The sequence below is a fragment of the Nonomuraea sp. NPDC059007 genome (assembly GCF_042740555.1).
Classification (GTDB): Bacteria; Actinomycetota; Actinomycetes; order Streptosporangiales; family Streptosporangiaceae; genus Nonomuraea.
Genome location: NZ_JBHYJD010000013.1, coordinates 1 through 57254, shown reverse-complemented (window position 1 = coordinate 57254; position 57254 = coordinate 1). Strand labels below are relative to the sequence as shown.

Here is a 57254-nt window from a genome sequence, read left to right as displayed (position 1 = left end):
AAGATCGAGACGCCCAAGACCTGGGCCGACATCGTCGCGGCCGCCAAGACGATCCAGGAGAAGAAGGGCAAGGACGTCGACGGCTTCGCCTTCAACGGCGGCTCCGACGCCAACATGTCCCTCTCCCCGTTCGTGTGGTCGGCAGGTGGCGACTTCGCCGCCTCCGAGGGCGGCAAGTGGGTCGGCAAGCTGACCGAGCCCGGCTTCAAGGAAGGCTTCCAGTTCTACACGGACCTGGTCGCCAAGGAAGGCGTGTCCGGCAAGTCCCGGCTCAACCTGAACTCGATCGAGATCGGCCAGCGCTTCGCCGCCAACAAGGTCGGCATGTTCGTGACTGGCGGCTGGGACATCACGACCGTCAAGGAACAGAGCAAGGGCAAGATCGACGAGTCGAAGATGGCCTTCTTCTCGCTCCCCAACAAGGACGGCAGCGGACCGGCCCCCGCCTTCCAGGGCGGCAACGACATCGCCATCTGGAAGGACACCAAGAACCCCGAGCTCGCGGCCGAGTACATCAAGCTCGCCGCCGGCAAGGAGTTCGGCACCACCTACGCCACCTCCGAGGGCCTGCTCCCGCTCTACCCCGAGGCCCTGGCCAAGCTCGGCGAGGACCCGATGCAGAAGGCGTTCACCGACACCTTCGCGGTCGCCAAGGGCTTCCCGGCCAGCCCCAACTGGGCTGAGGCCAACGACACCAAGGCCGTGCTGCAGAACGCGGCGCGCAAGGTGATCAAGGGCGAGGCGACCGTCGACGAGGCTCTGGCCGCCGCCAACACCGAGCTCGAGTCCATCCTCAACCAGCAGTAACGATGAGTGATACGTCAACCATCGCCCGAGGCGGGGGCCACCGCGCCTCCGCCTCGGCGCGGCGGGCCAAGCCGCCGCGCCGGCCCAGCGGACTGCCTCCGCGGTTTGTCCCGTACGCCCTGCTCCTGCCCGGCCTATTGGTCATCGCGGTGCTGTTGCTCTATCCGCTGTACCAGATGGTCGACATGTCCTTCCACAAGGTCGGGCTGCGGCAGATCCGGCCGAGGAACCCGCTGCCCGCGGAGTTCGTCGGCGCCGACAACTACACCGCGGCGTTGCAGTCCGACCTTTTCGGCGTGTCCGTCCGCAACACAGTGATCTTCGCGGTCGTCACCGTGGCGCTGACGTTGGTCCTCGGCACCCTCGTCGGGCTGCTCCTGCACAAGCTCGGCCCGAAGATGTCGACCACCGTCATCGTCGGCACCATGGCCGCCTGGGCGGTTCCGCCGACCTCGGCCGCCGTGGTCTGGAAGTGGCTCTTCGACGCCGACGCGGGCGTGATCAACTGGTTCCTCAACCTGCTGCCCGACTGGTTCTCGCAACTGCTGTTCGGCCGCGCGGAGTGGGCGGGCGTGCCGTGGCTGAACGACCCGCTCGACATCTACTTCGTGCTGGTCGTCACCGTGGTGTGGGCGTCGTTCCCCTTCATCGGGGTCTCGATCCTGGCCGGTCTGAAGAGCATCCCGAGCGAGCTGTACGAGGCCGCCCGGGTGGACGGCTCCACCGCCTTCCAGACCTTCAGGAAGATCACCTTCCCGCTGCTGCGGCCGGTCTTCTCGGTCCTGGTCGTGCTCTCCATCATCTGGGACTTCAAGGTCTTCACCCAGTTGTTCATCCTGGCCGGCGGCACCAACATGCCCCGTGAGGCCTTCAACTTCTCGGTGTGGAGCTACATCGAGGCCTTCAGCCCGCCGCCCGACATGGGCCTGGGCTCGGCCATCGCCGTCGTGCTGACCGTGATCCTGCTGCTGATCACGTTCGTGTACGTACGGCAGATCGTGAAGACGGAGGACGTCCGATGAATCCCGTGACCCGCAAGAGGCTCGGCAAGATCGGCCTCAACACGGCCGGCATCACCGTCTTCCTCTTCGCGATCTTCCCGGTCTACTGGATGATCACGGCTGCCTTCAAGCCCAACGACCAGCTCAACAGCACGACGTTCATCCCGTTCCCGATGCCGCCGACGCTCGAGCACGTCGAGCGTGCCTTCACCAAGGGCATCAACGGCAACTCCATCTGGACCTACATGATGAACAGCGTGATCGTGTCGGTGAGCACGATCATCATCGGGGCCGTGTTCGCGCTGCTGGCCGCCACCGCGGTCGCGCGCTTCCGGTTCCGCTTCCGGACGAGCTTCCTCATCCTGCTGCTGATCGTGCAGATGGTGCCGTCCGAGGCGCTGCTCATCCCGCTGTTCCTGAACGTGCGCCAGATGGGCCTCTACAACGAGTTGCTCGGCCTGATCGTCATCAACGTCGGCCTGACACTGCCGTTCTCCGTGTGGATGCTGCGCACCTTCGTGGCCGCCGTCCCGAAGGAGCTGGAAGAGGCCTCCTGGATCGACGGCGCCAGCCGTTTCACCACCTTCTGGCGGGTCCTGTTCCCGCTGGTCGCACCGGGCCTGGTGGCCACGAGCATCTTCTCGTTCATCACGGCCTGGAACGAGTTCGTCTTCGCGCTCACGCTCATCGAGGACTCCAGCAAGTTCACGATGCCCAGGGCGCTGTCGTTCTTCGTCGGGCAGCGCTCGACGGACTGGGGCGGCATCATGGCCGCGTCGACACTGATGACGATCCCGGTCCTGATCTTCTTCCTGCTGGTGCAACGCCGTATGGTCTCCGGTCTGGTGGCCGGGGCCGTCAAGGGCTAGCACCCCGCAAGCGGCTCGCGCCGCCCGCCGTACAGGCCGCGGCGCGAGCTCACCAACCTCCGTGATGAGGAGATATGAGTCAGAGTGATCGGGGGCTGCGCCGCCTGGCGGCCGGCACACTGCTCGTCGCCTTCCAGGGCACCACTGCGCCCGACTGGGTGCTGAGGGAACTGGAGCAAGGCCTCGGCGGCGTCACGCTCTTCGGTTTCAACGTCGGCAACCCCGCCCAGGTGGCGGAGCTGACCGGCAGCCTGCGGGCGGCCGGGGAGCCCGTCATCTCGCTGGACGAGGAGGGCGGCGACGTCACCCGTCTCGCCTACCACGTCGGCAGCCCTTACCCGGGCAACGCCGCTCTGGGCGCGGTGGACGACGTCGAGCTGACGCACCGGGTCTACCGGGCGATCGGCTCGGAACTCGCCGCGTGCGGGATCAACCTGGACATGGCCCCCGACGCCGACGTCAACACCGCCGACGACAACCCCGTCATCGGCACCCGCTCGTTCGGCAGCGACACCGCGCTGGTGTCCCGCCACACCGTGGCCGCCGTACGCGGCCTGCAGTCGGTGAACGTGGCCGCCTGCGTCAAGCACTTCCCCGGCCACGGCGCGACCCGCATGGACTCGCACCTGGCCATCCCCATCGTGGACGTCACCATGGACGTCCTGTACGAACGCGAGCTCGCGCCCTTCCAGGCGGCCATCCAGGCGGGCGCCAAGTCCATCATGACCGCGCACGTCGCGGTGCCCGCCCTCACGGGCGACACCCCCGCCACCCTGTCCGCCGCCGCGCTGAGCGTGCTGCTCCGTCAGGAGCTCGGGTACGACGGCGTCGTCGTCTCCGACGCCCTCGACATGCACGCGATCACCAAGAGCGTGGGCCTGGCAGGGGGCGCGGCGCGCTCGCTGGCCGCCGGGGCGGACATGCTCTGCCTGGGCCCCATCCCCGGCTACGACGACGTCCAGCGCGTCATCGCCGAGATCGCCGCCACCGTGCCGGTCGAGCGGCTGGAGGAGGCGGCGGCCCGGGTGGCCGCGCTGCGCGAGTGGTTCGGCTCCGGCACCGCCCCCACAGCCGAGCTGAACGTGATCGGCCTGGCCGCCGCGCGCCGCGCGGTCCGCCTGACCGGCGCCACCAACCCGCTCACCAACCCCCTCGTGGTCGAACTCGACACGCCGCCCACGATCGCCGTCGGCGACGTGCCCTGGGGCCTGGAACTGCCCGAGGCGGAGACGGTCAGGCTGAAGCCCGACGACGCGGACCCACTGGGGATCTTGGAACGCGCCAGGGGCCGCTCGCTCATCGTCGTCGTCAAGGACGCTCACCGGCACACGGCCAGCCGGCGCCTGGTGACCATGCTCGTCACGGCCCGGCCCGACACCACGGTGATCGAGATGGGCCTGCCCGTGTGGCAACCCGACAGCGCGGCCTACATCGCCACTTACGGCGCGGCCAGGGCCAACGCGATGGCCGCCGTCGAACTCCTCACCGCCTGAAACCCAGACCCCGGCATGACAGCCCACGGTCTGACCGCCCCTGGGTTGACCGCGGGTGGGATGACAACCCATGGCATGACGGCCTGAGGGATGACGGCCTGAGGGATGACAACCCGTGGGATGGCGGTGCGCTGGCGGGACGACAACCCCCTGTGGTGACCCCGTGGCGTGGCGACCTGAGGGGTTGGCGGCCTGTGGCATGACAGCCCACGGGATGGCGGGGCGCCGACTGGCCGACAAACCCCCTGGAGTGACCTCCACGTGGGGTGGCGACATGAGGGGTTGGCGGCCTGCGGGGTTGGCGGCATGTGGCATGACAGCCAGCAGGCTGACGGCCTGCGGGGGGCTTCAGGGTGAGGGTTGGGGTTGTGCTGAGGGTCGGCGTTCAGGCGGCGGTTTCATACGCACCGCCTGAACGCCTGCCCTCCGGGCCCGAACCCCTGGGCCCGGGGATCTTGGCCCGCTAAGCGAGCGTCCCGCCCGTCCAGCCGGTCACGGCCGTCCGTAACGCGGCGAGGAACAACGAGGCGTCCCGGCCGTTGATCAGCCGGTGGTCGTAGGCCAGCCCGATCAGCGTCGGAGACCCGTCGGCCGGTGAGGTCACGGCCAGCGCGCCGGCCGTGCCGGGGAAGACGAACGGGATCGCCATCTCGACCTCCCCCTCGGTGTGCAGGGTCACGACGAAGTTGGCGCCGGTGAGGTCGGACTCCTTGAAGTCGCCGGTCGTGGCGGCCAGCCGGTGCTTCATGAGCGTGCCCGCGATGTCCTTGAGGGTACGGCCGGCCGCGTCGTGCACCACCGGGACGTACAGGCCCTCCCCCAGGTCCACCGTCACCCCGATGTCCGGCGTGGCGGACAGAACCGCATGGTGGCCATCAAGCCTGGCGAAGAACAGCGGGAACTCCCCGTGCAGCCCCGCGACCGCCTGGACGAAGACCTCGGCCACGCCGACGGGCCGCCGGACCTCCTTGGTCAGAGCGCGGGCTCGCTCCAGCGCGGGCGTCAGGTTCATGCGCACCGCGACGTAGGCGGCCGGGATGGTCTGGTGGGACAGCTCCACGGCCCTGGCGACGGCACGCTGCACGCGGGGCAGTTCGCGCCGGTCGGCCTGGGTCAGCAGGCGTTCCACGTCGGCCCGCCGTACCAGATGCACGCCCAGGCTCGCGACCTGCTCGGGCGTGATGCCGTGCTGGTCGATGAGGGCCTGGGCGGGCGCGGTCACCAACGGCCCAGCGCCCGCGGAAGGCGCAGCGCCCGCGGAAGGCACGGCGGACGGGGAAAGCCCGGCGGCGGACGCGGAGGACCCGACGCCCGACGCGGAAGGCCCGACGTGCGACGCGGAAGGCCCGACGGCGGACGCGGAGGGGCCGCCGTCCGACGCGGAAGGCCCGGCGGCCGACGCCGCAGACCCGGAAACCACCGCGGCCGCCTCTGAGACCGACGCCGAGGGCCCGACGCCCGACGCGGTGGGGCCGGCGTCCGACGCCGCAGGCCCGGAAACCCATGCGGCAGCCGCAGGGGGCGTGGGGTGCGGGGTGTCGGACGGGTCGGGGCCGATGGTGGCTATTACCTCGTCGGGGTGGCACCAGGCGCCGGCCTTCATCGCGTGGCGCAGGACGCCGGTGGTGTCGGCCGGTAGTTCCTCGGCCGCCTTGGAGGTCTCCACCAGCACGACCGCGTCGTCCTCGTGCACCTCGGCCCCGTCGGGAACCAGCCACTCGACGATCATGTACTCGGTGTCGTTGTTGTTCAGCTTGGGCACGCGTAGCTCAGCCACGGATGACCTCTCTGATGACGCGGTGGATCACGGTCTCGTCCACGACCACTTCGCGCTCCAGGTGGGCGGCGGTGGGGATGACGGAGTCCGCGGAGTGGACGAGCGTCACCGGGCCGGCCAGCCGGTCCCAGTGCCGCCGGTGGACGGCGTGGGCGACCTCGGCCCCCCAGGTGCCGCCCGCGGTGCTCTCCTCGACGACGAAGATGTGCGGCGCGGCGGGCACGTCGACGTCGAACGGGTAGAGGCGCGAGGGGACCAGCAGGGTGCAGGAGATCTCCTCTTCCATCAGCAGCGTGTACATGGCGGCCAGCACCCGGTGGGCCATTCCGCCGGGTGCGACGATCACGCAGTCGGGCCGGGTGTCGAGGGAGACGCGGGCGACGCCACCGGTGTTCTCGACGGTGAAGGGGGGCCGCACGGTGTGCATGGGGCGGGTGTAGAGGACCTTGTCCTCGAACAGGACGCACGGCTCCTCGCGGGCCAGCATCTCTTCGAAGACGGCGAGGTTGTCGTGCAGATGTGACATCTCGTACAGGGCGAGGCCGGGGATGCCGACGAAGTGCTTCTGCAGGCTCTGGCTGTGGGTGGGGCCGTAGCCTCTGCCGCCGCCGACGGGGCAGCGCACGATCATGCGCATGGGTACGCGGGAGCCGTACATGGAGACGGATTTCGAGGCGAAGTTGAGCAGCTGGTCGAAGGCGAGTGCGGCGAAGTCGCCGAACATGACCTCCACGATGGCGCTGTCGCCGCACAGGGCCAGGCCGGCGGCGACGCCGGTGATCGCGCTCTCGCTGATCGGGGTGGTCAGCACGCGGCCGGGGTGGCGGGTGGACAGGCCGCGGGTGACCTTGAAGGCGCCGCCGTAGGGGTCGAGGACGTCCTCGCCGAGCAGGTACAGGTCCTGGCGGGTGTCCATGAGGGTGTGGAGGGCGGTGTTGAGGTTCTCTGCGACTCTCATGGGCGCGCCCATCGGGACGGCGGGCGGGCGACGACGTCGGCGGCGACGGCCTCGACGCGGGCGCGGGCGGCCTGGCCGAGGCGTTCTGCCTGTTCGGGGTGGGCGGCGGCGTAGAGGTCGCGCCAGTCGCGCAGTTCGCTCATGACCTCGGGCGGGCGGGTGTCGTCGCCCTTGCTGTGCGGGCCGATCCGGTGGGTGGCGAACTCGGCGATCAGCGGGGTGCCCTGCCGTACCCGCGCGATCAGCGGTTCGAGCGCGGTGCGGATGGCCGGCAGGTCGAAGCCCTCCACCAGGTGGTGGCCGATGCCGAAGGCGGCGGCCCGGCCGGCGATCGTGCCGGCCAGGTGCGTGGCGATCGGGGTGGACTGGGCGATGCCGTTGTTCTCGACCACGACGAGGACGGGCAGCCGCCAGAGCGCGATGATGTTGAGCGCCTCGTAGACGGCGCCCTCGCCGAAGGTGCCGTCGCCGATGTAGACGAGCGCGAGCGCGCCGGAGCCCGCCCGCGCGAGGTGCAGGGCGACGCCGGCGGCGACGGGCAGGCTCTCGCCCTGCACGCCCGTGGACAGGTAGCCGTCGCGGCGGATGTGCTGGCTGCCGCCGACGCCCGCGCAGACCGCGCCCTCGCGGCCCATGATCTCGGCCAGCAGCCCTTCGAGGTCGCCGAAGCGGGCGAGGTAGTGGCCGTGGCCGCGGTGGTTGCTGAAGACGTGGTCGCCGGGGGTGAGCAGCGGGCGCAGGGCCACGGGCACGTACTCCTGGCCGAGGCAGGTGTGCGTGGTGCCGTTGAGCAGGCCCTGGGAGAACAGGTCGAGCAGCTTCAGCTCGAACGCCCTGATCTCCAGCATGAGCGAGAGGTCCGCGTCGTCGAGCTTCGGCACCAGCGCCCGGTCGAGCGTGGTGGTCATCGGCGCATCACCTCGACGAGCCCGGCGATGGTCGGGTTGTCGAAGAAGTCGTCCAGCTCGATCTCGACGCCGAGGCGCTTGCGGACGCGGGCGATGATCTGGGTGATGGTCAGCGAGTGCCCGCCGAGGTCGAAGATGTCGTCGTGCGGCTCCACCGGCGAGAACTTGAGCACCTCCTCCCAGATCGCGGTGATCTCCGCGAGCAGCGGGTCGCCGGGCGTGGCCTCGGCGGCGGTCTGCCTGGACTCCTCGGGCGCGGCGGCGGCCAGGTCGTGGAAGGGGGTCAGTTCCTTCAGGGGGCGGCCGGGCTCGACGCGGGCCAGGAGCGCCTGGAGGTCGGCGGCGACGCGGCCGGGGTCGGGCAGTTCCTGCGGGTCGTGGCGCAGGCTGGCGGTCAGGCCCCCGGGGCCGTCGAGGAGCTGGAGTTGCAGGGCGCCGCGTACGGCCTGGTTGAAGGCCAGCCACTCGACCTGCCAGCCGGGGATCTCGGGTCCGGCCCTGCGGTAGCTGACGCTGACGGGGGCCAGCGCCGCGTGTGGCCTGATTCCCGGTACGGCACGCGCCACGGGCACCTCGCGGAAGCCGTACACGAGACGCAGCTCGGCCCGCAGCCCGGCGGCGAACTCCCCGAACGACACGTCGGGAGACGGTTCGCCGAAGACCGGCACCTCGTTGACGAACGCCCCGATCCGTCCGGTCTCGGAAGGTGTGCGGGTGGACAGGTCGACCGCGGTCACGACGTGCTCGTTGCCATAGGAGCGCAGCAGCGTGTGCAGGGCGGCCAGGACGACCTCGAACCTGGTCAGGCCGGGCAGCTCGGGCGGTTCCAGCGTGAACTCCAGCACGCCGCCCTCGCTCGCGCGGCGCGAGCGCAGCCGGCCGCCGGGCACCGCCACGTCGCCCGGCTCGCGCCAGCGCGCCGACCAGAACGCCTTGGCGTCCTCCAGTTGGGCCGCCACGCGCTCGCGCTGGGCGCCGGCGACGTCGAGAGCCTGCAAGGGGCCGGGCTCGCGGCCCTCGTAGAACGCGGCGAGGTCGGCGACCAGCACGTCCTTGGACTGGCCGTCGAAGACCAGGTGGTGGGCGAGGACCAGGAGGCGGTCACCGGCCAGCGTGAAGCGGATCAGCGGCCCCTTCTCCAGGTCGAAGGGCCCGTCGGCGGGCTGCGCGTCGAGCGCGGGCCGCAGGGCCGCGGGGATCAGGTGGGGCACGCCGGAGCGCTCCTCGACGGCGCAGGCCAGCAGCGGGTGCCGTTCCACGAGCCTGGTCACGGCGGCGGCCAGGCGCTCGCGGTCGGGTGGTGTGGCGAAGCGGACGGTCAATGGCATGTGGTAAGCCGACCCGGCGCCCATGGTTTCCATGATCCACATGCCGTGCTGGGTGAAGGTCGCTTCGGTCATCTAACAACCTCTCGAAGTGCGTGTTTGTCCACTTTGCCGTTGTGGTTGCGCGGCAGAGCGTCGAGGGAGATGAGGCGGACGGGCAGTTCGTGGGGAGCCAGGCGCTCCTTGAGGAAGATCCGCAGCTCCTCGTGGGTGACCGGGCCGACGACGGCGACCGCGACGGCCTTGCCGAGCGTCGGGTGCGCCACGTCGAAGGCGGCGGCCTCGGTGACGTCGGGGTGCTGGTAGACGGCGTCCTCGACGTGGATGGTGGAGACCTTGTAGGCGCCGGACTTGATGACGTCGCTCTCGCGGTCGACCAGGTAGAGGTAGCCGTCGTCGTCGAGGTAGCCGAGGTCGCCCATGCGGACCCAGCCGGCGCGGAAGACCTCGCCGGTGGCCGCGGCGTCGCCGTAGTAGGCGCGGACCGCGGCGGGCGAGCGCATCCAGACCTCGCCCGTGGTGCCGGTCGTCAGGGGTTCGCCCTGCGCGGTGGCGATCTTCACGGAGCCGCCCGAGGCCGGTCGGCCCACGCTGGACGGCCGGTCGGGGTCGAAGATCATGACGGTCTGGGCGGGGGCGGCCTCGGTCGAGGTGTAGTAGTTGGTGATCGTGGCGTTGGGGAAGGCGTCGCCGAGCCCCACGGCGATCTTGGCGGGCAGCGGGGCGGCGGCCGAGCCGAGCAGCAGCACGCTCGACAGGTCGTGGCGCTCGTGCACGCGGGCGGCGAGCATCTCGATGGCCATGGCGGGGACCAGGAAGACCGTGCCGGCCTCGTAGTGCTGGATGAGCTGGGCGAAGCGGCCGGGTGTGAAGCGGGGCAGCGTCACCGTCTGGGGGTGCGCGTCCACCGCGTTGACCAGCATCCACTGACCGGCGTTGGTACCGATCGGGAAGGCGTGGGCCAGGTGCTTGCTGTGGGCGAAGGGGCGGCGCCGGCCGCCGCAGCCGTGGGCGAGGTTGGCGTGGGTGGCGGAGACGCCCTTGGGGCGTCCCGTGGTTCCGGAGGTGTAGAGGATCTGGGCGAGGGACCCGGGCGCGGGCAGCGCCGGCGCGGCCGCGGCGGCCAGGACGTGCGGGACCTCACCCGGGCGTAAGACCGCGCTCGCGCCGCAGTGGGCGAGCATCGCGTCGATGTCGGCCCGCGCGAGCCGGTCGGACAGCGGTACGGCCACGCCGCCCGCCTTCACCGCCCCGAAGAAGGCGACGGCATAGTCGAGCCAGTCGCCATTTCCATAGACCAGCCCCACCCGGTCACCCTCGCGGACTCCCCGTTCGACCAGCGCGGCGGCCAGGTCGGTCGACCTGGTCTCCCACTCACCGAAGGTCAGCGAGCCCGTGCCGTGGACGGTCATCGCCACGCGACCGGGGTCCGCGGCGGCTCGCGCGCGGAGAAGGGATGGAAGCGTCACGCTCACGATCGCCCCCAGGCTCGGACGTCTTTCTATTAGGAAACTTTCCTTTTATTTCAACGAGCGCAAGTCTCGCACGCTGCCGCGACGGAGACAAGCCCCGAACCCTTGCGCTGCTGGCCTTGCGGTCTTCGGAAGATCCATGGAACACTCAACAGTAAAGAATCTTTCCAGTAAGGTGCTCTCTCCATCCGGGAGGCCGGGCAAGTGATGATCAAGGAAAGGCTCGCCGAACTCGTCGCGGAGTCATCAGACGGCGAGATCAGCGCCCGGGAGGCGCTGACGGCGGGAGTACCGCTCAGCGCGCTCGGACTCACCTCCATCGCGCAGTTACGCCTGATCGACGCGATCGAGTCGGAGTTCGGCGTCGAGATTGACCTCACCGACGAGGGCGTCGCGTTACTCGACGACCTCGACGCGCTGGCCGGGCGGCTGGCCGCGCGATGAGCGCCGACTTCGCCGCGCGCGACTCGGGCACGGCGCCGCTGACCTGGGGGCAGCGTGCGATCTGGGAGGCGATCCAGCGCACCGCCCCCGACGACCACTACTTCAACTTCGGCCGGGTGCTCAAGGTGCCGGGCCGGCGCTCGGCCGCCGAGGTCACGCGCGCGCTGGGCGCTCTGGTGGAACGGCACGGCGCCCTGCGTACCCGCCTCGGCGACCGGGCCGAGCAACGGCTCTTCGCCAAGGGCGGCCTGCCCGTCGAGATCGCCGAGGGCGACCCCGGCAAAGTGCTGGACGAACTGGCCGCGACCCGGTTCGACTACTCCGCCGAGTGGCCGCTGCGCGTCGCGCTCGTGGCCGACGGCGACGCCGTCACCCACGCGGTGCTGGTCTTCTGTCACCTCGCCGCCGACGGGCTCGGCGCCGAGATCGCCGTGCGCGACCTGCGCGCGCTGATCCTGCGCGGCCGCGTGGCCGGTCCCCGCGCCCCGCAGCCGCTCGAACTGGCCCGCTGGCAGGGCGGCGCGGAGGGCCGCCGGGTCGCCGGGGCGGCCGCCGCGCACTGGGCGGAGGAACACCACCGCGCGCCCGCCACGATGTTCGCCGAACCGGGCGGCGGCGGGAGCACGCCGCCCATCTGGCGGGCGATGCTCCACTCCCCCGCGCTGGGCCTGGCCGTCCGCGCGATCGCGTACGCCCGGCACACCTCCACCTCGACCGTCCTGCTGGCCGCCACCGCCCAGCTCGCCGGCCGGCACTCCGGCCACGACACCTGCGCGATGCTGCCCATCGTGGCCAACCGCTTCCGCCGCGACAGCCTCGGCATCGTCAGCACGCTCTCCCAGGAGGGCCTGTTCACCCTGGACGTGAGCGGCGACTTCACCGACGTGCTGCGCGCCGCGGGACCCGCCGCGATGCGCGCCTACCGCTCCGCCTACCACGACCCAGCCGACCGGGCGCGCGTGGTCGCCACCGAGAGCGAGCGCAGGGGCGAGCCCGTCCACCCCAACTGCTGCTTCAACGACATGCGCCTGGCCGACCCGGGCCCCGCGCCCTGCTCGGCCGCCGAACTCGACAAGGCGCTGGAGCACAGCGCGCTGGAGTGGCCGATGAGCCAGGACATGCTCAACTGCAGGTTCTGCGTGCACGTGACCGGCGAGGGCGTCTCGCTAACCGCCGACACCCGCTACCTGCCGCGCCCCGCCATGGAGCGCTACCTGCTGGACCTGGAGTCTCTCCTCGTCGAGACGGCCCGCCGATGACCGTCAGCGCCTACGCCGCCGCCACCTCCTGCGAGCAGGGGTCCTCGCTGCGGTTCACACTCTCCGCGCCCGCCGCCGTCGAGGTCGCCGACGCCGCCGACGAGCGCGTCGTCTTCTCCGGTACGGCCACGCGCGACTGGAAGCTGGAGATCGGCGCGGACTGGCCCAGCTCCCTCTACCGGGCCCGGTTCGGCCCTGAGATCCCCTGGCCGCAGAGCCTGCCGGGCGGGCGTCCCTGCCCCGACAACGAGGTCTACTTCGTCGTACGGCAAGCGGTGCCCACCTCCCCGATCCTGGTCAGCCTGCCGTTCACCACCTGGCAGGCGTACAACAGGGCCGGCGTGCCCGGCGAGGGCGTCTACTGGACCGAGTCCCCGCAGCGGGCCGCCAGGGTCAGCTTCGACCGTCCCGGCGTCGGCCCCTCCCCCGAGCGCTGGGAGCACGGCATGCTGCGCTGGCTGCGCCCGGCCGGCTACGACGTGGCGTTCTGCTCCAACCTGGACCTGCACGACGGGCTCGACCTGCTGACCCGCCACCGCGTGCTCGTGGTGAACGGCCACGACGAGTACTGGAGCGCGGGCATGCGCGACGCCGTCGAGGAGTTCGTCCGCCTGGGCGGCAACGTCGCCTTCTTCGCCGGCAACACCGCGTGGTGGCAGATCCGGCTGGAGGACGGCGGGCGGACCATGGTCTGTCACCGCGACGCCATCGCCGACCCGGTCGCCGATCCGCGCCTGGCCACGGTGGAGTGGTCGGCCGCGGGCCGTCCGGAGAACTCCCTGACCGGCGTCAGCTTCCGCGCCGGGGCGGGGACGTGGGGACCGTACATGCCGCGCATGCTGGAGGAGTCCTACACGGCGCGCTTCGCCGCGCACTGGGTCTTCGAGGGGACCGGGCTGACCGACGGGGACGAGTTCGGGCAGGGCTGCCTGGGCTACGAGACCGACGCGGCCGAGTTCGAGGAGGTGGGCGGGGTGCCGCGGGCGACCTCCCGGGACGGCACGCCGGCCTCGTTCGTCGTGCTGGCCACCGCCGACCTGCGCCACTGGGCCTCCTACGGGCAGGGCGGCATGGCCACCATGGGCGTCTTCTCCAGCGGCCTCGGCCAGGTCTTCACCGCGGCCACCGTCAACTGGGGCAACACGCTGCACGACCCGGTCGTGGAGCGCATCACCAGAAACGTCATCGACCGCTTCTCCGCCGAGGAGAGCGAGCGGTGGGAGGTCATCGGCCCGAGCGCCGACCTGCGGGCGATGGCCGTGCTCGGCCGCACCCTGTACGCGGCGGGACCCGGCGGCACGCTCATGAGACGCGAGCTGTGCGGCCAGAACCTGCCCTGGGCCGGCACCGCGGCCACCGCCGACCTCCGCGGCCTGGCGGTGCCCAGGGAGGCCGCCGGCGGCCGCGGCGTCGCCCTCTACGGCGTCTCCGCCGAGGGCCGCCTCCTCCAGTTCGACGGCACCGGTACGGCCTGGCACGACCTGGCCCCGGCCCCGGAGAACCCCGTGGGCCTGGCCATAGCCGACTGCACCTTCTACGTGGCCACCGCCGCCGGCGAGCTGTGGCGCCAGCCGTTCGGATCCTCCGGATGGGAGCCGGCCGGGTCCTCGGGCGGCGCCGTCAGCCTCGGCGGGATGAACGGGCGCCTGTTCGCGGTGGACGAGCGCGGCCTGCTGCTGACCATGCTGCCCGGCGGCGCGTGGGAGGAGCACGGGCTGGAGGTTCCGGGCACCGTCCTGACGGCCCATGCGGGGCTGCTCGTCGCGGGCGGCCCCGGCCTGCCGCTGCGCTGGCGCCCCCTCAGAAGCATCGGGACACAGCGAGGCCCGGCGACGTGAACCGCCGGGCATAGCCGGGGGCCGGCGGTATGAACCGCCGGCTCCCGGGTTTTCAGGCGGGGTGTATTACCACCACCACCCTCCTCCCCACCAGCGCCTGCGGCAGCCGCAGCCGCCACCCCAGCGGCGCCATCTACGGTTACGCCTCCGCCTGTGGCGACGGCGGTGGCCATGGCCCCAGCCATCCCAGTCTGTCGAGAAGCCGACATTCGCCATGATTCCCCTCCTCATGAACAAGCTCCCTCTGACGGGAGCCCCTATATGCCGACAAATCGACGCTAACACCGCATAAGGCACATATAAGGAGATAAAGGGAGTGTTGGCGCGTTCTTGGCGTGCAGCCCCTCAAGCCCAAATCCGCATGGGAACGATCGGTGGAAAGTATCTTGTGGCCTTGGCATTACCGAGGTCAGAAGCGAGCCGCCCATACCAGTTCGTGCATGAGCGGCCCCGGCATCGCCAGCACCTCCCCGAAATCGGTGGCCAGCGGCGCCAGCTGCGAGGCATAGGCCAGAACCGCCCTGCGCTTGGCCACCCACGCCTCGCCCTTCAGCGACGGCGCGCGGCACGGCGCGATGGCGCAGGACAGCGCCCTGATCGGCGCGCCCGCCCGGGGATGTTCGGCCAGCGCGCCCGCCGCCGCCTCGGTGCCCCACTCGGGCACGACCGAGGCGTACGGCAGGTCGGCGTAGATCCACGGCGCGGGCAGCCCGGCCCCGGCCAGGGCGTCGAGCGCCTGGTCCCGCACCTGGGTGTGGTCGGCGTTGCCGATGCCCATCGGGACCAGGATCCGGGTGGCCGCGCCCGCGTGGGCGCGCAGAAACTCGGCCAGGCCGGCCAGCCGTACGCCGTTGGTCGGCAGATCGGGGTTGTCCAGGACGAGCTGCTCGACGCCGAGCAGGTCACACGCCCTGGCGTCCTCGGCCCGGCGCTCGCGGGCGGCCTCCGCGGCCGAGGTGAACCCGCACAACCGCTCCCACGCCGACGGCGCGCGGCCGGTCGGCGGCGCGCCGCCGAACACGGTCACGAACACCGCCGGGCGGGGCAGCGCGCTGAGCAGCCCCGACACCGACAGCGCGGCGTCGTCGAAGTGTGGCGAGAGCACAATCGTGCGAAAGCTCACTACCTGGCTCCGTTTCGGGTCAGTGCCAATCCCCGGCTGCCGCGTTTGCGGACGTAGGCCAGGCCGTCGCAGACCTGTTCGAGGGTTGGCGGGGCCAGTTCGCGGCGTTCGGCCACCCGCCAGACGTCCTGCTCACGCACCCATGGCCAGATCGTGTCGGCCATGCGCTCCTCGGCCAGGGAGATCAGCAGGACCTCCGCGGGCAGGTCGTGCAGCACGTCGAGGTCCTGCCCGTAGTACAGCATCTCGCCGAGCAGGTAGACCTTGGCCGGCCAGCGACGGTGCGCGGCCAGGTCCTCCAGGCTGTCGGGCAGCGCCGCCAGCCCGTGCTCGCGTTCCAGGCGGTCGCGGAAGAGCGGGTTGGGCTCGGCCGCGCGCACCGCGTACCCCTTGGCCAGCAGCCGCGCGGTCAGCGCCCCCTGGCAGGCGCCGACCTCGACCACCGGCCCGTCCTCCGGCACGCACCAGCGCGCCACCCACGCCGCCGTGGCGTCCAGACGGGCCATCTCGTACGGCGAGCCGCGAAACTCCCACGGGTCGTCGGCCAGCGCGGCGTCCTCCCCGAGGCTGGCCGTGAGCGCGTAGAGCCGGTCGGCCTGCCCGGCGTCCACCCGGAAGAACCGCTCCACCGAGGGCACCCGCTCGGTGGTGACCAGCCGCTCGGCCACACGGCTGGCCAGCAGCGCGGCACCGTGCCGTACCACGAACTCGATCTTCGCGGCCGCCTCGGCCGGGGTGAGCGCGGCGGCCTGGTCGGCGAGGATCTGCAGGTGCGCGCTGTCACCCGCCGAGCAGAGCGCCGCGCCCGCGCTCCGCGCCACGGTCCATCCGTGGCGGGCCCGCCGCATGCGGTGGTCGGCGGGCGAGTGGGTCCACACCACCGGGGCGCGCAGGGTGGCCAGGACGCCGGCCACCTGCTCGGGTGTGGGCGGGGCGGCGGTGTTGCGGCCGGGCTCGACGTACGGCACGAGCAGGGCGAGCCGCTCGCGCAAGGGCAGTCCGCCGGGCAGGACGAGCGCCGCGGAAGGCACCCCGACCAGCACGTGGACGTCGTCGTCCGGATGCCGGGTCAGGACGGAGACGAACTCCAGGGCGACGTCCTCGGCATGCAGGACGGCTAAGACAGGCAGCATGGTTTCCCCCGTGATGTGGTGTCAGCCGGGCCGGATCGCGGCGATGGCCTCGCGCAGCGCCGCCGGCGGGCGGTCGCCGAAGCGCTCCAGGTAGGCGGCCGTCTGCTTGGGATCATCCTTGAGGAACGGGAAGTCGCTGGCGACCATGTGCCGGATCGCCAGCAGCGGCACCGGGCTGCCGAGCGGCCTGAAGTCGGGGTTCCAGAGTCCCGCCTTGGGCGGCGGCCCAGGGTAGAACTCGCCGATCATCAGCCCGGCCTCCACGTACTCCTGCTTGAGCTGGAGCTGCGCGGCGTCGATCAGGTCGGCCGCGCGGGCGTGGGGCAGATCGGGCACCAGCACCAGGATCGTACGGAACTGCGGCGAGACGCCGGCGGGCGCCACCAGCCGCTGGAACCAGGAGCGGTATCCGGCCAGCAGGCCCGACAGCTCCTCCACGGTCGGCTCGCCGGGGCAGACGGCCAGGTAGAAGGTGCCCCGGTCGAGGGAGGTCTGGGCGTAGGGGCAGACGGGGCCTTTCCTGCCGAGGGACGGATGGGGCCGGGTCAGGTACGCGCGCGCCCAGTCGACGATGGCGCGCAGCGGCTTGCCGTACAACTTGACCAGGTCGGAGTCCCCGTCGAGGTCGGCCACTTCGATGAGCACGCGAGTGGGGTCGGTGGGATCCGTGAGCATGGTTTAGCGGACCTTCCTGGCGAGCATGGCGACGGCGGCGAGCCCCGCGGCGCCCACCGCGGCCCAGCGCAGGACGGCGTCCTGCCGCTTGGCCTTGGCGAGCGCGTCCGCGTAGGGCGTGGTGGTGTGGGAGACCATGGTGTAGAGGGGAACCCAGCGGCCGGGGAAGATCCTCGCCAACGTCAGATCGGCGCGCTTGCGCGCGTGGTGGAGCGGCGAGCGGACCCGCTCGCGCAGCTCGACGAAGTTCTGCCTGGACAGCTCGTCCAGGACGTCGGTGTGCGGCCGGCGCCGGTGCTCGAACTCGGCGAAGGCGGCGGCCAGGTCGTCGGGATGCTCGTCCAGACAGGCGTCGAGCACGGTGCAGTCTTCGAGCGCGGAGTTCATGCCCTGGCCGTAGAAGGGGTAGACGGCGTGGGCGGCGTCGCCGATCAGCACGACCTGGCCCTCGTGGTGCCACGGCGCGGTGCGGATCGAGACGAGATGGCCGACGGGACGCTCGGCGAACTCCTTGGCCAGGTCGGGGATGAGCGCGAGCGCGTCGGGGAAGCGGTCGGCGAAGAACGCCTCCGGGTCGGTGATGGCGGCGAGCTTGTCGTAGGGCAGGAAGAGGGTGGCGGTGGCGGAGCCGTCCAGGTTCGGGTGGGTGACGATGAGCCCGTCGTCGCCGCCCGGCCACACGTGCAGCGCCTCGTGGTGGCTGGGCATCCTGGGGATGGTCAGCTCCTTGTACCCCCAGGGCAGGTACTCCTGACGGAAGTCGGCGCGGGCGCCGCGGTGCATGAGCGTCCTGACCGTGGAGAACGCGCCGTCGGCGCCCACGACCGCGTCCGCCTCCGGCAGGGCGCTCAGGGTGGTGTCGAAGTGGAAGGCCGCGCCGGCCGAGTCGGCCTGGTTGACCAGGCTGATGACCAGGTCGCGGCGGCGGATCGAGTGCAGGATCTCCGTCTGGCGGTTGCCGTACGGGTGGAAGGCGACCTTGCCGTCGGGCGCGTGTACGGCCCGGCCGCGCATGGGCACGGTCAGCGGCTGGATCTCGGCCATGAGCCCGACGTCGGTCAGCGCCCGCATGCCGCGGGCCGACAGGCCGAGGTTGATCGAGCGGCCCTCTTCGTCGTCGTAGCGGCGCGGGTCCGGCCGCCGTTCGTAGACCTCGACCTGGTGGCCGCGCCTGACCAGGTAGCAGGCGAGCAGGCTGCCCGCGGGCCCCGCCCCCACGATCGCGATCTTCACTGGGCCTCCCGCCGCGCCACGAGCAGTTCGTCGGTGCCCGGCGCCGACAGCGGCAGGCGCTCGATGCCGCTCAGCCCGGCCGCCGACGCCCAGCCGGCGACCTCGTCGAAGGTGTACAGGCGGCCGCCCTGGGTGGCGGCGAGGTTGAGGCTGAAGCCGCCCAGGAGGGCGGTGTCGTGCGCCCTCGCGCCCTCCGGCGGGTCGGCGAAGGGTTCCAGGACGAGCAGGACGCCGCCTGGCCGCAGCGCGCGGGCCGTACGGGCGACCAGGTCGGCGCCGGCCTCGGGGTCGAGGCCGTGCACGACGTTGAACAGCAGCACGGCGTCGTGGCTGCCGTCGATGTGGTCGGCCAGGTCGCCGGGGACGAGCTGGATGCGCTCGGCCAGCCCGGCCTCCTCGACGTTGGCGCGGCCCTGCGTGAGCGCGCCGGGCAGGTCGACGACGGTCGCGGTCAGCTCGGGCGCGGCTTGGCAGAAGGCGATGCTGTAGATCGCGTGCCCGCCGCCGATGTCGAGGAGGCTGCCGCCGATCTCCGGGGCCGCCTCCACCACCGCCGGGGCCAGCATCCCGGCCAGCCCCGCCAGCATCGTCTGGAAGTCGCGCACCCGGTCGGGGCTGCGCTCCAGCCAGGGGTAGAACGGCTCGGGCGGGCGCCCGGTGCGTACCGCGTCCTCCAGCCCTTGCCACAGCTCGCCGAGCAGGTCGTGCCAGACAGCCAGGCTGGGCGCGAACCCGCCGCTGGCGTTGCGGTCGAGCCACGGGCTGGCGGGCGGGCCCGCCGTATAGAGGTCACCCGACTTGCGCAGGTAGCCGAAGCCCACGAGCGCGTCGAGCAGAACGGTCAGAGGCTCACCGGGCAGGCCGAGCTTCGCCGCCACGCCCGCGGCGGACTGCGGGCCGGCGCCCAGAACCTCGAAGAGGCCGAGCCGCTGGGCGGTCCCCGCCGTGCGGAAGGCCATGGCGCCGATCAGGTCGAGCAGGGCGCCAGGGCCTTGGTTCAGATCACGAAAGGAATGAAGGACGTCAGGATCTAGATAGAGCGGCATCCGAGGGCTCCTCGATGTCGGGCAGTTCCGTCTCCACCCGGCGCAGGCGCGGCTGGAGGTAGGCCAGAGGCGCGAGCACGAGCAGCCCGGCCCCGGCGAGCAAGAAGATGAAGGCGATCCCGCGGCCGGGACCGGTGCCGATCAGCGCCCCCACGCTGTCGGCCAGCGCCCCGCCGGGCGCGAGCATCGGCTCGAAGACCCGGTCGGCCAGCGGCCCCGCGGCCAGGTAGGTGAGGACGGTGGCGGCCTGGGTGACCATGCGGACCGCGCTGAGCACGCGGCCCAGCTCGTTCGGCGCGGTCTTGAGCTGGATGACGGTGATCCCGGTCCCCTGCACGAACGGCAGCGTGAACAGGAACGCGGGGGCGACCACGGCGATCAGCCAGGGCGAGGGGCTCAGGCTGTGGGCGGCCAGCAGCACGGCGCCCGCGACCATGAAGACGAGCATGCCGCGCACCCGCCGTTTCGGGCCGCCCCAGGCGCTCATCACCAGCCCGCCGGCGAAGATCCCCCCGCCGCCCGCGGCCATGAGCACACCGAGCACGGCGGCCGAGCCGAAGGACAGGATGAGCGGCTGGACGAGCACGCCGGCGATGCCGAAGAACAGGTTGTAGGCGGCGAGCAGGACGACCAGCCAGAACAGTCCTCGCCTGGTTCGCAGGTAGGACAGGCCGAAGGCCAGGTCGCGCAGCCACGGCTCGGCCGGTCTGCCCTCGCCGGGCCGGGTCACGGCCCGCGACAGGGGCACCAGGTGGAGCACCACCCGGGAGATCAGGAAGGCCGCCAGGTCGATGACGACCACCCCGGTGAGCCCGACGGCGACCAGCAGCGTGCCGGCCAGCAGCGGCGAGGCGATGCGGACGGCGTCGGCCACCTGCATCATGCCGTTGGCCCTGCCGAGCTGCTCCTTCGGCACCAGCAGGGGCATCATCGAGTGGTAGGCGGCCATCTGCGCGGTGCCGAAGACGGCGCCGACGGCGGTGACGACGTAGATGTGCCAGACCTGCAGCCCGCCGGTCGCCAGCAGCACCGCCAGGGCGCCGGTGGTCAGCGCGGCGCCCAGGTCGGCGCCCATCATGAGCTTGCGCCGGTCCCAGCGGTCGGCCAGCGAGCCGACCAGTGGCGCGAAGACCACCTCCGGGAGGATCGCGCAGAGCGTGATCGTGACGAACTGGGTGGCGGAGCCGGTCTGCTGGAAGACCCAGACGCCCAGCACGAAGCCGGTGATGCTGGAGGTGATGATCGACAGCAGCTGGGAGGACCAGATGATGACGAAGGGCCTAGGCACGACATCCTCCCGGGAGGGTTCCGGAGTCGATCAGGTCGTCGAGGTAGGCGTCGAGCAGGGCCGGCGCGGGCGGGCACACCAGCCCCGCCTGGGCGAGCCTGGCCTCGGTGGCCGAGCAGTCGAAGCGCGGGCCGCGCTCGTCGCCGTACTCGGCGAAGTAGGCGGGGAAGGCGGCGACCGGCAGCTCCTCGCCCTTCTCAAGCCGCTCGCGCACCTCCGCCCGCCACTCCGACGCGGGTGACAGGGCCACGGCGACGCCGTGCGCGACCATGCCGTCCGCGAGCTGGGCCGAGCTGAGCGTGCCCGGATTGTGGTAATGGAAGTCGCCTTCGGCGCCGTTCCTGGCCAGGTGGCCGATGGCCGCGGCGACATGGTCCACGGGGGCCATGTCGAGCTGTTCGCCGTCGGGAACCGTGCCGAGCAGCGCGCACGTGGCCAGGAACCTGGCCAGGAAGTCGTTCTTGGGCACCTTCCCGGTACGGCTGTCGCCCGAGATCCGCGCCGGCCGGTGGATCGCCACCGGCAGCCCCGCCTCCCTCGCCGCGGCGGCCAGCCGGTCGGCCACCCACTTGCTCTGGTCGTAGCCGAGGTGCAGGTGTTCGGGGTCGGGAAGCAGATCGCCCTCGCGCACCACCCGCTCCCCCGGCGCCAGGTAGACGCCGAGCGTGGAGACCAGGTGCACGGGCGTGGCCGAGCGGGCGGCCAGGCGCAGGATCGCCAGCGTGCCGTCCACGTTGGCGGCCTTGAGCCGGGCGTAGGGACGGGTGAAGTCGACGGCGCCGCCGTTGTGCAGGATCAGGTCCATCTCGCGGGCGGGCATGATCGGCCCGGTGGCCAGATCACCTGGTTCGGGGACGATCCGGTCGGTGAACTCCTCCTGCCACAGGCCGTGCGCTTCGAGGTTGCGGCGCAGGCGGTCGGCGGGGGCGGCGCCCCTGACCAGGCAGTGGACGGTCGCCGTCGAGCGGGTCAGCAGATCGGCGAGGAGGTGGGCGCCGAGGAAGCCGGTGGCGCCGGTGAGCAGGACCCGGCCGGGTTCGCGGCGGGGGCGGGCGGGGACCACGGCGTAGTCGGCCGGCAGGACGGCGTCGCCGTACAGGCCGGGCGGGGCGGTGGCGGGGGCGTGGCCGTCGAGGGCGGCGGCGAGTTCGGCCAGGTCGGCGCAGGCGAAGAAGACGGGCAGTTCGACGCGGACGCCGGTGGCGTCGGCGAGGCGGGTGACGGTGCGCGGGGTGAGCAGGGAGTGGCCGCCGAGGTCGAAGAAGTTGTCGCGGCGGCCGGCGCGCACGCCGAGCACCTCCTCCCAGACGGCGGCGACGGTCTCCTCGGTCGGGGTGCGCGGGCTCTCGTAGGCGACGGCGGCGATCTCGGGCTGGGGCAGCGCGCGGAAGTCGATCTTGCCGTGCGCGGTGAGCGGCAGGGTGTCCAGGGCGACGGCGGCGGCGGGCACCATGGCGGGCGGCAGCCGGTCGGCGAGGAAGGCGCGTAAGTCGGCGGTGGCCGGCGGGTTGCCGGTCAGGTAGGCGACCAGCCGGCCGCCCGCGGCGGTCACCACCGCCTCGCGGACGCCGGGGTGGGCGAGGCAGGCGCTCTCGACCTCGCCGGGCTCGATCCGGACGCCGTTGATCTTGAGCTGGCGGTCGGTGCGGCCGAGGAAGTCGAGCGTGCCGTCGGCGTGGCGGCGGACGAGGTCGCCGGTGGCGTACATGGTGGCGCCGGGCAGGAACGGGTCGGGCTGGAAGCGGGCGGCGGTCTGCTCGGGGCGGCCGAGGTAGCCGCGGGCCACGCACTCGCCGCCCAGGTGGAGCTCGCCGGGCACGCCGACCGGCGTGGGACGGCCGTGCCGATCCAGCACGTACGCGCGCACGTGCGGCAGAGCCGTGCCGATAGGCAGGTGGGTGCGGCCGGTGAGCTCGCCCCCGTCGACGGTCCGGTAGACGGTCGCGCAGACCGTGGCCTCGGTGGGTCCGTAATGGTTGTAGAAGGCGACCCGGCCGCCGGTGAGCGTGGCCCACGCGCGCAGCCGGTCCAGCGGGACGCTCTCGCCGCCGACCATCATGGTGGTGAGCGGGCCGGTGTCCACGGGGCCGTGGCCGGTCAGATCCTCCACCCACTGCTGCCACAGGGCGCTGGCGGTGTCGACCATGGTGATGCCGAGCCGTTCGCACAGCGCGAGCAGCGCGGGGCCGCCGAGCGCGGCGGGGTCGGGGTGCAGGACGAGCGCGGCGCCGCTGACCAGCGCGGGGAAGATGTCGCCGACCGAGGCGTCGAAGCTCAGTGGCGGCACCATGAGCACGCGCTGGCCGGGGCCGAAGCCGTGCGCGTCGCGGAAGGACATGGCCAGGCGCGCGGCGGTGCGGTGCTCGACGACGACGCCCTTGGGCGTGCCGGTCGAGCCGGAGGTGTAGATCACGTAGGCGGCGCCGGGTTCGCTCGCGCCGCCGGGCAGCCGTTCCACGCCCGCCTCGGAGATCACCGCGGCGCAGCCGTCCAGCATGAGCCGGGTCCTGGCCTCCGGCTGGGCCGGATCGACCGGCACGTACGCCGCGCCCGCCTTGAGCACGGCCAGCAGCGCCACGATCGCCTCGGGCCCGGCGCGCATCCTGATCCCGACCAGCGCGCCCGGCTCGACGGCGAGCTCCTCCGCCAGCAGGCCGGCCCGCCGGTCGAGCTCGGCGTAGGACAGCAGGCTCTCCTCGGTCACCACCGCCGGCGCGTCGGGGGTGCGGGCGACCTGCTGGGCGACGAGCCCGTCGAGCCGGTCGGGCAGCACCAGCGCCAGCTCGGCGGCGGTGAGCATCCGCAGCTCGCTCAGCCGCTCGCCCGGCCGCTCCACCATCTCCTCCAGCAGCCGCCGCAGGTGCGCGGCCATCCGCTCGACGGTGGCGGGTTCGAACAGCTCGCTGCTGTAGGTGAGCATGAACTGCAGGTGACTCTCGTAGACGACCACGTCCACGGCCAGGTCGAACTTGGCGGGCGCCAGCCCTGAGATGACCGGGGTGCGCTCCAGCCCGGTGAGCGTGAGGCCGCCGGTGCCGTCCGCCAGTCCCTCGTCCGGGTTGTCGAGGTTGAGCATGGCCTGGATGAGGGTGCCGTCCTCGCCGTGCCGGCGTAACGCGGCGACCACCTCGTCGAAGGGCACCTCCCGGTGCGCGAACGACTTCAGCACCCTGCGGCGCACCCGCTTGACCAGGTCGCGCACGGTCGGGTCCCCTGCCAGGTCGGCGCGGAGCGCGAGCGTGTTCACGAACGGGCCGAATACCTGCTCGAAGTCGACGTCCTCGCGCCCGGCGACGGGGATGCCGACGCAGAAGTCCTCCTGGCCCGAGTACCGGGCCAGCAAGGTCTGGAAGGCCGCGAGCAGCACCATGAACGGCGTGCACCGCTCGGCCCTGGCCAGCGCCGTCACCCGCGTCCAGAGCTCGGCGGGCATGCGGTGGATGACGAGGTCGCCGGCGCCGGTGGGCGCGGCCGGGCGCTGGTGGTCGGCGGGCAGGTCCAGCGCGGGCACGCCGCCCAGGTCGGCGGTCCAGAAGTCGAGGTGCGCGCCGTGGTCCTGCTCGCGCTGGCGCCGGGCGTACTCCGAGTACGGCGGCGCCGCCGGCAGCTCCGGCGCCGGTCCGCCGGAGGCGTGGGCCGCGTACAGCGCCGACAGCTCGGGGAACAGGATCCGCTCCAGCGACCAGGCGTCGCCGATGATGTGGTGCAGGACGAACACCAGCACGTGCTCCCGCTCGCCGACGCGCAGCAGGCTCACCCTGACCAGCGGGCCCGTGGCCAAGTCAAAGGGGCGGTTGGAGCGTTCGGACAGCAGCGCGGGCAGGTCGGCCTCGGTGGTGTCGAGGAGTTCGACGGGGACGGGGGCGGCTGGGCGTACCACGGCGGAGGGGACTCCGTCGGCCTCGGGAAAGGCCGTACGCAGCGCTTCGTGGCGGCTGGCCAGGTCGGTGAAGGCACGCTCCAGGGCGGCGACGTTCAGGGGGCCGGTCAGCCGCTCGGCGACGGCGATGTTGTAGGACGAACCTCCGCTGGAGAGGCGGTCGAGGAACCACAGGCGCTCCTGCGCCCTCGACATGACCGCACTGTGCATGAAGACCTCTCCTTGAGCACCATTTGGGAGGTTCAAAAACTCTTAGGAAACTTTCCTATTTATTAGCCGAGTTTGATGCTATACACAGGTGATGACCACAGACAAGGACTTGGCATGACGTCATGGGTGACCTCGCGGAACGCCGAGAGTTCCGAGCTGGCCGGGCTTGCCGACGCCGTGCTGCAACCCGGATTCAAGGGCACGACCCTGCCCGATTGGGTCCGCAAACGCCTTGCGACCGGCTTAGGCGGCATCGCCCTCTATTCGCGAAATTTGGTCGAAAAAGGACAGATAGAGGCACTTACGGCCGCAATCCGGGCAGAGAACCCGGACGTGATCCTCGCGCTCGACGAGGAAGGCGGCGACGTCACCCGCCTGGAGGCCTTCACCGGCAGCTCGCGGCCCGGCAACCTCGCGCTCGGCGCGGCCGACGACCTCGTGCTGACCCGGGGAGTCGCCCAGGGCATCGGGCGTGACCTCGCGCGCGCGGGCGTGAACCTCAACTACGCGCCGGTCGTGGACATCGACGCGGGCCTGGACAACCCCGTGGTCGGCACCCGCGCCTTCGGCGCCGACCCCGAACTCGTCGCCCGCCACGCCGCGGCCTGGGTCACCGGCCTGCAGGCGGCGGGCGTGGCCGGATGCGCCAAGCACTTCCCCGGCCACGGCGCCACCGCCGTGGACTCCCACGACGCGCTGCCCACCGTCGAGCTGCCCGCCGAGGAACTCGCCGTCACCGCCCTGGTCCCCTACCGCGCCGTCATCGCCGCGGGCGTCAAGGCGATCATGACGGGCCACCTGCTGGTGCCCGCGTACGACGCCGGCGCCCCCGCCACGGTCAGCGCGCCCATCATGATGCGGCTGCTCCGCGAGGAACTGGGCTTCGAGGGGCTGATCGTCACCGACGGGATCGAGATGCCCGCCGTCTCGGCGGCGTACGGGCTCGGGGGCACCGCCGTACGGGCGCTGGCCGCCGGGGCCGACGCGCTCTGCGTGGGCGGGGAGAACGCCACGCCCGGCGTGGTCGGGCTGCTGCGCAACAGCATCATGGCCGCCGTCAACGACGGCACCCTGCCGGAGGAGCGCCTAGCCGAGGCCGCCGCCCGCGTCCGGTCCGTCGCCGCGTGGGCCGCCCGCCACCGCGACCCGTTCCCCCGGCTGCCCGGCGACGACGGCGCGGAGGCCGCCGCGCGGCGCGCGCTGCGCGTGAACGTCCGGCGTCCGCCCGCCGGATCGGGCCCGCCGCACGTGATCGAGCTGGACGCCCCCACCAACCTCGCCATCGACCCGGTCACCCCCTGGGGCCTGGGCATCCCTCTGGCCCGCCTGCTCCCCGGCACCACCGTCGTACGGCTGAGCGCCCCGGGCCCCGCCGAGCTGGACGAGGCGGTACACGCGGGCGCCGGGCGTCCCCTGGTGATCGTCCTCAGGACCGCCTACCGGCACGCCCACCTGACCGGCGCGGCCGACCGCGTCCTGGCCCGCGTCCCCGACGCCGTCGTGGCCGAGCTCGGCGTGCCGGGCGAGCGGGTGCCCGGCGCCGTGCACGTGGCGACGTCCGGCGGCACCACGCTGTGCTGCGAGATCGCCGCCGAGGCCCTGGCAGGCCTGCTCAGGAGCTGAGCAGTTCCTCCCTGGCCTGGTCGAGCGCGGCCAGCACCGCGCCACGCAGCACCGGGTTCTGCTCCATCGTGCTGGTGACCACCTGCGGCCGGACGGGGCAGATCCGCGCCACCGCCTCCTCCACCCGCGAGGTCAGGGCCGCGCCGCCCGCGTGGCCCACCTCGCCGGCCAGCACCACCAGCCCGGGGTCGAGGATCACGCACACGGCCGCCACGCCGAGGGCCAGGCGGTGGGCCAGCTCGTCGAGCAGCGCGTCGCCCCGCTCCCCCGCCGCCACGGCCACCCGGACCGCCTCGCCTGCCGAGGCCGCGGCGAAGCCGTACCCCTTGGCGAGTTCGGCGACCACTTCGGCGCTGACGAGCGACTGCAGGCCGCCCGCCAGCGTGGGCAGGCGGCCGGGCACGGCGTGGATGTCCTGGGGCAGCGGCACGCCGGGCACGGCGAGGTAGCCGATCTCGCCCGCGCTGCCCGAGCGGCCGCGGTGGAGCTTGCCGCCGAGCATGACCGCGAGGCCCAGGCCGCGGCTGGCCCACAGCAGCACGAAGTCGTCGATGCCCTGCGCGGCGCCGTCGGAACGCTCGGCGATGGCGGCGAGGTTGACGTCGTTCTCGATCGTGACCTCGCGCTTGAGGTCGCCGGCCAGCGCCTCGTGGATGCCTTCGTGCCAGCCGGGCAGGTCGAAGGAGAAGCGCACGTCGCCGCTGCGCGGGTCGACCACGCCGGGCGTGCCGATCACGACGCCGCGCAGCTTGGCCAGGCTGACCTTCGCGCTGCGGCAGGCCTTGACGATCGCGCCGTGCACGACCGGCACGGGGTCGTCGTGGCCGTTGGGGTCGACGCTGACCTCCGCGATCGTGCGGCCGTGGATGTCGGCGATCACGGTGGAGATGAGCTCAGGACCGACCTCCAGCCCCGCCACGAACGCGCTTGAGGAAACCACCGAGTAAAGGGCGGCGTTGGGCCCGCGCCCGCCGCCCTGCGTGCCGACGACCTCGACCAGCCCCCGCTCCTCCAGTCTGGAGAGCGTCTGCGAGGCCGTCACCTTGGACAACCCCGTCAGATCGCCGATCTGGCCCCGCGTCATGGGGCCGGTGGCCAGCAACAGGTCGAGCGCGGCCCGGTCGTTGATCTCTCTCAGCAACCTGGGCACACCAGGACGTCGCTCCACGCTGTATCCCACCGTCATTCAGTCAAGGTTGTTGGAAGTTTAGCGCTCCAGCTCTTGCGAATCATCGCAGGCGAACACGAGGATGACTCATGACCATCCCCCGCGGCCCGCTCCTGCTCGGGCTGGGCGTCACTTTGCTCTTCGATGTGCTGCGTGTCTTTCTGCCCTCGTTGATCACGCTGTTCGGCCGCGCGGGCGAGACGCCACCCGAGCTGATGGGACTCTACGCCGCCGTATGGTTCATTCTGCCCTTCCTCGCCGCTCTGGTCAGGCCGAGGTGGGCTCTCGCGGGTGGCGCGGTCGCGCTCGTGCTGGCCCGGCTGCTGCTCCAGGCCGAGATCTCGCAGCTCTACGTCGCCTCGGCGGGCGTCAGCGCCGGTCTCGTCTTCCTGTACGGCAGCGCCCGCGCCATGCCCAGATCCTGGGCCGCCCCCGGCATCATGGGCGGCCTGGCCCTGTCGTTCACCGTCCACTTCCTGCTGGACGGCGTGGACCTGGTCTGGCGCGACGGCCCGGTGGCCTGGCTGGCGACCGCCACGCTGTGCGCCTCGTTCCTCGCCCTGGCCTGGAGCTTCCGCCCGTCGGACGCCGATCCGGCCCCGTGGTCGGTGTGGTTCCTGGCGGGCCCGGTGATGCTGGTGGCCGGCATGTCGGCCACCGCGCAACGCACCGGCTCGGGTCCGGGCGGCGGCTGGCTGTGGGTGATGCCCGTGGTGCTGGCGCTGGTCTTCTCCCCTTACCTGGCCACCCGGCCGCCGCGCTCGACCTGGAGCGCGATCGGCTTCGGCGTGTTGTGCGTGGCGGGCACGGTGTTCCTGCAGCCTTGGGCCGTCGTGGTAGGCGCCGCCGTGCTGATGGCGGTGCCCGGCGGCCCGGTCCGGCGGCCCGGCGCCGCCGTCCTGAGCGGCGGGCTGGTGTTCTTCCTGGGGCTGTTCGCCTACTACGCCGCCTATGACATGAACCTGGGCTTCCCCAACCGGGTCGTGCCCGTCGTGGCGGGCCTGCTGATCGTCGGCGTGGCGCTGTCAGCATATTTCCGGCATCGGCCACCGTCCTACGCTCTCGGCCGCATCTGGCCGCTGAGCGCCGCCGCGGTCGTGGTGGCGCTGCTGGCGGGCGCGACGGCCTACCAGCCGGAGCCGGCCGTACAGCCGAAGCAGGGTGACACGCTCAAGCTCATCGCCTACAACATCCGCATGGGCTTCGGCCTCGACGGCCGCCTCTCGCTCGACCGGATCGCCGCCTGGGCCGCCGCGCAGAAGCCCGACCTCGTCCTGCTCAGCGAGGTGGATCGCGGCTGGCTGCTCAACGGCGGCCACGACGACCTGGCCCGCATCGCCCGCGGCCTCGGCATGAGCTACTACTTCGCCCCGGCGGCCGACGAGCTGTGGGGCGACGCCCTCCTGACCAACCTGCCCGTAAACGCGCTGACCTCGCACAGGCTGGGCGCGCACGACTACCCCACCGGCGCCCAGGCCCAGACGTTCACGGTCGAGGTGGGCGGCAAGGAGATAGGCGTCGTCAACACCCACCTGCAGGCCCCGGAGGGCCAGGCGCCCGAGGTGGCGGCCATCGTCCGCGGCCTGCGCGCGGGCGGGCGGCCCGTGGTGCTGGCCGGAGACCTCAACCTGCGGCGCGGCGACCCGGGCATGCGCGTGCTGGAGTCGGCGGGCCTGACGGACCCGCTGGTCGCCCTCGGCGACCCGCCCACCTCACCGGCCGACGTGCCCAAGGAACGCATCGACCACGTGCTCGTCAGCGAGGGTCTGACGGTCGCGTCGGCGGAGGTGCCGCCCCTGCGGCACTCCGACCACCTGCCCGTTTTGGTGGTCCTGCGCATAACCAGTGTTGACCACCAGGGATAATCGACAACATGCGCCTTTCCGCTCGTGTCGACTACGCCCTCCGTGCCGCCGCCGAACTCGCCGCGGCCGGTGCCGGCCCCACCACCGTGGGCGAGCTCGCCAAGGAGCAGGACATGCCGCCCAAGTACCTGGAGAACATCCTGCTCCAGATGCGCCGCGCCGGGCTGGTGCGCGGCCAGCGTGGCCCGGAGGGCGGCTACGTCCTGGCCCGTCCGGCCGGCGAGATCAGCCTCGCCGACGTCATCAGGGCCGTCGACGGCCCCCTCGCCAACGTGCGGGGCGAGCGCCCCGAGCACGTCGGCTACCGGGGGCCCGCCGAATCGCTGCAGGCCGTCTGGATCGCGCTGCGGGCCACCGAACGCGCCATCCTCGAAGAGGTGACGCTCGACCAGGTGGCCACCGGCGCCCTGCCCGAGCGGGTCCGCCAGCTAGCCGCCGACCCCGCCGCCTGGGACTGACCCCGGGACCTGCGCCTGGCCCGGACCTGGGTCTCGATCTGAGCCTGGGCCTGGATCGGGGTCGGGCCCCCGGCTCGCGCCGCGGGCCGCCGCCCAGAGCAGCAGCAGCGCGGCCAGCTCGACGATCGCCGCGGCGGCCGGGAGCACGGCGCTGCCCCACGCCTCCAGCAGCAGGCCGCCGAGCGCGCCGCCGCCGGACACGCCCACGTAGACCGCACTGCTGTTGAGCGCGAGCGCCTGCGGGCCGGCCGTACCCGCGAGAGCCAGCAGCCGCGTCTGGGCGGGCGGCGGGATCCACCACGAGACGCCCGCCCACACCGCCAGCAGCGGCAGCAGCGCGAGCAGCGGCACCGGCCGGACGAACCAGCACGCGGTGAAGGCCGCCATCACGGCGGTGAAGCCGCCGACACCCACCAGCAGCGCCCGGTCGGCGCCCCAGGCGTCCGCGGCACGCCCGCCGAGCTGCCCGCCGGCGAGCCCGGCGACTCCGGCCAGTACGAAGATCCAGCCCAGCTCCGCCGCCGACACCCCGGCGAGGTCGCGCAGGTAGGGGGCCAGGTAGGTGAGCACCATCATGCTGCCCATCACGATCGCGACGATGCCGAGGAGCCCGAGTAGCACGGGCCGCCTGGCCAGCGGGCGCAGCCGCTCGGCGATCGGCATCGCCGGCACCGGCGGCAGCTCGGGCAGCGTCCAGCGCACGGCCACCAGCGCGACGACGCCCAGCGCGCCCCCGAGCCCGAACGTGGCCTGCCAGCCGAAGGCGCCGCCGACCCAGGTCCCGATCGGCACGCCCAGCGCGAGCGAGCCGGTCAGCCCGCCCATCACCAGGGCCAGGTATTGCCCCCGGCGTCCCTCGGGCGCGAGCGCGGTGGCGATGGCGTAGGCGGCGGGCACCACCGCGGCGGCGGCCAGCGCGGCCAGCACCCGCAGGCCCATGAGCAGCGCGTACGACTCGGTGAAGGCGGCGGCCCAGTTGGCGGCCACGAACACCAGCAGCGCCCAGGTGACCAGCCCTCTGCGCGACCAGCGCGCGGTCACCACCGAGGCCACGGGCGCCCCGAGCGCGAAGGCCAGCGAGAACACGGTCACCAGCTGCCCGGCCGCCGCTTCGCTGACCCCGAGGTCGGCGGCGATGGCGGGCAGGACACCGGCGATGACGTAATCGTCGGTGGCGAAGGCGAACGTGGTGAACATCAGCGCGAACAACCACGCGGGCATGACTCTCCCCTCGATAAAGGTAACACTCGTTACCCATATAAGGTAACGAGTGTCACCCCACCCGCGTCAAAGGGAAATCCGGATGGCCAGGACGCCCGACCCGCAGCGCCGGTCCGAGCTGCTCGACCAGATCGTCGACTACCTCGCCGAGCACGGCCTGTCCACGCTGTCCATGCGGCCGCTGGCCGAGCATCTGGGCAAGTCCACGCGGGTGCTGACCCATCACTTCTCCGACAAGGAAGAACTCCTGTCGGCCACCATGCGCCGCCTCGACGAGCGTCACCGCGCCTGGTTGCGTTCCCTGCCCGGATGGGAGGGTGGCGACAGTGTCGGCACGATCGTGCGCCGCACCTGGGACTGGCAACTGCGCGAGGAGAACCTGCCCGTCGCCCGCCTCATCCACGAGATCGAGGGCCTGGTCGCGGGCGGGCGCCTGGCCGGGCACGTGCCGGAGCTGCTGTCGGACCGCTCCGCCTTCGTGGCCGGGCTGTTGCGCGAGCGGGGCGTACCGGAGAAGGACGCCCGGCGCATCTCCACGCTGGTCAACTCCGCCTACACCGGCCTGCAGCTCGACTTCCTGACCACCGGCGAGCGCGAGCGCGTGGAGGGCGCGCTCGACCAGCTCACCACGATGCTGGACGTGTGGGTGGCCGAGCATGCCCGAGGGTGACGCCGTCTACCGCACCGCCGCCCGGCTGCGCGAGGCGCTCGACGGGCGCGTGCTGACGCGCACGGACTTCCGGGTGCCGCGCCACGCCACCGCGGACCTGTCCGGCCGCACGGTCCTCACCACGGCCTCGTACGGCAAGCACCTGCTCACCAGGGTAGAAGGCGGCCTGACCGTGCACACGCACCTGCGCATGGACGGAAGCTGGCGGATCATGGAACCGGGCCGCCGCCTGCCACCCGGCGACCAGGTACGCCTCGTGCTGGCCACCGCCGAACACCAGGCCGTGGGCCTCAAACTCGGCATGGTGGACCTGGTCAAGGACGAGCGCCAGATCATCGGGCACCTGGGCCCGGACCTGCTCGGAGAGGGATGGGACGCGGCGGAGGCGGTCGGCCGGCTGCGCGCGCGACCGGAGAGAAGCATCGGAGAGGCGCTGCTGGATCAGCGCAATCTCGCGGGCATCGGGACGATCTACCGGGCCGAGACACTCTTCCTGCGCGGCGTGTGGCCATGGCGGAAGGTCGGCGAGATCGAGAATCTGGACAGCCTGGTCTCGCTGGCGCAGCGCTTGCTCGACGCCAACAAAACACACGCGGGCACGGTGACCACAGGCGACCGCCGTCCGGGCAACCAGACGTGGGTTTACGGCAGGGCCGGGCGACCCTGTCGCCGATGCGGCACCCGCATCAGCCGCGGGGAGATGGGGGCACAACCACAGGAACGCCTGATCCTGTGGTGCGGGAACTGCCAGCCGCGCTAGGCGGCCACCATGTCCTTCACCTCGGGGAACACCGAATCGGAGATCGAACCGGGGACCGACTCGGAAAGGGGCAGACGCTCGTGCTCGGGCGCGTCGGCGAGAACGGGAGCAGCCTGGAGTTCGGCCAGCGCGAACTGGTCGGACACCTCACGAAGCACCTGCGACAACGGCACACCCAAGGCACCGCAGATCGAGGCGAGCAGCTCCGACGATGCTTCCTTCTGCCCACGCTCGACCTCGGACAGGTATCCGAGCGAGACACGCGCAAGCGTCGACACTTCGCGAAGGGTGCGACCCTGCCGCACCCGCAGCCGCCGCAACACGTCACCGAGCAGCTGACGCAGCAGAATCATCTGTCGCTCCCTCCCCGGCGCGGATGTCGGCACCACGCCTCGCGCGATCGGACTCTTCTTCTTGGGTTCGTACATACTCCTCGCCGTCATCATCGGGCGTCGCCGCTGCGTCGCACGTGGCTTGTCAGGCCCGCCGGCCGGGCGCTCAATGCTTGCTGATGGCTCACGGACCTCACTCACAGCTCCACCGTACCCGTATCCACCGACACCGCGTCAGACCGTGCTTGGCATGTTCGCTGGGGACGTAACACGGTAATCACCCGGAATGTTCCCCATTGCTCCGCTTCAGCACACCTGCGAGGAGATCGACAGCCTCGTCCACCGTCCTTACCCGGATCTCCTGCCTCGACCCTCCTCGCCCCAGATTTCGCCGCCAAACCTGGTCACCAGGTCCGCTCACGGCGATGTGCACGGTGCCCACGGGCTTGCCGTCCTGCGGGTCGGGTCCGGCCACTCCCGTCACGGCCAGGCCGTAGGTGGCACCGCACAGCTTCGCCGCGCCCCGCGCCATCGCCGCCGCCACCTCGGGGTGCACCGCACCCTCCCGCCGCAGAAGATCCTCCGGTACGGCCAGCAGCGCGTGCTTCAGATCCGTGGCATAGGCGATCACCCCGCCACGGAACGCCCTGGAGGCCCCCGGGACGCCGGTGAACGCCGAACCCAGCAGCCCGCCGGTCAGCGACTCGGCCACGGCCAGGGTCGCGGACTGGCGTACCAGGAGATCGAGGGCCTCGGCGGCGCGGCCGGCGCTCACTCGCCCCGCACCCGCCTGGCCACGCCGCGCAGCCGGATCGCCCGGAACACGTAGTCGACGCCCGTGCCCACGGTGACCACCACCGCCGCCCCCATCACCACCCAGCGCACCGGGTCGGAGCCCCAGGGCAGGATGTACAGGACGATCGCGGCTATCTGCAGGACGGTCTTGACCTTGCCGCCGTAGCTGGCCGGGATGACCGCGTGGCGCAGCAGGACCAGCCGCAGCAGCGTGATGCCGAGTTCACGGCCGAGGATCACGATCGTGACCCACCAGCCCAGCTCGCCCAGCACCGACAGGCTCACCAGCGCCGCCCCGGTCAGCGCCTTGTCGGCGATCGGGTCGGCGATCTTGCCGAAGTCGGTGATCAGGCCGTAGCGTCTGGCCAGCTCTCCGTCGAGATGGTCGGTGATCGAGGCCACCGCGAACACCCCGAGCGCGGCCAGCCGCCAGCCCATGCCGGGCAGGAACAGGCAGACAACGAAGAAAGGGACGAGCACCATCCGGACGACCGTGAGGACGTTGGCGATGTTCCACGGGCTGACCACCCGGCGCTCGTCCTTCGTCACGGGCTGGCCTTGATACGCGCGATCAGGTCGACCCCCTCGGCGTCGACCGCGACCGCGCGCACGATCTGGCCCGGCACCAGGCCGATGCCCTGAACCGTCACGGAACCGTCCACCTCGGGACCCTGGTGGGCCGCGCGGCCCTCGTAGCCGCCGTCGCCGAGGTCCTCCTCGATGAGCACGTCGAGCTCGGTGCCGATGCGCTCCTCCGCGCGCTGCGCGGTCAGCTCCTCGGCCAGCTCGGTCAGCATCCGCACCCGCTCGTCGACGACGTCCTGGGCGAGCTTGCCCGGCAGCGAGGCCGCCTCGGTGCCGTCCTCGTCGGAGTAGCCGAAGACGCCGATCACGTCGAGCCTGGCCGACTCCAGGAAGCGCACCAGCTCGCCGAACTCCTCCTCGGTCTCGCCGGGGAAGCCCACGATGAAGTTGGAGCGCACGCCCGCCTCCGGCGCCTTGTCGCGGACGGCGTCCAGGAGCTCCAGGAAGCGCTTGGGGTCGCCGAAGCGGCGCATCCGGCGCAGCACCGAGCCGCTGGCGTGCTGGAAGGACAGGTCGAAGTAGGGCGCGATGCCCTCGGTGCCGGCGAGCACGTCGATCAGTCCGGGGCGCAGCTCGGCGGGCTGCAGGTAGCTGGCCCGCACCCGCTTGATGCCCTCGGTCGCGGCCAGCTTGGGCAGCAGCTTCTCCAGCGCGCGCAGGTCGCCCAGATCCTTGCCGTAGGACGTGGAGTTCTCGCTCACGAGCACGAGCTCGCGCACCCCGCGATGGGCCAGCCAGTCGGCCTCGGCCAGCAGCTCCTGCGGGTCGCGCGAGACGTAGGCGCCGCGGAAGGCCGGGATCGCGCAGAACGAGCAGCGGCGGTCGCAGCCCGAGGCCAGCTTCAGCGAGGCGACCGGGCTCTCGTCGAGCCGCCTGCGCAGCACCCTCGGCCCGCTGGCCGGCGCCAGCCCCTCGGGCAGATCGCCGTGACCTGGGATGGCGGACTTGGGCGCGGTGGCACGATCCACCGGCGAGATGGGCAGCAGGGTACGGCGGTCGCGCGGCGTGTGCGGCGTCAGCGACCTGCCGTCGAGCACGTCGTCGAGGCGCTCGCCGATCTCGGCGTAGTCGTCGAAGGAGATGACCGCGCTCGCCTCGGGCAGAGCCTCGGCCAGCTCCTTGCCGTAGCGCTCGGCCATACATCCGGCCGCGACCACCTTCGCGCCGGAGTCGGCGGCGGCCAGCAGCGTGTCGATCGAGTCCTTCTTCGCAGAATCGATGAAGCCGCACGTATTGACGACGACGACATCGGGGTCGTCGTCACCGAGCTGCCAACCGGCAGCCTCGATGCGCGCGGCGAGCTCTTCGGAGTCGACCTCGTTGCGCGCGCAGCCCAGGGTGATCAGCGATACGGACTTTGACATGGTGAACACTACGGTATCGGGAGTTGGCCACTACCTTCACCGTGGCCGGGGTGCAGATGGCCCGAACGAGCGCCGCACCGTCTCCCCACGCCCGCCGGGCTGACCCAGATCCTTGCCGTTGACCTGCAGCAAGACCGCTCCGGCATCGCCGAAGAGCAGCTTCATCTGAGTCGGGGCCCGCCACGTCGAGCTCTTGCCCGCCGCCAGCGTCCCGGCGAACAGCTTGCGCCCCTTCGCGTCCCGCACGTTCAGATAGGACGAGCGCTTCGCCTCCACCTTCACCACGACAAGATCCTTCATCGCGGGTACGGCCGGCGCCGGCTTCTTCGGCACCGGCGGCGGCTCGGTGAACGGCGTGTTGGGCGGCACGCTGGGCGCCGCCGAGACCGGCGTGACGTCGGCGACCCGCGTCTCCCCCGATCCGCCCATCACCCGCACGACCCCGAACACCACCACGATCGCCAGCGCCACCCCCAGCGCCATCGTCCAGTTGGGCCCGCGCCGCTCGCGCAGCTTCACCCGGCGGTCGGCCTGGAAGATCGTGGCCGCCCGCACCGGCATCGGCACGCCGCCGTGATGCTCGTCATAGAGGTGGACCATGGCCTCGGGATCGAGGCCGACCGCCCTGGCCATCGCCTTGATGTGCCCCCTGGCGTAGAAGTCGCCCCCGCACAGGGAGAAGTCATCGCGTTCTATCGCGTAGATCAGCGCCTCGCGCACGCGCGTGGTCGCACTGAGCTGACCTACCGTCAGCCCCGATGCCCGTCTGGCCGCAGCCAGCGTGGACCCAATGCTCTGCTCCTGCACGGCAAACGCCTCCCCGCCCCCGACGTTGCGTAGTGGTCCATATTCAACCAGTAATCGCCGGGCGGGGAAGCATTGGGGTCACTCGCCGCGCAGGTCGGCCAGCAAACCCGCGAGTTCGTCGGGCTTCACCATGACCTCGCGGGCCTTGGAACCCTCGCTCGGGCCGACCACGTTCCGGCTTTCGAGCAGGTCCATGAGCCGCCCGGCCTTGGCGAACCCGACGCGCAGCTTGCGCTGGAGCATCGAGGTCGAGCCGAACTGCGTGGTGACGATCAGCTCGGCCGCCTGCAGCAGCAGGTCGAGGTCGTCGCCGATGTCCTCGTCGATCTCCTTCTTGACCGTCACCGCCGCCACGTCGTCGCGGTACTCCGCCTGCATCTGCCCCTTGCAGTGCTCGACGATCCCCGCGATCTCCTTCTCGGAGACGAACGCGTTCTGGATGCGGATGGGCTTGCTCGCGCCCATCGGCAGGAACAACGCGTCGCCCTGGCCGACGAGCTTGTCGGCGCCGGGCTGGTCGAGGATGACCCGTGAGTCGGTGAGGCTGGAGACGGCGAAGGCGAGCCGGGAGGGCACGTTCGCCTTGATCAGGCCGGTCACGACGTCCACCGACGGGCGCTGGGTGGCGATCACCAGGTGGATGCCGGCCGCTCGGGCGAGCTGGGTGATGCGGACGATGGAGTCCTCGACGTCACGCGGGGCGACCATCATCAGGTCGGCCAGCTCGTCCACGATCACCAGCAGGTACGGGTAGGGCTGGTAGACGCGCTCGCTGCCCGGCGGCGGCTTGAGCTGGCCCGCCCGCACGGCCTTGTTGAACTCGTCCACGTGCCGGAAGCCGCTGGCCGCCAGGTCGTCGTAGCGGCGGTCCATCTCGCCCACGACCCAGTCGAGGGCCTCGGCGGCCTTCTTCGGGTTCGTGATGATCGGGGTGATCAGGTGGGGGATGCCCTCGTAGACGCTGAGTTCCACCCGCTTGGGGTCCACGAGCACCATGCGGACCTCGTCCGGGGTGGCGCGCATGAGGATGCTCGTGATCAGGCCGTTCACGCAGACGGACTTACCGGCGCCGGTGGCGCCCGCGATGAGCAGGTGCGGCATCTTGGCGAGGTTGGCGACGATCGTGCGCCCCTCGACGTCCTTGCCCAGGCCCACGATCATCGGGTGGTGGTCGGCCTGCGCCACCTGGGCCCGCAGCACGTCGCCGAGTGCGACAAGATCCTTGTCCGCGTTGGGAATCTCGACCCCGATCGCCGACTTACCCGGGATCGGCGACAAGATCCTGACATCCGCCGATTTAACGGCATAAGCAATGTTTTTGGTGAGGGCGGTGACTTTTTCCACCTTCACGGCGGGCCCGAGCTCGATCTCGTACCGCGTCACCGTCGGACCGCGCGTGAACCCCATCACCTGCGCGTCGATCGTGAACTGCTCCAGCACGCTGGTCAGCGCGTTGACCACGACGGTGTTCGCCTTGGTCTGCGGCTTCGGCGCCGAGCCCGGCTTGAGGCTCTGAAGATCCGGCAGCTGGTACGGCCCGGCCTGCGGCGACAGGACAAGTTGCTCCACCTTGCGCGGAGCCGGGCTCGGCTCCGGCAGCTCCGGCTTACGGGCCTCAGGACCGGCCGGCTCCTCCTCGTCCGTGAGCCCCGGCACGATCTCCGGCGAATGGTCGCCGCGCTTGTCCTTGTCCTTCTCCGCCAGGACCGGCGTGTCATAGGGCTTGACCAGGTCGCCGACCTCCGGCTCGCCCGGCTTCTTGGCCCTGGTCCGCTTCTTGCCCTGGTCGCCGGGTTGCGCGGGGCCGTGCCGTTCGAACAAGAGGTGCTTGAGCTCGGCCAGCCGTTCCGGAATGCGGTGGACCGGCGTGGCCGTGATCACCAGCACGCCGAAGCCCGACAGGATCAGCAGCAGCGGGATCGTGATGAACGGCGGCAGAATGCTGTGCGGCGGCGCCGAGACGATGAACCCGATGATGCCGCCGGCCTCCGACACCTTGTCCATGCCGTCGGTCTTGGTCCCCGAGGGGTACGGCACGCCGTTCGCGACGTGGATGACGCCCAGCACGCCGATGAGCAGCGCGCTCCAGCCGATCACCATGCGGCCGGTGTCGGCGTTCTGATCGGGGTGGCGCAGGAACCGCCAGGCCAGCAGCCCGAGCAGCAACGGCAACGCCCAGGCCAGCGACCCGAACACGCCCTGGACCACCACGTTGACCACGTCGGAAACGGCGCCCCTGGCATCGCGCCACGTCATGGCGGCCAGCACGATCGCACCGGCCAGCACCGCCAGCCCGACACCGTCACGCCGATGGGCGGGATCAAGCTCACGAGCACTGGAGCCGAGCGCACGGGCGGCGCTGCCGATACCGTTGGCCAGCAGCATCCACAGCCCGACGATCAGCTTGCCGATCATCGTGAAGATCCAGCTGATGGGGTCCTGGTGGGTCACGGACGACTTGCGGGCCGAGCCCGTCCCCTTCGCCTTGGGGCGTCCCGCCGACGAGGACGTCCGCTTGGCAGGGGTCGCCCGCGACGAGTTCGACCGCTTCGCCGGCCCCTTCGGTGCGCTTTTCGGCGTACGGGTGGCCATGATGCCAAAGGTACGTCCCCAACCCCCGCCACGGCACAGAGGCTCGCCGTTGCGCCCGAAAAATCCCCTTTCCCCCACCACCCCCACCCACCCCACCCGGCGGGCCAGGACTGCGGGCGAGGTGGGCTGTGGGAGCCCGGGAGGATGACTGGATGTTGCTTAGGGGTCTGGTGGGCCTTCGGGTAGGGATGTGGGGGTTGGGGTTAAGGGGTGGGGTGGAGGGTGTCGAAGGCGGATTGCATGGCGTTGACCCGGTCGGCCAGGTCCTTGATGGCGTCACGGAGGCCGTCGTCGTCCGGGACCGCCGCCGTCAGTGTGGTCAGCTGGTCCTCCACGGACTTCAGGCGGTCGGCGAACGTGGTCAGCGCCTGGGCGTTGCGGGTCAGGTCGGGGTCGCTGCGGAGCAGGTCGCGCAGCAGGGCGGCCTGTTCGCGCAGCATGTGGCTCTTGCGGGACAGTTCGATGAACACCGCCACCTTGCTGCGGAGCACCCAGGGATCGAAGGGTTTGGTGATGTAGTCCACGGCCCCGACGGCGTAGCCGCGGAAGGCGGCGCCCGAGCCGGTGTCGGTTCCGGTGAGGAAGATGATGGGCACGTCGCGGGTCTGGTCGAGGCGTTTGATGTGGGCGGCGGTCTCGAAGCCGTCCATGCCGGGCATCAGCACGTCCAGCAGCACCACGGCGAAGTCGTGGCGCAGCATGAGCTTCATGGCCTCCTGCCCCGACCTGGCCTTGAACAACTGCTGCTGCAGCGGCCGCAGCACCGCCTCCAGCGCGACCAGGCTCTCGTCCTTGTCGTCGACAAGGAGGATCTTGACCTGGCGGATCATTCTGTACTCTCCTCCGCTTCGGCGGCGCGCTCGCCGTCGAGCCAGCCGCGCATCACCTCCAGCAGGTGATCGAGGTCGACGGGCTTGGGAACGTAGCCGGACGCGCCGCAGGCGATGGTCTTCTCCCGGTCACCGGGCATCGCCTTGGCCGTCAGCGCGATGATCGGCAGGTCGGTGAAGCGGGGCATCTGCCGTACGACGCCGAGCGTCTCGTAGCCATCCATCTCGGGCATCATCACGTCCATGAGCACCAGGGCGATCTTCTCCTCGCGTTCGAGCGCCTCGATGCCCTCGCGGCCGTTCTCGGCGTAGATGACCTCCATGCCGAGGCGGCCGAGGACGTGGGTGAGGGCGTAGACGTTGCGGATGTCGTCGTCGACGATGAGGACCCGCTTGCCGGCGAAGGCGGCGCCCACGGGCCCGTCGACGAGCGCGCTGAGCTGGGCCGCCGACTGCCACAGTTCGTCGCCGCTGTCGACGACCGGCCATTCGGCCTGGGGCGGGGCGGCGCGGGTGTCGACGGCCTTGCGCAGCGGCTCGGTGGGCAGCCACGCGGGCTCGAGAGCCGCGGGCTCGGCGCCGCCCGACTCGACGGTGACGCTGGTCGCGGGGCAGACGGCGGGCACGAACAGGGTGAACGTGCTGCCGCGCCCGGGTTCGCTGACGGCGTGGATCTGGCCGCCGAGCAGCCGGGCGATCTCGCTGCTGATGGACAGGCCGAGGCCGGTGCCGCCGTACTTGCGGCTGGTGGTGCCGTCGGCCTGCTGGAAGGCGCCGAAGATGGCGGGCAGCTTGTCGGCGGCGATGCCGATGCCGGTGTCGGAGACGGCGAAGGCGATCACGTCGCCGGGCCGGGTGGGGCCGTCGCCGCCCTCGGAGGCGAAGGCGCCGGCGTTGGAGACGGCCAGGCGTACCTCGCCGCTGCTGGTGAACTTGACCGCGTTCGACAGCAGGTTGCGCAGGATCTGCTGCAGCCGCCGCTCGTCGTTGAACATCTCCCGAGGTACGCCGGGGTGCACCTCGATCTCGAAGGTGAGACCCCGGTCGACGGTGAGCGGGCGGAAGGTGGCGTCGACGTAGTCGAGGACCTTGCTGAGCGGCAGGTTCTCCGGGCGCACGTCCATCCGGCCGGCCTCGATCTTGGACAGGTCGAGGATGTCGTTGATGAGCTGGAGCAGGTCGCTGCCGGCGTTGTGGATCGTGGAGGCGAACTCGACCTCCTGCGCGGACAGGTTGTTCTCGGGGTTGTCGGCCAGCAGCCTGGCCAGGATGAGCAGGCTGTTGAGCGGCGTACGCAGCTCGTGCGACATGTTGGCCAGGAACTCCGACTTGTAGCGCGAGGAGGTGGCCAGCAGGTGCGCCTTCTCCTCCAGCGCGGCGTTGGAGCGGCGCAGCTCGGCCTGCTGGCGCTGGAGTTCGTCGGAACGGCCCTGCAACTGCTGGGCCAGCCGCTGTGACTCCGACAGCAGCGACTCGGTCCTGGCGTTGGCGATGATCGTGTTGATGGCCACGCCGATCGTGACCACGAACTGGTCGAAGAAGGCCAGGTGGACCTCGCTGAAGCGGCTGAAGGAGGCCAGTTCGACGACGCCGAGCACCTTGTCCTCGAACAGGATCGGCAGCACGACCACGCTGGCGGGCGCGGCCTCGCCGAGCCCGGTGTGGACCTTGATGTAGTCGGCGGGCACGTCTTCGAGCAGGATGCGCTTCTTCTCCAGCGCCGCCTGGCGGATCAGGCCGGGGCCCTCGGTGCCGGGGTCGGGGAGCACGTCGCGGTCGTGGGCGGCGCCGTACCCGGCGATGAAGGCGAGCGCGCCGTCGCGCGCGTCGAGGTCGGCGAGGTAGAACGCGCCGAACTGCGCGCTGACCAGCGGGGTGAGCTCGCGCAGGATGAGGTCGGCGACCTCGACGAGGTCGCGGTGTCCCTGCATGAGTCCGGCGATGCGGGCGAGGTTGGACTCCAGCCAGTCCTTGGCGCGGGTGGTCTCCCGCAGATTGGCGACCATGAGGTTGACGTTGTTCTTGAGCTCGGCGACCTCGCCCTTGGCTTCGAGGCTGATGCTGCGGCTGAGGTCGCCCTGGGCGACGGCGCTGGCGACCTCGGCGATCGCGCGCACCTGGGTGGTGAGGTTGCCGGCGAGCTCGTTGACGTTCTTGGTGAGGCGTTCCCAGGTGCCGTAGACGCCTTCGACCTCGGCCTGGCCGCCGAGGCGGCCTTCGGAGCCGACCTCACGGGCCACGCGGGTGACCTCGGCGGAGAAGGACGAGAGCGTGTCGACCATGGTGTTGATCGTGGTCTTGAGCTCCAGGATCTCGCCGCGGGCGTCCACGTCGATCTTCTTGGACAGGTCGCCGTTGGCGACGGCGGTGGCCACCTGGGCGATGTTGCGTACCTGGGAGGTGAGGTTGGAGGCCATGAAGTTGACGTTGTCCGTGAGGTCTTTCCAGACGCCGGAGACGCCGCGGACCTGGGCCTGACCGCCCAGGCTGCCTTCGGTGCCGACCTCGCGGGCCACTCGGGTGACCTCGTCGGCGAAGGCCGAGAGCTGGTCGACGGTGGTGTTGATGGTGTCCTTGAGCTGCAGGATCTCGCCCCGGGCATCGACGGTGATCTTCTTGGACAGGTCGCCGTTGGCGATGGCCGTGGTGACGACGGCGATGCTGCGTACCTGGGAGGTGAGGTTGGACGCCATGAAGTTGACGTTGTCCGTCAGGTCCTTCCAGACGCCGGAGACGCCGCGGACCTGGGCCTGACCGCCCAGGCGGCCCTCCGTGCCGACCTCGCGGGCCACCCGGGTCACCTCGTCGGCGAAGGCCGAGAGCTGGTCGACCATCGTGTTGATGGTGTCCTTGAGCTGCAGGATCTCGCCCCGGGCATCGACGGTGATCTTCTTGGAAAGGTCTCCTTCCGCTATGCCGGTGGTGACCTGGGCGATGTTGCGTACCTGGGAGGTGAGGTTGTCGGCCATGAAGTTGACGTTGTCGGTCAGGTCCTTCCAGACGCCCGAGACGCCCTTCACCACCGCCCTGCCGCCGAGCTGGCCCTCCGTGCCGACCTCGCGGGCCACGCGGGTCACCTCGTCGGCGAAGGAGGAGAGCTGGTCGACCATGGTGTTGATGGTGTTGGTCAGCTCCAGGATCTCGCCCTTCACCTCCACGGTGATCTTCCTGGACAGGTCGCCCTGGGCCACGGCCGTGGCCACCTGGGCGATGGAGCGCACCTGGGTGGTCAGGTTGTCGGCCATGAAGTTGACGTTGTCGGTCAGGTCCTTCCACACGCCGGACACGCCGCGGACCTGGGCCTGACCGCCCAGGCGGCCCTCGGTGCCGACCTCGCGGGCCACCCGGGTCACCTCTGCGGCGAAGGCAGAGAGCTGGTCCACCATCGTGTTGACGGTGTCCTTGAGCTGAAGGATCTCGCCCTTCACGTCAACGGTGATCTTCCGCGACAGGTCGCCCTGGGCCACGGCGGTGGCCACGGTGGCGATGTCGCGTACCTGCGTCGTCAGGTTGGACGCCATGAAGTTGACGTTGTCGGTCAGGTCCTTCCAGACGCCCGAGACGCCCTTCACCACCGCCCGGCCGCCGAGCTGGCCCTCCGTGCCGACCTCGCGGGCCACGCGGGTCACCTCGTCGGCGAACGCCGAGAGCTGATCGACCATCGTGTTGATGGTGTCCTTCATCTGCAGGATCTCGCCGCGCGCGTCCACGGTGATCTTCTTGGACAGGTCGCCGTTGGCCACGGCCGTGGTGATCTGGGCGATCGAGCGCACCTGGGAGGTGAGGTTGTCGGCCATGAAGTTGACGTTGTCGGTGAGGTCCTTCCAGGTGCCGGAGACCCCGCGCACGTCGGCCCGGCCGCCGAGCTGGCCCTCCGTGCCGACCTCGCGGGCCACGCGGGTGACCTCGCTGGCGAAGGCCGACAGCTGGTCCACCATCGTGTTGATGGTGTCCTTGAGCTGCAGGATCTCACCGCGCGCGTCGACGGTGATCTTCCGTGACAGGTCGCCCTGCGCGACCGCGGTCGTCACCTGCGCGATGGAACGCACCTGCGTCGTCAGGTTGGACGCCATGAAGTTGACGTTGTCGGTGAGGTCCTTCCAGGTGCCGGAGACGCCCTTCACCTCGGCCCTGCCGCCGAGCTGGCCCTCCGTGCCGACCTCGCGGGCCACCCGCGTCACCTCGTCGGCGAACGCGGACAGCTGATCGACCATCGTGTTGATGGTGTCCTTGAGCTGCAGGATCTCACCGCGGGCGTCCACGGTGATCTTCTTGGACAGGTCGCCGTTGGCCACGGCCGTCGTCACCTGCGCGATCGAACGCACCTGCGTCGTCAGGTTCGACGCCATGAAGTTGACGTTGTCGGTGAGGTCCTTCCACACCCCGCTCATCCCGCGTACCTGGGCCTGACCGCCCAGGCGGCCCTCGGTGCCGACCTCGCGGGCCACCCGGGTCACCTCGTCGGCGAAGGCGGACAGCTGGTCGACCATGGTGTTCACGGTGAGCTTGAGCTCCAGCAGCTCGCCGGTGGCCTCGACCGTCACCTGCCGGGTCAGGTCGCCCCTGGCCACGGCGGTGGTGACCACCGCGATGTCGCGCACCTGCGCGGTCAGCCGCCCGGCCATGGCGTTGACCGCCTCGGTCACGTCGCGCCAGCTGCCCTGCATGCCCTGCACCTTGGCCCGGCCGCCCAGGCGGCCCTCGGTGCCCACCTCGCGGGCCACCCGGGTCACCTCGCCGGAGAACAGCGCGAGCTGGTCGACCATGCGGTTGACGGCCTTGCCCATCAGCCGCAGCCCGCCGCGCAGCGGCCGGCTGTCCTCTTGCAGGTCGACGCGCTGCGACAGGTCGCCGTCCGCGACGGCGTTGAGCACCCGGGTGGCCTTGGCGGCCGGGATCACCAGGGCGTCGATGAGCGAGTTGACCGCGGTGACGTTGCCCGCCCAGGAACCGGCTCCCTGGCTGGGGCTGATCCGCTCGTCGAGATGGCCCTGCCTGGCGACCTCGGTGCGGACCCTGTTCAGCTCCCTGGACATGTGCTCGTTGCGCTCGACCACCTGGTTGAAGGCGACCGCGAGCTCCGCCAGGACCGGGTCGTCCGGCACCGGCAGCCTGCTGCGGAAGTTGCCGTCGCGCAGGCCGTGCAGGGCGACGAGTAACGGGCGCAGATCGGCGGATTGGAGCGCTCCAGGAGCAAGCGATGTGACCATGGCCGCCTTCTTCACAACTGGAAGTATCAGCGGCCTCAGTCTGCCACTCTGAGTGTGACCGAACTGCCACATCGAGTGATGTTCTAGGAAGACGCGTGGACGCCGCCCGGGTTACGAGCACGGCCTTCGACGGGACGCCCCATGCCCCGGCCGCGGCGCGCCGGTTCGTACGGGACGTTCTCGCCGAATGGCACCTCAGCCACATCGAAGCGGACGCGGTGCTGCTGACCAGCGAACTCGTCACCAACGCCGTCGTCCACGCGGGCACGGCGATCGAGCTGACCTGCCGCCTCGACGAGGCCGCCACCCCGCCGCGGCTGGAGATCGAGGTGGACGACCACCATCCCTCGCGCACGGTCCTGGCCTCCGGCGCCATGGCCACCTCGGGCCGCGGTCTGGCACTGGCCGGGATGCTGGCCGACGCGTGGGGGGTCACCTACTCCCGCTCGGCCAAGCGCGTGTGGGTGCGCCTCGACCTCATGGAGGACGACGGTACGCCGGAGCCGGGCGGTCCACCGGCCGCCGCCCCCGCGATCGCCGCGGCGCCCGTGGAGTCGCTGCACGTGGCGGTGATCGTGGCCGACGCCCACGGCCGCGTGCTGCTGTGGAACCCGGAGGCCGAGGCGCTGCTCGGCCGGCCGGCGAACGAGGCGGTCGGGATGACGCTGGCCGAGCTGGTCGCCTGGCGCGGCCACGGCCGCTACGCGTTGACGCTGGACGACACGCTCGGCCTGGGCCGCTGGCGCGGGGCGTCGTGGATGCGCCACCGCGACGGCCGCCTGGTTCCCGTGTACGTCTCCCATCTGCGTACCGGCGGGCGGGCCGGTGATCGCCGGGTGGTGTGGATGGTGGTGGCCGAGGACCACCGCTACGTCCTGGCGCCGCCACCCACACCGCTCAGGCGCGAGGCGGGCGAGCGGATCATGGAGGTGCTCGGGCGCAGCCGTCCGCTGGCGGAGCGCCTGCGGGCCACGGCCCAGGTGATCCAGGCCTCGTCCGGGGCGGACGCGGCGTACGTGCTGGTCAGGAGCGAGCACGAGGACGGCTTCGCCGTGGCGGGCGGTGCGGGCGCGACCGCGGGGGTGGTGAGGGTGCCGGGCGCGGGGGTGTTCTCGCGATCGGGCGCGAGCCCGAGCATGGTGGACGATCTGCTGAGCACGGACGTGGAGCTGGGGCGGCTGCTGCACGCCAGGTCGCTGGCGTGCGCCCCCCTGCGTACGGCCGGCGAGGTCAACGGCTATCTCGTGGTGACCTCGACCGAGCCGGGCCGCTTCGACAGCGCGCTGGCCGCCGGGCTCCAGCACGTCGCCGACCAGGTCGCCCTGCACGTGGAGCGGGAACGGCTGGCCGAGCGCGAGCGCGCGCACCGGGGCCGGCTGTCGTTCCTGGCCGAGGCGGGCGAACTGCTGGCCGGTGTGCACGACGAGGAGCTGATCGCGGCGCTCGCCGCCCAGCTCGTGGTGCCCAAGCTCGCCCAGTGGGCGGCGGTGTATCTGACCGATCTGTCGGGCACCACCCGCCTGGCACATGTGTGGCACTGCGAGGAGCGGCACAACGCCGAGCTGCGTCGCGTGCTGCCGGCCAGGCCGCAGCCGGAGCTGGGCGAGACCGACTGGCCTCCGGGGGCGGCGACGGTGTTGTCGTTCCCGCTGCTGACCGGCGACAGGTCGCTCGGGGCGCTGGTGCTCGGCCGGGCCGAGCCGATGCTCTCCCACGAGCTGGCCGACCTGCTGTCCGACCTGTGCCGGCTGGTGGCGCTCAACCTGCACACCGCCATGCTCTACGCCCGCCAGGAGACCACCTCGCGGGTCCTGCAGCGCAGTCTGCTGCCGGTGACCACCTCCTCGATGCCCGGCCTGGAGTCGGCGGTGGTCTACGAGCCGGCCGAGGAGGGCGCGGACGTGGGCGGCGACTTCTACGACCTGTTCGCGGTCGGCGACCGGTGGTGTTTCGCGCTGGGCGACGTCTGCGGCAGCGGTCCTGAGGCGGCGGCGGTGACCGGTCTGGCCCGCCACGCCGTACGCCTGCTGGCCAAGGAGCGCTATCCGGTCGCGGCGATCCTCGACCGGCTCAACGCGACGTTGATCGACGAGGCGGAGGAGGGCCGGTTCCTGAGCCTGCTGTGCGGGGAGCTGACGCCGCTGCCGCAGGGCGGGGCGCGCTGCGCGATCGCCTCGGCCGGGCATCCGCCGCCGCTGGTGCTGCGCGCGAACGGCGTGGTGGAGACGGTCGCCGCGCCGCAGTTGCTGCTGGGCATCGAGGGCTCGGCGGAGTTCTTCGACGAGAGCTTCGAGCTGGCTCCCGGCGACGTGCTGCTGTGCGTGACCGACGGGGTGACCGAGCGGCGCGAGGGCAAGCGGCTGCTGGACGACGACGACGGGCTGGCCAGGCTGCTGGCCACGTGCGGAGGGCTGAGCGCCCACGCGGTCGCCGAGCGGGTACGGCACGCCGTCGACACCTTCGCCGCCGAGCCGTCCCGCGACGACCTGGCGATGCTGGTGCTGAAGGCGGTCAGGCCGTGAAGCGGTAGGTGGTGCTCGACTCCATGCGCTCGCCCGGCCGCAGCACGGTCGAGGGGAAGCCCGGCTGGTTGGGCGAGTCGGGGAAGTGCTGCGTCTCCAGGCAGAATCCGGAGAACGGCCCGTACGGCGTGGCCACCGGGTCGAGCATGCCGCCGGCGTAGAACTGCACGCCCGGCTCGGTGGTGGCGACCTCCATGGCCAGTCCGGAGACGGGTTCGACGACCCGGATGCCGCCGTCGAGGACGAAGCAGTGGTCGTAGGCGGCGCCGTACCTCTGCCCGATGACCGTCGGGGTGGTGAAGTCGAACGGGGTGTCGCGCACGGACGCGAGCTCGCCCGTGGGGATCTTGCCGCCGTCGACGGGCAGGTAGCGTCCGGCTTCGACGCGCAGGATGTGGCCGCGGATGTCGCCGCCGCCGGCGAGGTTGAAGTAGGTGTGGTTGGTGAGGTTGACGACGGTGGGGGCGTCGGCGACCGCGGTGTAGTCGAGGCGGAGGGCGTCGCCGTCGAGGGTGTAGGTGACGGTGGCGGTGAGCTCGCCCGGGTAGCCCTGGTCTCCGTCGGGGCTGGTGAGGCTGAGGGTGACGGACATCGGGGAGGTTCGGGCGACGGTCCAGTCGTGCTTGTCGAAGCCCTTGACGCCGCCGTGCAGGCTGTTGGCGCCGTTGTTGACGGGCAGGGTGTGCTCGACGCCGTCGAGGACGAAGCGGCCGCCGGCGATGCGGTTGGCGTAGCGGCCGACGACGGCGCCGAAGTAGCGGCTGCGGGTGAGGTAGTCGGCGGGGTCGTCCAGGCCGAGCACGACGTTGACGCCGCCGACCTCCAGCGACTGCAGGACGGCGCCGTAGGGCAGCACGCGGGCGCGCAGCGCGCCGGACGCCAGCTCGATCATCTGGGGGCCTCTCCGGTGGATTCGCGGACGATGAGCGCGGTCGGCAGCTTGACGGGCCCGGTCCGCGCGCCCAGGAGCAGGTCGACGGCGGCGCGCCCGGCGGCTTCCGTGGGCATGGCCACGGTCGTGAGCTTGGGCCGGTTGAGCCGGCCCGGCAGGATGTCGTCGACGCCGACCACGCTCACGTCGGCGGGCACGCCTACGCCGAGGTCGGCCAGGCCCTCGATGAGGCCGAGCGCGACCAGGTCGTTGTAGGCGAGCACGCCGGTGGCGCCGGAGTCGGCGACGGCGCGGGCGGCGGCGATGCCGCCCTGCTCGGTGGGCTGGTTGGGCCCGATGACCGGCACGTCCCCGGCGGCGACGCGCATCTCCTCGCTGGTCCACGAGCCGGCCGGGCCCCTGACGTAGGCCAGGCGGCGGTGTCCGAGTCCGCGCAGGTGCTCCAGGGCGAGCGCGGCGCCCTGAGCCACGTCCATGAGGACCCAGGGCAGGCCCTCGACCTGGCGGTTGACGACGACGAACGGCACGTCCTCCGCCAGCCGGACGATCTGGTCGTTGGCCAGGCGCGGGCTGCACAGGATGACGCCGTCGACCTGCTTGGCGAGGGTGCGGAGCAGCTCTTCCTCGGCCCTGGGGTCCTCGTCGGTGTCGGCGACGAACACGTGGTAGTCGTGGCTCCTGGCGTGGCTCTGGGCGGCCTTGATCAGCGGCGGGAAGAACGGGTTGGCGATGTCGGCGACGATCAGGCCGAGGTTCATGGTGCGGCCGGTGGTGAGGGCGCGCGCGGCCCGGTTGGGCCGGTAGCCGAGCTGGTCGGCGGCGGCCAGGACGCGGTCGCGGGTGGCCGGGTTGACCAGGTGCGGGGCGGAGAAGCTGCGGGAGACCGTCGAGACGTGCACTCCGGTGGCGCGGGCCACGTCTCTGATCGTCACCGCCATGGCGTTCCCCCCTGCAAACGGTTGCCCACAAACCTTGACGGTTGCGGTTGCGGCCGTCAAGGTCAATGCAACCGTTTGCTTTAAGGAGAGACGATCTTAGGAGAGATGATGACGCGTACGCTCGTGACCGGGAGCGCGGGCAGGCTCGGCCGTAGCGTGGTGAGCGCCCTGGCCGCGGCGGGGCACGAGGTGATCGGCATCGACCAGGCGCCCGGCACGCCCGCGCAGGCCGCGGCCACGCTGCCCGCCGACCTGACGGACCTGGGCGAGGCGTTCGAGGTCATGACCAGGTTCCGGCCCGGCGCGGTGGTGCACCTGGCGGCGATCGCGGTGCCGTTCAGCAGGAGTGACGCGGTCACCTTCAAGGTCAACAGCCAGCTCGCGTTCAACGTCTGCGAGAGCGCCGTCCGTACCGGTGTCGAGCGCGTCGCCGTCGCCAGCAGCCCCACGGTGATCGGGTACGGCACGCCCGGCTGGACCCCGTCGTACCTGCCGATCGACGAGGCGCACCCGCTGGCCCCCTGGAACGCCTACGGGGTGTCCAAGCAGGTGGCCGAGGAGGTCGTCAAGGGCTTCGCGCGTACCGCGCGGACCCGGCTGGGCGTCTTCCGCCCCTGCTACGTCGTGGCGCCCGAGGAGTGGGAGGGCGCGCCCACGCAGCAGGGACACACCATGGCCGAGCGCCTCGACCGTCCCGAGCTGGCCGGGGTCTCGCTGTTCAACTACATCGACGCGCGCGACGCGGCCGACTTCGTGATCACCCTGCTGGAGCGGCTGCCGGACATCCCCAACGGGGAGGTGTTCTTCGCCGGCGCCGCCGACGCGCTCACCCGCGAACCCCTGTCGGAGGTGCTGCCCAAAGTGGTGCCGGGCACCGCCGGGCTGGCCGACACGGTGGGCGAGACGGTCTTCTCCTGCGCCAAGGCCGAGCGGATGCTCGGGTGGCGGGCCGCGCGCAGCTGGCGGACGGAGCTGAGCTCGTGATCACCGACGTCGTGGTCTCGCCGCGCACCGTCGCGCTGCGCCGTCCGTGGGGCGCCGACGTGCCCTCCAACCACCTGCTCAAGGTCGAGGTACGGCTGGCCGACGGCCGCACCGGCACCGGGTTCTCGTGGACGCCGCAGATCGGGGCGCGAGCCGTACAGGCGCTGCTGGAGAACGAGGTGCGTGCCTTCGTCGTCGGCCGCGAGCCCGACCCGGGTGTGCTGTGGGACCTGCTGTGGCGGCACCTGCGCGAGGCCGGCGGCGGCGGGCTGACCACGATCGCGATGGCCGGGGTGGACCTCGCGCTGTGGGACCTGCGCTGCGCCGGTACGAGCCTGGCCGACGCGCTGGGCCGGCGGCGCGCGGCGGTGCCCGTCTACGGCAGCGGCGTCAACATCCACTACAGCCTGGACGAGCTCGTCGCGCAGGCCGGGCGGTGGAAGGCGGCCGGGTACCCGGGGGTCAAGGTCAAGGTGGGGCTCCCGTCGCTGGCCGAGGACGTGCGGCGGGTGGCGGCGGTGCGGGAGGTCGTCGGGCCGGACGTCCTGCTCATGGTCGACGCCAACCAGCGGTGGGACCTGCCGTCCGCGCGGCGGGCGATCGCGGCGCTGGCCGAGTTCGGGCTGTACTGGGTGGAGGAGCCGCTGCCGGCCGACGACATCGGGGCGCAGGCCCGGCTGCGGGAGTCGGTGCCGGTGCCGATCGCGGTGGGCGAGAGCGCCTACACCGTCTACGACTTCCGGGACCTGCTGGTGGCCGGGGCCTGCGACGTCGTACAGCCGAACGTGGTGCGGGTGGGCGGGCTGACGCCGCTGTTGCGGATCGCGGAGCTGGCCCGGACCTTCGATGTCCCGACTTTTCCGCATCTGCTGCCGGAGGTGTCAGGGCAGGTGGCCATGGCGCTGCCGCTGCCGTGCATGGTGGAGGAGGTGGAGGACGCCTCGTTCGCGGCGCTGGGGGTGCTGGCGGAGCCGTACCCGGTGCGGATCGTGGACGGGGAGCTGCGCACGGCCGGGAACCCGGGGCTCGGCCTGATCTGGCGCTGAGCTCACCAGGCTTCACCCAGCTGAGCTCACCAGGCTTCACCCAGGGGTTTGATGCTGAACATGCCGCCCGCCCGGTCGTGGAGCGGTTCGGTGAGGTCGGGCTCGCCCTGGGAGGCGAGGATCGGGGCGGCGTAGGTCTCGGAGTCGTCGTGGGAGACGTAGCCGATGGCCTGGGCCTCCTCCAGCGACCACCAGCGGCGGGCGTTGTCGGAGACGCCCCACACCACGTGGTAGCCGGGCGCGGTCAGCGCGGCCTCGACCAGGCGGGTCAGGTCGCCGGGCGAGATCCAGGTGGCCAGGCCGCGGGTGTCGCCGGAGGCGTCGTTGCAGGTGCCGAGCCTGATCACGGTGACGTTCATGCCGAAGCGGTCGTGGTAGAGGCTGCCGAGAGCCTCCATGACGACCTTGCTGACGCCGTAGAAGGTGTCGGGGCGGGGGAAGGCGTAGTCGGGCAGGTCCTCGCCGGTGACGGGGCGGGTGTGGAACCCCGCCGCGTGGTGGCTGCCGACCAGGACCACGTGGTTCACGCCTTCCTTCCTCGCCGCCTCCAGCAGGGCGTGGGTGCCGTTGATGTTGGCCTGGACGATGTCGGCCCACGGGTGCTCGCGGCTCTGGCCGCCCAGGTGCAGGACGGCGTCCACGCCCTTCATGGCCGCGGCCAGCGCGGGCTCGTCGTTGAGGTCGGCCTGCGTGAACTCCTCGCCGGGACCCAGCTCGCCGGGCGGCAGCGGGTGCAGGTCGGACAGGCGGACGGTCCTGGACGGGCGGGCGAGGCGGGGCCGGAGGAGGGTGCCGACCTTCCCGGCGGCCCCCGTGACGAGGATGCGCATGAGGACTGTTGTACACAAGTCTGATCGAAATTCACATCCTTGAATATTGACCGTGACGCAGGTGCGTCGTTACGTTCACATGAACCAGCTCCACATTTGGAGAACACGTCCACATACGTGAACAGGAGGCGGTCTGATGTCTCGCAACCTGATCGGGGCCGGCGTTGCCATGGCTCTGGCCGTAACAGTGGTGGGTTGTGGATCGCAGTCAGGCTCCGGCGGCGGTACGGACGCCCTCGAGATCTGGATCCGTCAGGTGCCCAACTCCCCGTCGCACAAGACCGCCCAGAAGTTCGTGGCGGAGTTCGAGAAGGCCAGCGGCGTCAAGACCAAGCTCGTCTCCCTGTTCGACGACTTCGAGACGAAGCTCCAGCAGCAGGCCCAGGCCAAGGACCTGCCGGACGTGGTCATCAACGACACCGCGCGGCTGGGCAACATGCAGCACCAGGGCTGGCTGCGCGAGGTCGACAAGGCCAAGCTGGCCGGCCAGGACAAGGTCACCGAACTGGCGTGGAAGGCGGCCGCGGCGGGAGACGGCAAGCACTACGCGGCGCCGTTCTCCGCGCAGTCGTTCGCGCTGATCATCCGCAAGGACTGGCGCGAGAAGCTCAAGCTGGAACCGCCCAAGACCTGGGAAGACCTGGCCGCGCTCGCCAAGGCGTTCACCGAGAAGGACCCCGACGGCGACGGCACCGCCAACACCTACGGCTTCGTCGCCCCGGCCGGCACCAAGCGGGGCTACGCCTCGTGGTACGTCTCCTCGCTCGTCTACGCCAACGGCGGCGACTTCGTCAAGGCCAACGGCGGCGGCAAGTTCAGCTCCAGCGTCAGCGACCCCAAGACGGTCGAGGCGGTCAAGTGGATGCAGGACCAGTTCTGCACCGCCAAGACCGTCAACCCCGGCGCGGTCAGCAACGACACCACCGTCACCCACACGGTGTTCGAGAAGGGCCAGGGCGGCATCTACCTGGTCGGGCCCTACGTCCTCGCCCGCTTCGTCAAGAGCGTGGGCGATGACAAGATCGAGGTCGTCCAGGTGCCCAAGGGCCCGTCCGGCGGACCCGGCACGCTCGGCGAGGGCGAGAACGTCTACCTGATGGCCGGTTCCAAGATGGAGCCCGAGCAGCAGAAGTTCGCCGAGTACGCGATCTCCGCCGCCGGCCAGAAGATCGGCATGAACGGCGACAACGAGGGCCCGATCGTCCGCCTGCCCGTCAACCAGGAGGTCGACCTCGCGGCCGAGCGCAAGGACCCGCGCTGGAAGGTCTTCGCCGACGCCTACCCGAGCGCCGTCTACACGCCGCCGGTGCCCGACTGGACGCCGTTCCGCCAGAAGGCCGCCGACGCCATCAACGCCGCCTGGGCCGACTGCGGCAAGGACGTCAAGGCGACGCTGGACGAGCTCAACACCACGTTCACCACGGAACTGACGACCCAGAAAGCGTCATGACCACCACGTTGTCGCCCCCGCGCACGGGGACCTCGCCGCGCCGCCGCCACAAGCGGATCCGGCGGCGCGGCGCGCTGGTCCCCTGGCTGTTCCTCGCTCCGGCTCTGCTGCTGTTCCTGTACTTCAAGTTCATCCCGATCTTCGTGATGATGAAGGACAGCTTCTTCGAGGTCCGGCCCTTCCTCGGCAACCGCTGGGTCGGGCTGGAGAACTACGAGAACGCCCTCACCGACAGCGCCTTCACCTCGGCCATGTGGCACAGCGCGGTGCTGGCCCTCCTGACCACGGCCGGCTCGATCGTGCTCGGGCTGGTGCTGGCCCTGCTGGTCGAGGGTCCCGCCCGCTACCTGTGGTTCGTCAGGACCGCGGCGTTCCTGCCGGTCGTGACCACGATCGCGGCGGTCGCCGAGGTCTGGCGGATCATGTACCACCCCGGCCCCGACGGCCTGCTCAACACCGTGGCCGGCTGGGTGGGCATCGGGCCGCTGTCGTTCCTGTCCAGCGAGGACAGCTCGCTCTGGTCGATCATGGTGATGATGATCTGGCGCGGCGCGCCGTACGACATGATGATCTTCGTCGCGGGGCTGGTCGGCGTGGACCGCACGCTCTACGAGGCGGCGGCCGTGGACGGCGCGACCGTGTGGCAGCGGTTCTGGCGGGTGACGCTGCCCGCGCTGCGGCCGGTCTTCTGGATCCTGTTCACGCTGGCGGCCATCCGCGGGCTGCGCGTGTTCGTCGAGGTGTACGTGCTGACGAACGGCGGGCCGAACGGCTCCTCCGAGGTGCTCATGACGCTGATCTACAAGGAAGGCCTGCAGAACAACCGCTTCGGGCTCGCCTCGGCCGCATCCGTCGTGCTGTTCCTGGCGACGCTGCTGCTGACGGTGATCGTCCAGGTGCTGCGCAGGAGGCAGGCACGATGAGGTTCGACAGCACGCTCGGACTGGAGAGCAAGCGCGGCCCGGTCGCGGTCACGCTCAAGACCATCCTGTACGCCGCCATCGTCATCGTCTTCCTCGGGCCGCTCGTCGGCCTGCTGATCAACGCCTTCGGCGCGGTGCCCGACCCGACCCGTTTCTCCCTGCCCGACAGCTTCTCCCTGGACAACTTCATCCAGGCGGGCAACCGCAAGGTCTTCCTCTACCTGCTGAACTCGTTCGTGGTCGTCGGGTTCGGGCTGCTGCTGCAGATGATCGTGAGCGTTTTCGCCGCGTACGCGCTGGCGCGCAAGAAGTTCCGCGGGATGACGGTCGTGCTGCTGCTCATGCTGGTCACGATGATGATCCCGGAAGAGGTCATCATCCTGCCGCTGTCGGCGGTGCTCGGCGAACTGCCGCTCATCGGGACCCGGCTCATCGGCACCTATGCCGGGATGATCCTGCCCATCGGCGCCTGGGGCTTCTCCATCCTGGTCATGACCGAGTTCATGAAGGAGGTCCCGGTCGAGCTGGAAGAGGCGGCCAGGATCGACGGCGCGGGCGAGATGCGGACGTTCTTCACGATCATCCTGCCGCTGTGCCGGCCCGCGATCGGCGTGATCGGGGTGTTCGGCTTCACCATGATCTGGGACCAGTACGTGCTGCCGCTGATCGTGGCCACGGACTCCGACCAATGGACCCTGCCCATCGCGCTGCGCTCGCTGCGTTCCGACGAGGAGGTCGGGATCGGCGTGCTGCTGGCCGCTTCGCTGCTGGCGCTGCTTCCGTCGATCATCGCGTTCCTGGCGTTCCAGCGGCAGTTCATGCGCGGTCTGACCAGCGGCGCCATCAAGGGTTAAGTGTCCATGTATATGAACGCCATCCAATATCCTGGACCCTATGGAGTCCTCGATGGTCAAGTCAGCCGAGCGAACGGTTCGCATCCTGGAGACGCTCGCCGCGTCTCCGGACCGCCTCTCCCTGTCGGAACTGCAGGCACAGACCGGCTTCCCCCGCAGCAGCCTGCACGCGCTCATGCGCACCCTGGTCGAGCTGAAGTGGGTGGAGACGGACGGCGCCAAGTCGGCCTTCGGCATCGGCCCGCATGCCCTGCTGACGGGGACGGCGTACCTGGACAAGGACCAGGCTCTTCCCTTCGCGCTGGAGACCCTGGACAACCTGCGCGACGAGATCGGGCACACGGTGCACTTCGCCCGGCGCGACGGCGCGCACGTGCTCTACCTGGCCACGCGCGAGGGCCGCAGGACACACCGGGTGATACCGCGCGTCGGCCGCCGGCTGCCCGCCCACGTGACCGCGCTCGGCCAGGCGCTGCTCGCCCAGCTGACCTACGACGAGGTCACGGACCTGCTGCCGGACGAGCTGGTCGGCTACACGCCGTACACGCTGACCGACCACGGGAAGCTCGCCAAGGAACTGGAGCAGGTCCGCACGCGTGGGTGGGCGCTCGAAAGCGAGCAAGGGACCCCTGGTGTGAAGTGCGTCGCGGTCGCGGTCGACTACCGCATCCCCGCGACCGATGCCATCAGCTGCTCGATGCCCGCCGACCTGGACGACGACAAGCTCGACAAGGTCATCGACGCCGTGATCCGGCACACACGCAAACTGATTGCCACCCTGCGCAGGGAGGGCATTCGCTAGAAAGGACCGTACATGCGTCTTGATGGTGTTCTCTTCTTCCCGGTGACCCCCTTCGGAGCCGACGGCGACGTGGCGGAGACGATGCTCGCCCAGCACGTCGCGCGAGGGGTCGCGGCCGGGGCGGGAGGAGTGTTCACCGCGTGCGGCACCGGCGAGTTCAACGCGCTGGACCTGGCCGACTACACGCGGGTCGTCAAGACGAGCGTCGCGGCGACGGCGGGCAACGTGCCCGTCTTCTCCGGCGCGGGCGGCGTCTCCGGGCGCGCCTACGCGCGGGCCGCCGCCGAGAGCGGCGCCGACGGGCTGCTGCTCTTCCCGCCCTACCTCGTCTCCTCCCCCACACAAGGTCTTGTCCGGTACGTCAAGGACGTGGCGGCCGAGACGGAACTGCCACTGATCGTTTACCAGCGTGGCAACGCTCGCTTCACGCCCGAGGCGGTGGCCGAGCTGGCCTCGCTGCCCAACGTGATCGGGTTCAAGGACGGGCTCGGGGACCTTGATCTGCTTCAGCGGATCATCCTCACCGTCCGGCAGGCCAGCGATCGGGAGTTCACGTTCTTCAACGGGATGCCTACGGCGGAGCTGACCGTACCTGCCTATCGTGGGCTTGGGGTGACGCTCTACTCCAGTGCGGTGTTCGCGTTCGCGCCGGAGATCGCCCTCGCCTTCTACAAGGCGGTGACCGGTGGGGATGAGGAGCTGACCCGGGCCCTGCTCACCCGGTTCTATCTGCCGCTGGTCCGGCTGCGGGATGTTCAGGCCGGGTATGCGGTTTCGCTGGTCAAGGCCGGGGTTCGGCTGCGGGGGATGGATGTGGGGGGTGTGCGGTTGCCGCTGCTCGATCCTGCTCCTGAGCATGTGGCGGAGCTGGAGAGGATCATCGCGGCTGGGTTGGAACTGGCGGGGGCCTGAGCTTTGGCACGCGGCTTTCCACGTTGTTGACCGGCGCCCCACGCCGCGCTGCCGACCGGCGCGCTCGCGGGAGGCCTTGAGC

45 protein-coding genes (1 of these 45 running past the window's edge) are annotated in these 57254 nt (G+C 71.3%); 20 read left to right on the top strand and 25 right to left on the bottom strand.

Going from position 1 to position 57254, the window contains the following annotated elements; all coding sequences use genetic code 11:
* The 4 genes from ACFWY5_RS22670 to ACFWY5_RS22655 form a co-directional block, all read left to right on the top strand.
* On the top strand, positions 1-807 hold the 3' portion of the coding sequence (locus ACFWY5_RS22670) for an extracellular solute-binding protein (RefSeq protein ID WP_379611430.1). 537 nt of this gene lie to the left of the window's left edge; the window shows 807 of its 1344 coding nt (coding positions 538-1344); its start codon lies beyond the left edge, outside the window; the stop codon is at positions 805-807.
* Positions 808-809: 2 nt separating this feature from the next.
* The gene (locus ACFWY5_RS22665) at positions 810-1829 is read left to right on the top strand and encodes a carbohydrate ABC transporter permease (protein ID WP_379634078.1); all 1020 of its coding nucleotides are present in this window, start codon (positions 810-812) and stop codon (positions 1827-1829) included.
* Positions 1826-2677 (top strand): carbohydrate ABC transporter permease, encoded by an 852-nt coding sequence (locus ACFWY5_RS22660; protein ID WP_379625475.1) that lies wholly within the window; start codon positions 1826-1828, stop codon positions 2675-2677. The genes ACFWY5_RS22665 and ACFWY5_RS22660 overlap by 4 nt, the downstream gene beginning before the upstream one ends.
* A 74-nt stretch (positions 2678-2751) precedes the next feature.
* The gene (locus tag ACFWY5_RS22655; protein WP_379625473.1) at positions 2752-4170 is read left to right on the top strand and encodes a glycoside hydrolase family 3 protein; all 1419 of its coding nucleotides are present in this window, start codon (positions 2752-2754) and stop codon (positions 4168-4170) included.
* Positions 4171-4633: 463 nt separating this feature from the next.
* On the opposite strand, the gene ACFWY5_RS22650 is transcribed toward ACFWY5_RS22655, so the two are convergent.
* Genes ACFWY5_RS22650 through ACFWY5_RS22630 form a run of 5 tightly spaced genes read right to left on the bottom strand, consistent with a single transcriptional unit; the run spans position 4634 to position 10607 of the window.
* Complete coding sequence (locus tag ACFWY5_RS22650) at positions 4634-5947, bottom strand: 2-oxo acid dehydrogenase subunit E2 (RefSeq protein WP_379634076.1); 1314 nt, start codon at positions 5945-5947, stop codon at positions 4634-4636.
* Positions 5940-6905: an alpha-ketoacid dehydrogenase subunit beta gene (locus tag ACFWY5_RS22645; protein WP_379634074.1), complete on the bottom strand. Its 966-nt coding sequence runs from the start codon at positions 6903-6905 to the stop codon at positions 5940-5942. Before ACFWY5_RS22645 ends, ACFWY5_RS22650 begins: the two co-directional genes overlap by 8 nt.
* Positions 6902-7813 (bottom strand): thiamine pyrophosphate-dependent dehydrogenase E1 component subunit alpha, encoded by a 912-nt coding sequence (locus tag ACFWY5_RS22640; RefSeq protein WP_379625466.1) that lies wholly within the window; start codon positions 7811-7813, stop codon positions 6902-6904. The genes ACFWY5_RS22645 and ACFWY5_RS22640 overlap by 4 nt, the downstream gene beginning before the upstream one ends.
* Complete coding sequence (locus tag ACFWY5_RS22635) at positions 7810-9213, bottom strand: condensation domain-containing protein (RefSeq protein WP_379634072.1); 1404 nt, start codon at positions 9211-9213, stop codon at positions 7810-7812. The genes ACFWY5_RS22640 and ACFWY5_RS22635 overlap by 4 nt, the downstream gene beginning before the upstream one ends.
* Entirely contained in the window at positions 9210-10607 is a 1398-nt protein-coding gene (locus tag ACFWY5_RS22630; protein WP_379634070.1) for a class I adenylate-forming enzyme family protein, read from the bottom strand. The genes ACFWY5_RS22635 and ACFWY5_RS22630 overlap by 4 nt, the downstream gene beginning before the upstream one ends.
* A gap of 210 nt (positions 10608-10817) precedes the next feature.
* Here ACFWY5_RS22630 and ACFWY5_RS22625 point away from each other — a divergent pair, with 210 nt between their 5' ends.
* Genes ACFWY5_RS22625 through ACFWY5_RS22615 form a run of 3 tightly spaced genes read left to right on the top strand, consistent with a single transcriptional unit; the run spans position 10818 to position 14151 of the window.
* Positions 10818-11054 carry an acyl carrier protein gene (locus ACFWY5_RS22625; RefSeq protein ID WP_379625479.1) on the top strand — a complete coding sequence of 79 codons (237 nt, stop codon included), beginning with the start codon at positions 10818-10820 and terminating at the stop codon, positions 11052-11054.
* Positions 11051-12313, top strand: a complete 1263-nt coding sequence (locus ACFWY5_RS22620; RefSeq protein ID WP_379634068.1) for a condensation domain-containing protein — start codon at positions 11051-11053, stop codon at positions 12311-12313. Before ACFWY5_RS22625 ends, ACFWY5_RS22620 begins: the two co-directional genes overlap by 4 nt.
* Positions 12310-14151, top strand: a complete 1842-nt coding sequence (locus ACFWY5_RS22615; RefSeq protein ID WP_379634066.1) for a N,N-dimethylformamidase beta subunit family domain-containing protein — start codon at positions 12310-12312, stop codon at positions 14149-14151. The genes ACFWY5_RS22620 and ACFWY5_RS22615 overlap by 4 nt, the downstream gene beginning before the upstream one ends.
* A 409-nt stretch (positions 14152-14560) precedes the next feature.
* Here ACFWY5_RS22615 and ACFWY5_RS22610 read toward each other — a convergent pair whose 3' ends face one another.
* Genes ACFWY5_RS22610 through ACFWY5_RS22580 form a run of 7 tightly spaced genes read right to left on the bottom strand, consistent with a single transcriptional unit; the run spans position 14561 to position 24739 of the window.
* Positions 14561-15274, bottom strand: a complete 714-nt coding sequence (locus ACFWY5_RS22610) for a PIG-L family deacetylase (protein WP_379625456.1) — start codon at positions 15272-15274, stop codon at positions 14561-14563.
* Positions 15274-16407 carry a hypothetical protein gene (locus ACFWY5_RS22605; protein WP_379634064.1) on the bottom strand — a complete coding sequence of 378 codons (1134 nt, stop codon included), beginning with the start codon at positions 16405-16407 and terminating at the stop codon, positions 15274-15276. The genes ACFWY5_RS22610 and ACFWY5_RS22605 overlap by 1 nt, the downstream gene beginning before the upstream one ends.
* A gap of 21 nt (positions 16408-16428) precedes the next feature.
* Positions 16429-17082 (bottom strand): DUF6875 domain-containing protein, encoded by a 654-nt coding sequence (locus ACFWY5_RS22600; protein WP_379625452.1) that lies wholly within the window; start codon positions 17080-17082, stop codon positions 16429-16431.
* Positions 17083-17085: 3 nt separating this feature from the next.
* The gene (locus tag ACFWY5_RS22595; RefSeq protein ID WP_379634062.1) at positions 17086-18315 is read right to left on the bottom strand and encodes an FAD-dependent oxidoreductase; all 1230 of its coding nucleotides are present in this window, start codon (positions 18313-18315) and stop codon (positions 17086-17088) included.
* Complete coding sequence (locus tag ACFWY5_RS22590; RefSeq protein WP_379634060.1) at positions 18312-19361, bottom strand: methyltransferase; 1050 nt, start codon at positions 19359-19361, stop codon at positions 18312-18314. The genes ACFWY5_RS22595 and ACFWY5_RS22590 overlap by 4 nt, the downstream gene beginning before the upstream one ends.
* Positions 19339-20649, bottom strand: coding sequence for an MFS transporter (locus tag ACFWY5_RS22585; RefSeq protein WP_379625446.1), 1311 nt, complete (start codon positions 20647-20649; stop codon positions 19339-19341). The genes ACFWY5_RS22590 and ACFWY5_RS22585 overlap by 23 nt, the downstream gene beginning before the upstream one ends.
* Positions 20642-24739 carry a thioester reductase domain-containing protein gene (locus tag ACFWY5_RS22580; RefSeq protein WP_379634058.1) on the bottom strand — a complete coding sequence of 1366 codons (4098 nt, stop codon included), beginning with the start codon at positions 24737-24739 and terminating at the stop codon, positions 20642-20644. Before ACFWY5_RS22580 ends, ACFWY5_RS22585 begins: the two co-directional genes overlap by 8 nt.
* Before the next feature lie 114 nt (positions 24740-24853).
* Between ACFWY5_RS22580 and ACFWY5_RS22575 the strand changes: the two genes are divergently transcribed.
* Positions 24854-26362 carry a glycoside hydrolase family 3 protein gene (locus ACFWY5_RS22575; RefSeq protein ID WP_379634056.1) on the top strand — a complete coding sequence of 503 codons (1509 nt, stop codon included), beginning with the start codon at positions 24854-24856 and terminating at the stop codon, positions 26360-26362.
* On the opposite strand, the gene ACFWY5_RS22570 is transcribed toward ACFWY5_RS22575, so the two are convergent.
* Positions 26352-27530 carry an ROK family protein gene (locus ACFWY5_RS22570; RefSeq protein ID WP_379625477.1) on the bottom strand — a complete coding sequence of 393 codons (1179 nt, stop codon included), beginning with the start codon at positions 27528-27530 and terminating at the stop codon, positions 26352-26354. The two genes, ACFWY5_RS22575 and ACFWY5_RS22570, sit on opposite strands and share 11 nt — an antisense overlap.
* Before the next feature lie 89 nt (positions 27531-27619).
* Here ACFWY5_RS22570 and ACFWY5_RS22565 point away from each other — a divergent pair, with 89 nt between their 5' ends.
* Together ACFWY5_RS22565 and ACFWY5_RS22560 are read left to right on the top strand one after the other, a co-directional pair.
* A complete protein-coding gene (locus tag ACFWY5_RS22565; RefSeq protein WP_379634055.1) occupies positions 27620-29395 on the top strand; it encodes an endonuclease/exonuclease/phosphatase family protein in 1776 nt (591 codons plus the stop codon).
* Between the two features lie 8 nt (positions 29396-29403).
* Entirely contained in the window at positions 29404-29853 is a 450-nt protein-coding gene (locus tag ACFWY5_RS22560; protein WP_184966799.1) for an Rrf2 family transcriptional regulator, read from the top strand.
* Here the strand turns inward: ACFWY5_RS22560 and ACFWY5_RS22555 are convergent.
* Positions 29824-31074 (bottom strand): MFS transporter, encoded by a 1251-nt coding sequence (locus tag ACFWY5_RS22555; protein ID WP_379634053.1) that lies wholly within the window; start codon positions 31072-31074, stop codon positions 29824-29826. The two genes, ACFWY5_RS22560 and ACFWY5_RS22555, sit on opposite strands and share 30 nt — an antisense overlap.
* A gap of 82 nt (positions 31075-31156) precedes the next feature.
* On the opposite strand from ACFWY5_RS22555, the gene ACFWY5_RS22550 reads away from it, so the two are divergent.
* On the top strand, positions 31157-31744 hold the full coding sequence (locus ACFWY5_RS22550; RefSeq protein WP_379625435.1) for a TetR/AcrR family transcriptional regulator: 588 nt from the start codon (positions 31157-31159) through the stop codon (positions 31742-31744).
* Positions 31731-32504 (top strand): DNA-formamidopyrimidine glycosylase family protein, encoded by a 774-nt coding sequence (locus tag ACFWY5_RS22545; RefSeq protein WP_379625433.1) that lies wholly within the window; start codon positions 31731-31733, stop codon positions 32502-32504. Before ACFWY5_RS22550 ends, ACFWY5_RS22545 begins: the two co-directional genes overlap by 14 nt.
* Here ACFWY5_RS22545 and ACFWY5_RS22540 read toward each other — a convergent pair.
* The 8 genes from ACFWY5_RS22540 to ACFWY5_RS22505 form a co-directional block, all read right to left on the bottom strand.
* On the bottom strand, positions 32501-32857 hold the full coding sequence (locus tag ACFWY5_RS22540; protein ID WP_184966807.1) for a helix-turn-helix domain-containing protein: 357 nt from the start codon (positions 32855-32857) through the stop codon (positions 32501-32503). The two genes, ACFWY5_RS22545 and ACFWY5_RS22540, sit on opposite strands and share 4 nt — an antisense overlap.
* A 256-nt stretch (positions 32858-33113) precedes the next feature.
* The gene (locus ACFWY5_RS22535) at positions 33114-33611 is read right to left on the bottom strand and encodes a CinA family protein (protein WP_379625431.1); all 498 of its coding nucleotides are present in this window, start codon (positions 33609-33611) and stop codon (positions 33114-33116) included.
* Entirely contained in the window at positions 33608-34180 is a 573-nt protein-coding gene (gene pgsA / locus ACFWY5_RS22530) for a CDP-diacylglycerol--glycerol-3-phosphate 3-phosphatidyltransferase (RefSeq protein ID WP_379625429.1), read from the bottom strand. The genes ACFWY5_RS22535 and pgsA overlap by 4 nt, the downstream gene beginning before the upstream one ends.
* The gene (gene rimO, locus ACFWY5_RS22525; protein WP_379634051.1) at positions 34177-35580 is read right to left on the bottom strand and encodes a 30S ribosomal protein S12 methylthiotransferase RimO; all 1404 of its coding nucleotides are present in this window, start codon (positions 35578-35580) and stop codon (positions 34177-34179) included. Before rimO ends, pgsA begins: the two co-directional genes overlap by 4 nt.
* A 36-nt stretch (positions 35581-35616) precedes the next feature.
* Positions 35617-36387 carry a helix-turn-helix domain-containing protein gene (locus tag ACFWY5_RS22520; protein ID WP_379625425.1) on the bottom strand — a complete coding sequence of 257 codons (771 nt, stop codon included), beginning with the start codon at positions 36385-36387 and terminating at the stop codon, positions 35617-35619.
* A 78-nt stretch (positions 36388-36465) separates the two neighbouring features.
* On the bottom strand, positions 36466-38979 hold the full coding sequence (locus tag ACFWY5_RS22515) for a DNA translocase FtsK (protein WP_379625423.1): 2514 nt from the start codon (positions 38977-38979) through the stop codon (positions 36466-36468).
* 203 nt (positions 38980-39182) lie between these two features.
* Complete coding sequence (locus ACFWY5_RS22510; RefSeq protein ID WP_379634049.1) at positions 39183-39809, bottom strand: two-component system response regulator; 627 nt, start codon at positions 39807-39809, stop codon at positions 39183-39185.
* Complete coding sequence (locus tag ACFWY5_RS22505; protein ID WP_379634047.1) at positions 39806-45019, bottom strand: HAMP domain-containing protein; 5214 nt, start codon at positions 45017-45019, stop codon at positions 39806-39808. Before ACFWY5_RS22505 ends, ACFWY5_RS22510 begins: the two co-directional genes overlap by 4 nt.
* A 95-nt stretch (positions 45020-45114) precedes the next feature.
* On the opposite strand from ACFWY5_RS22505, the gene ACFWY5_RS22500 reads away from it, so the two are divergent.
* Positions 45115-47541: a SpoIIE family protein phosphatase gene (locus ACFWY5_RS22500; protein ID WP_379634045.1), complete on the top strand. Its 2427-nt coding sequence runs from the start codon at positions 45115-45117 to the stop codon at positions 47539-47541.
* Here the strand turns inward: ACFWY5_RS22500 and ACFWY5_RS22495 are convergent.
* Complete coding sequence (locus ACFWY5_RS22495) at positions 47531-48433, bottom strand: aldose epimerase family protein (protein ID WP_379634043.1); 903 nt, start codon at positions 48431-48433, stop codon at positions 47531-47533. The genes ACFWY5_RS22500 and ACFWY5_RS22495 overlap by 11 nt on opposite strands.
* Positions 48430-49371 (bottom strand): LacI family DNA-binding transcriptional regulator, encoded by a 942-nt coding sequence (locus tag ACFWY5_RS22490; protein ID WP_379624666.1) that lies wholly within the window; start codon positions 49369-49371, stop codon positions 48430-48432. Before ACFWY5_RS22490 ends, ACFWY5_RS22495 begins: the two co-directional genes overlap by 4 nt.
* Positions 49372-49476: 105 nt before the next feature.
* Between ACFWY5_RS22490 and ACFWY5_RS22485 the strand changes: the two genes are divergently transcribed.
* Both ACFWY5_RS22485 and ACFWY5_RS22480 read left to right on the top strand, forming a co-directional pair.
* A complete protein-coding gene (locus ACFWY5_RS22485) occupies positions 49477-50355 on the top strand; it encodes an NAD-dependent epimerase/dehydratase family protein (protein ID WP_379624669.1) in 879 nt (292 codons plus the stop codon).
* Positions 50355-51401, top strand: coding sequence for a mandelate racemase/muconate lactonizing enzyme family protein (locus ACFWY5_RS22480; protein WP_379634313.1), 1047 nt, complete (start codon positions 50355-50357; stop codon positions 51399-51401). Before ACFWY5_RS22485 ends, ACFWY5_RS22480 begins: the two co-directional genes overlap by 1 nt.
* A 26-nt stretch (positions 51402-51427) precedes the next feature.
* Here ACFWY5_RS22480 and ACFWY5_RS22475 read toward each other — a convergent pair whose 3' ends face one another.
* On the bottom strand, positions 51428-52231 hold the full coding sequence (locus ACFWY5_RS22475) for an NAD-dependent epimerase/dehydratase family protein (protein ID WP_379634041.1): 804 nt from the start codon (positions 52229-52231) through the stop codon (positions 51428-51430).
* A gap of 136 nt (positions 52232-52367) precedes the next feature.
* On the opposite strand from ACFWY5_RS22475, the gene ACFWY5_RS22470 reads away from it, so the two are divergent.
* The 5 genes from ACFWY5_RS22470 to ACFWY5_RS22450 are packed head-to-tail and all read left to right on the top strand — an operon-like array spanning position 52368 to position 57172.
* On the top strand, positions 52368-53681 hold the full coding sequence (locus tag ACFWY5_RS22470) for an extracellular solute-binding protein (protein ID WP_379624673.1): 1314 nt from the start codon (positions 52368-52370) through the stop codon (positions 53679-53681).
* On the top strand, positions 53678-54604 hold the full coding sequence (locus ACFWY5_RS22465) for a carbohydrate ABC transporter permease (protein WP_379624675.1): 927 nt from the start codon (positions 53678-53680) through the stop codon (positions 54602-54604). Before ACFWY5_RS22470 ends, ACFWY5_RS22465 begins: the two co-directional genes overlap by 4 nt.
* Positions 54601-55458, top strand: a complete 858-nt coding sequence (locus ACFWY5_RS22460; protein WP_379624677.1) for a carbohydrate ABC transporter permease — start codon at positions 54601-54603, stop codon at positions 55456-55458. The genes ACFWY5_RS22465 and ACFWY5_RS22460 overlap by 4 nt, the downstream gene beginning before the upstream one ends.
* Positions 55459-55498: 40 nt before the next feature.
* On the top strand, positions 55499-56260 hold the full coding sequence (locus tag ACFWY5_RS22455) for an IclR family transcriptional regulator (RefSeq protein ID WP_379634039.1): 762 nt from the start codon (positions 55499-55501) through the stop codon (positions 56258-56260).
* A gap of 12 nt (positions 56261-56272) precedes the next feature.
* Positions 56273-57172, top strand: a complete 900-nt coding sequence (locus tag ACFWY5_RS22450; protein ID WP_379624681.1) for a 5-dehydro-4-deoxyglucarate dehydratase — start codon at positions 56273-56275, stop codon at positions 57170-57172.
* Positions 57173-57254: the final 82 nt, after the last annotated feature.

Excerpts from the sequence above, each read along its gene's own strand:
- ACFWY5_RS22665 (WP_379634078.1), top strand. The coding sequence starts at position 810 with ATGAGTGATACGTCAACCATCGCCCGAGGCGGGGGCCACCGCGCCTCC.
- ACFWY5_RS22660 (WP_379625475.1), top strand. The coding sequence starts at position 1,826 with ATGAATCCCGTGACCCGCAAGAGGCTCGGCAAGATCGGCCTCAACACG.
- ACFWY5_RS22655 (WP_379625473.1), top strand. The coding sequence starts at position 2,752 with ATGAGTCAGAGTGATCGGGGGCTGCGCCGCCTGGCGGCCGGCACACTG.
- ACFWY5_RS22645 (WP_379634074.1), bottom strand. The coding sequence starts at position 6,905 with ATGAGAGTCGCAGAGAACCTCAACACCGCCCTCCACACCCTCATGGAC.
- ACFWY5_RS22640 (WP_379625466.1), bottom strand. The coding sequence starts at position 7,813 with ATGACCACCACGCTCGACCGGGCGCTGGTGCCGAAGCTCGACGACGCG.
- ACFWY5_RS22635 (WP_379634072.1), bottom strand. The coding sequence starts at position 9,213 with ATGACCGAAGCGACCTTCACCCAGCACGGCATGTGGATCATGGAAACC.
- ACFWY5_RS22625 (WP_379625479.1), top strand. The coding sequence starts at position 10,818 with ATGATCAAGGAAAGGCTCGCCGAACTCGTCGCGGAGTCATCAGACGGC.
- ACFWY5_RS22620 (WP_379634068.1), top strand. The coding sequence starts at position 11,051 with ATGAGCGCCGACTTCGCCGCGCGCGACTCGGGCACGGCGCCGCTGACC.
- ACFWY5_RS22615 (WP_379634066.1), top strand. The coding sequence starts at position 12,310 with ATGACCGTCAGCGCCTACGCCGCCGCCACCTCCTGCGAGCAGGGGTCC.
- ACFWY5_RS22605 (WP_379634064.1), bottom strand. The coding sequence starts at position 16,407 with ATGCTGCCTGTCTTAGCCGTCCTGCATGCCGAGGACGTCGCCCTGGAG.
- ACFWY5_RS22600 (WP_379625452.1), bottom strand. The coding sequence starts at position 17,082 with ATGCTCACGGATCCCACCGACCCCACTCGCGTGCTCATCGAAGTGGCC.
- ACFWY5_RS22590 (WP_379634060.1), bottom strand. The coding sequence starts at position 19,361 with ATGCCGCTCTATCTAGATCCTGACGTCCTTCATTCCTTTCGTGATCTG.
- ACFWY5_RS22580 (WP_379634058.1), bottom strand. The coding sequence starts at position 24,739 with ATGCACAGTGCGGTCATGTCGAGGGCGCAGGAGCGCCTGTGGTTCCTC.
- ACFWY5_RS22575 (WP_379634056.1), top strand. The coding sequence starts at position 24,854 with ATGACGTCATGGGTGACCTCGCGGAACGCCGAGAGTTCCGAGCTGGCC.
- ACFWY5_RS22565 (WP_379634055.1), top strand. The coding sequence starts at position 27,620 with ATGACCATCCCCCGCGGCCCGCTCCTGCTCGGGCTGGGCGTCACTTTG.
- ACFWY5_RS22560 (WP_184966799.1), top strand. The coding sequence starts at position 29,404 with ATGCGCCTTTCCGCTCGTGTCGACTACGCCCTCCGTGCCGCCGCCGAA.
- ACFWY5_RS22555 (WP_379634053.1), bottom strand. The coding sequence starts at position 31,074 with ATGCCCGCGTGGTTGTTCGCGCTGATGTTCACCACGTTCGCCTTCGCC.
- ACFWY5_RS22550 (WP_379625435.1), top strand. The coding sequence starts at position 31,157 with ATGGCCAGGACGCCCGACCCGCAGCGCCGGTCCGAGCTGCTCGACCAG.
- ACFWY5_RS22545 (WP_379625433.1), top strand. The coding sequence starts at position 31,731 with ATGCCCGAGGGTGACGCCGTCTACCGCACCGCCGCCCGGCTGCGCGAG.
- ACFWY5_RS22540 (WP_184966807.1), bottom strand. The coding sequence starts at position 32,857 with ATGATTCTGCTGCGTCAGCTGCTCGGTGACGTGTTGCGGCGGCTGCGG.
- rimO (WP_379634051.1), bottom strand. The coding sequence starts at position 35,580 with ATGTCAAAGTCCGTATCGCTGATCACCCTGGGCTGCGCGCGCAACGAG.
- ACFWY5_RS22515 (WP_379625423.1), bottom strand. The coding sequence starts at position 38,979 with ATGGCCACCCGTACGCCGAAAAGCGCACCGAAGGGGCCGGCGAAGCGG.
- ACFWY5_RS22510 (WP_379634049.1), bottom strand. The coding sequence starts at position 39,809 with ATGATCCGCCAGGTCAAGATCCTCCTTGTCGACGACAAGGACGAGAGC.
- ACFWY5_RS22505 (WP_379634047.1), bottom strand. The coding sequence starts at position 45,019 with ATGGTCACATCGCTTGCTCCTGGAGCGCTCCAATCCGCCGATCTGCGC.
- ACFWY5_RS22495 (WP_379634043.1), bottom strand. The coding sequence starts at position 48,433 with ATGATCGAGCTGGCGTCCGGCGCGCTGCGCGCCCGCGTGCTGCCCTAC.
- ACFWY5_RS22490 (WP_379624666.1), bottom strand. The coding sequence starts at position 49,371 with ATGGCGGTGACGATCAGAGACGTGGCCCGCGCCACCGGAGTGCACGTC.
- ACFWY5_RS22485 (WP_379624669.1), top strand. The coding sequence starts at position 49,477 with ATGATGACGCGTACGCTCGTGACCGGGAGCGCGGGCAGGCTCGGCCGT.
- ACFWY5_RS22475 (WP_379634041.1), bottom strand. The coding sequence starts at position 52,231 with ATGCGCATCCTCGTCACGGGGGCCGCCGGGAAGGTCGGCACCCTCCTC.
- ACFWY5_RS22470 (WP_379624673.1), top strand. The coding sequence starts at position 52,368 with ATGTCTCGCAACCTGATCGGGGCCGGCGTTGCCATGGCTCTGGCCGTA.
- ACFWY5_RS22465 (WP_379624675.1), top strand. The coding sequence starts at position 53,678 with ATGACCACCACGTTGTCGCCCCCGCGCACGGGGACCTCGCCGCGCCGC.
- ACFWY5_RS22460 (WP_379624677.1), top strand. The coding sequence starts at position 54,601 with ATGAGGTTCGACAGCACGCTCGGACTGGAGAGCAAGCGCGGCCCGGTC.
- ACFWY5_RS22455 (WP_379634039.1), top strand. The coding sequence starts at position 55,499 with ATGGAGTCCTCGATGGTCAAGTCAGCCGAGCGAACGGTTCGCATCCTG.
- ACFWY5_RS22450 (WP_379624681.1), top strand. The coding sequence starts at position 56,273 with ATGCGTCTTGATGGTGTTCTCTTCTTCCCGGTGACCCCCTTCGGAGCC.